We start from the raw sequence: 43,539 nt of genomic DNA, 5'->3' as shown, positions 1-43,539 counted from the left end.
TGCCGTCTGCAGGGAGGTGTGCCGGCAGGGAGGTGTGCCGTCTGCGAGGAGGTGTGCCGTCTGCAGGGAGGTGTGCCGTCTGCAGGTGCGATCTGCAGGGGATCCTCCGCGCGGCCGAGGCGTTGGGCGGAAGAACGCCCTTAATCGCGGAGAGCTCCTGCAGATCGCACTGCCTCCTGCAGATCGCACTGCCTCCTGCAGATCGGACTGCCTCCTGCAGATCGCACTGCCTCCTGCAGATCGCGCCGCCCCCTGCAGACGGCACCGCCCAGACGGCACACCCGAACCCACCGGAGCGGCGCGGCGGCGACCCGCTACCCTGGCAGCGTGTCAACTCCGGAGAATCCCTTCGGCCAGGTCCTGGTCGCCCTGGTCACCCCGTTCACCGCCGACGGCGAGGTCGACTGGCCCGGTGTCGAGAAGCACATCGACGACTGCATCGCAGCGGGCGCGGACGGCATCGTGGTCACCGGGACCACGGGCGAGACCAGCACCCTGACCGACCCGGAGAAGATCCGCCTGGTCGAGGTCGGCCGCTCGGTCGCCGGGGGCCGCGCGAAGATCATCACGGGAGGCGGCTCCAACGAGACCGCCCACGCCATGCAGCTCGCCCGTCAGAGCGAGAAGGCCGGCGCCGACGGCAACATGATCGTCACCCCGTACTACAACAAGCCGACGCAGGCGGGCGTGCTCACGCACTTCCGGATGATCGCGGACGCGACGGACCTGCCGGTCATCCTCTACGACATCCCCGGCCGCACCGGCGTGCCGATCCGCTACGAGACCATCCTGCGGGCGGCCAAGCACCCGAACATCCTGGCCGTGAAGGACGCGAAGGGCGATCTCTCCGAGGTCAGCCGCGTGCTCAACCAGACCGACCTGATGTACTTCTGCGGCGACGACGCGAACGTGCTCCCCGAGCTCGCCATCGGCGCCACGGGGCTCATCGGCGTCACGGCGAACATCGCCGCCGCGCCGTACCGCACCATCGTCGACGCCGTGAACGCGGGCGACCTCCACGCGGCCACCCGCGCGCACCAGCAGCTCGAGCCGCTCGTGCGCGCCGTGATGACGCACGTCCCCGGGACCGTCGCCGCGAAGTACATCCTGCACGGCCTCGGCCGCATCTCCTCTCCGCGCGTGCGGCTGCCCCTGGTCGGCCCGGAGGAGTCGGAGGCGGCGCTCATCGAGGACGAGCTCGGCCTGGTCCGCGACATCCCGGGCGTCGACTTCCGCAACTTCCGGCCCGACCGCAACGCCGCGGCCGGCGGCGCCCTCCCGAAGGTCGCCGGCACCACCCGCTGAGCCCGAGCGGCACGTCCCGAGAAAGCACCGCTGGAGAAGGAGGGCGCATGCCCGGTCCCGTGATCATCCCCGCCCCGCTCGCGCCGGGAACGCTGCGGATCATCCCTCTCGGCGGTCTCGGCGAGATCGGCCGCAACATGACCGTCTTCGAGATCGACGGCAGGCTCCTGATCGTCGACTGCGGCGTGCTCTTCCCGGAGGAGGACCAGCCGGGCGTCGACCTGATCCTCCCGGACTTCACGCCCATCCGGGACCGGCTCGACGACATCGTCGGAGTGGTGCTCACCCACGGTCACGAGGACCACATCGGCGCCGTCCCCTACCTGCTCCGGCTGAAGCGCGACATCCCGCTGATCGGCTCCACCCTCACGCTCGCCCTCGTCGAGGCGAAGCTCAAGGAGCACCGGATCACGCCCTACACGCTCACGGTGAAGGAGGGGGACGTCGAGAACCTCGGGCCCTTCGAGCTCGAGTTCGTCGCCGTGAACCACTCGATCCCGGACGCGCTGGCCGTGTCGATCGTCACCGACGCGGGCTCGGTGCTGCACACCGGCGACTTCAAGATGGACCAGCTGCCGCTCGACGGCCGGATCACCGACCTGCGCGCCTTCGCCCGCCTCGGTGAGGAGGGCGTCGACCTGTTCCTGGTCGACTCCACCAACGCCGACGTCCCCGGCTTCACGCCGAGCGAGCGCGACATCGGCCCGGTCATCGAGAGCGTCATGGCCAGGGCGACCCGCCGCGTCATCGTCGCGAGCTTCTCGAGCCACGTCCACCGGGTGCAGCAGGTGCTCGACGCGGCCCACGCCACCGGCCGCCGCGTGGCGCTGCTCGGCCGCTCCATGGTCCGCAACATGCGCATCGCGGCGGACCTCGGCTACCTCCACGTCCCCCCGGGCGTCCTGGTCGACATGAAGAAGTCGGGCGACGTCCCCGAGGACAGGATCGTCTACATGTCCACGGGGTCGCAGGGCGAGCCGATGGCCGTCCTCAGCCGGATGGCCAACCTCGACCACCAGATCGAGCCGGGCGAGGGCGACACCGTCATCCTCGCGTCCAGCCTCATCCCCGGCAACGAGAACGCGGTGTACCGGGTCATCAACGGGCTCACCCGGCTCGGAGCGACCGTCGTGCACAAGGGCAACGCGAAGGTGCACGTGTCCGGGCACGCCGCGGCCGGCGAGCTCCTCTACTGCTACAACATCCTCAAGCCGCTGAACGTGATGCCGGTGCACGGCGAGTACCGGCACCTGGTCGCGAACGCGCAGCTCGCGCGCGAGACCGGGATCGCGGAGGAGAACACGATCATCGCCGAGGACGGCACCGTGATCGACCTGCTCGACGGGCGGGCGACAGTCGTCGGACGGCTCGACCTGGGGTTCGTCTACGTCGACGGATCGTCGGTGGGCGAGATCACCGACGCCGACCTCAAGGACCGGCGGATCCTCGGCGAGGAGGGCTTCATCTCGATCATCGTGGTGGTCGAGGCGGGCACGGGGCGGATCGTCGTCGGCCCCGAGATCCACGCGAAGGGCTTCGCGGAGGACGACAGCGTCTTCGACGAGGTCAAGCCGCGGATCGCCGCCGCGCTCGAGGAGGCGGTGCGCAACGGGGCGAGCGATCAGCACGCGCTCTCGCAGGCCGTCCGTCGCGTCGTCGGCCGCTGGGTCAACACCTCCTACCGCCGCCGGCCCATGATCGTGCCGCTCGTCATCGAGGCCTGACCCTCCCGGGCCGGCGGCTGATCGGCGTCGGCCGTCCCGGCGCGGGTCACCGGCCCTGACGGGGGCGGCGGGTACGGTGGCCTCATGGCGACCAGTACCAAGACGACCTCGCGCGGGCGCGGCAGCGCGACTCCGCGCTCCGGCGCGCCGCGATCCGGCCGGGGCTCGGGCAAGGCGGCCGCCGAGACGAAGACGGTGGCCTTCGAGTCCGCCCCGCGCACCAACCCCGCCGTGCGGCTCTGGATGGCGCTGGCCCACCTCGCAGGCGGCGCGGCGCGCGCCCTCGGTCCCGAGCGCCTGGCGAAGGAGGAGCGCCGCGACGGCGTCCCCTTCCTCCTGCTGCTGCTGGCCGTCGCGGGTGCGGTCGTCGAGTGGTTCCTCGCGACCGACCCGGTCGCTCTGGTTCTCGACGCGTGGAGCTTCGGCGGCTTCTTCGGCCGGGTCGCCTACGTGCTGCCGGTCGTCCTGCTCCTCTTCTCCCTCTGGCTCTTCCGGCACCCCCGGTCCGTCGACGACAACGGGCGGATCGGCGTGGGCGTCATCACGCTGCTCGTCGCCTCCGCCGGCATCTGCCACGCGCACCTCGGCCTGCCGCAGCCGGGGCAGGGCATCGAGACCATGGCGGCAGCGGGAGGCGTGCTCGGCTGGCTCGTGGGCGCCCCGCTCGCGGCGATCGCCACCGTCCCGGGCGCGACCGTGCTGCTGTCGCTCGTGATCCTGCTGTCGCTGTTCATCATCACCAAGACCCCGCCGAACCGCATCGGCGCGCGCTCGCGGGAGCTCTACGGCTACCTCTTCGGCGCCCCCGTGCTCGACGATGAGGAGCGCGCACGCCTGAAGGCCGAGCGGGCCGCCGCCAAGGCCGCGGCGAAAGCGGAGGCCGAGCAGGAGGAGGACGCGCAGCAGGACGGCGGAGAGCTGCCCTGGTGGCGGCGCACCGAGTCCGGGCGCGAGGACGAGCCGACCGTGCAGACCGAGCTCCCGATCGACTCCTTCACCGAGGTCATCGAGGGCACCGCGCCCGCCCGCGGCCGCGCGAAGGGCTTCGACTCCGCGCTCGAGGAGCGCGACGACGAGGCCCACCCGCCGACCCGCTCCTACGCCACCGAGGTGCTGGCCGAGGCCGAGACCGCCGAGGCGGCGCTCGCCCGCTTCGAGCAGACGGGCGCGTCCCGCGGCGCGACCGGAGTGGTCGACGACGACGCGACCGAGGTCATCCGTCTCGACCGCCTCGACGTGGCGCCCGCCGTCCCGATCCCGCCCGTCATCGAGACCGGCCCGATCGCTCCTCTCGCCGAGGAGGACCCGACCGCCGGCTTCGACTCCTCGTTCGAGGACGACGCGCCGTACCGCCTCCCCTCGGCGGCCGCCCTCTCGACGGGCACGCCCTCCAAGGCGCGCTCGGCGGCCAACGACGAGATGGTCCGCGCCATCACCGAGGTGCTGCAGCAGTTCAACGTGGACGCGACCGTCACCGGCTTCTCCCGTGGCCCGACCGTCACCCGCTACGAGATCGAGCTCGGCCCGGGAGTCAAGGTCGAGCGCGTCACCGCGCTCAGCAAGAACCTCTCCTACGCGGTCGCCAGCAACGAGGTCCGGATCCTCTCCCCGATCCCGGGCAAGAGCGCGATCGGCGTCGAGATCCCCAACACCGACCGCGAGATCGTCTCGCTGGGCGACGTCCTCCGCTCGCCGGCCTCGACGACGTCCACGCACCCGATGACCATCGGCGTCGGCAAGGACGTCGAGGGCGGCTACGTCGTGGCGAACCTCGCCAAGATGCCGCACCTCCTGGTCGCCGGCTCCACCGGCTCCGGCAAGTCCAGCTTCGTCAACTCGATGATCACGAGCCTGCTCATGCGCGCGCGCCCGCAGGACGTGCGGATGGTCCTGATCGACCCCAAGCGCGTGGAGCTCACCATCTACGGCGGAGTGCCGCACCTGATCACTCCGATCATCACGAACCCCAAGAAGGCGGCCGAGGCGCTGCAGTGGGTCGTGAAGGAGATGGACATGCGCTACGACGACCTCGCGTCGTTCGGGTTCCGCCACATCGACGACTTCAACGCGGCCGTCCGCGCCGACGAGATCAAGCTCCCCGCCGGCAGCAGCCGCGTCCTCAAGCCGTACCCCTACCTCCTCGTGGTGGTCGACGAGCTCGCCGACCTCATGATGGTCGCCCCGCGCGACGTCGAGGACTCGATCGTGCGGATCACGCAGCTCGCGCGCGCCTCGGGCATCCACCTGGTGCTCGCCACGCAGCGGCCGAGCGTCGACGTCGTGACCGGCCTCATCAAGGCGAACGTGCCCAGCCGCCTCGCCTTCGCGGTGACCAGCGTGACCGACTCGCGGGTCATCCTCGACCAGCCGGGAGCCGACAAGCTCATCGGGCAGGGCGACGGCCTCTTCCTCCCCATGGGCACCAACAAGCCGATGCGCGTCCAGGGCGCCTGGGTCCGCGAGGACGAGATCGCGAAGGTCGTCGAGCACGTCACCCGCCAGGCGCAGCCCGAGTACCGCCAGGACATCACCGTCCAGGCGCAGCGCAAGGAGATCGACTCCGACATCGGGGACGACCTCGAGCTGCTGGTCGCTGCGGCGGAGCTCGTCGTCAGCACGCAGTTCGGCTCGACCTCGATGCTGCAGCGCAAGCTCCGCGTCGGCTTCGCCAAGGCGGGCCGCCTGATGGACCTGCTCGAGTCGCGCGAGGTCGTCGGTCCCTCCGAGGGGTCGAAGGCCCGCGACGTGCTGGTCACCGCCGAGCAGCTGCAGGGCGTCCTCGCGCGGATGCGCGGCGAGGACCCGGGCGAGGCGCCGGCCGCGCCGTCCTCGGTCGCCCCGGACCCCTACGCGGATCCGCTGGCCGAGCCGACGGGGCCCGCCGCCACGGACTACCACGACGACGACGAGGGGTCCGGCGAGGACGCCTGGACTCTGACGGGACGCGAGTGACCGTCCCGGTCGCCCGCACTGCGACGAACGGCGGAGCACGATGACCGACCCCACCGCACCGGCTCCGGCCGCGCCGGGCAACTGGAACCTGCCGAACGCGATCACGGTCGTCCGGATCCTGCTGGCGCCCGTCTTCTTCTGGCTCCTGCTGGCCGACGGGGGGCAGGACGGCGGGATCCGGATCGCGGCGGCGCTGCTGTTCATCGTCGCCATCGCCACGGACGGGATCGACGGGCACATCGCCCGCAGCCGGGGCCTCGTGACCGATCTCGGCAAGCTCCTCGACCCGATCGCCGACAAGGTGCTCACCGGGGCGGCGCTGGTCGGGCTCTCGATCCTCGCGGAACTGCCGTGGTGGGTGACGATCGTCATCCTGGTGCGCGAGATCGGCATCACGGTGTTCCGGATGGCCGTGCTCTCGGACCGGGTGATCCCGGCGTCGCGGGGCGGCAAGCTCAAGACGATCGTGCAGTCGATCGCGATCTCCCTCGCTCTGCTGCCGCTCTGGGCCGTCCTCGGCGAGTGGGTCCACTGGCTCAACGGCATCACGATGACCGCGGCCGTGGTCCTCACCGTCGCCACCGGGATCGACTACCTCGCCGACGCCGCCCGCCAGAGCCGGGCCGCCCGGTCGACGCGGTGACGGCTGCGCATCTGATCGCCGAGCTCCGGCGGCGGGGCGTCGACCTCGCCGTCGCGGAGTCCCTCACCGGCGGTGCGCTCAGCTCGGCCCTGGTGGAGGTGCCCGGCGCCTCCGCCGTGTACCGCGGGGGAGTGGTGAGCTACGCCACCGACCTCAAGGACCGGCTCCTCGGGGTCGACGCGCGGGTCCTCGACGAGCGGGGGCCCGTCGATCCCGGAGTCGCCGTGCAGATGGCGCGCGGAGCGTCCTCGCGGCTCGCAGCCGACGGGCGGCCGACGCTCGGCCTGGCGACCACGGGAGTCGCCGGTCCGGATCCGCAGGGTGATGCCGCTGTCGGCACCGTCTTCGTGGCGGCCGTCCTCGGCGAGGACGAGCTCGTCCGCGAGCACCGGTTCGACGGCGACCGCGCCGCGATCCGCGCCGCCTCGGTCGACGCGGCCCTCGCCCTCGGCGCGGAGCTGCTCGCCCGCGGGGCATGAGGCGGATACCCAGCCGGGGCCTTCCGGGAATCGGAATGCGCCGCATTGCGGCCCGGTTACATCTGGTGTCGCTCACACGCAAAGTCCAGTCATCCGGTATTAGAGTCGACTCCATACGAACCGGGTAGTGAACAGCTATCCGGTTCTCTCGTCCCAGCCCCCCGATCACCCGCTCCGGAGTCCTCCGGCGCCCGTGCTCGCGGTGCAGGTGCACGACATGCGGTTGACGTGGAGAAGGAGGGTCCAGTGGTTCTAGTTCGTCAGGAGATCGGCGATGTCCTCAGGGACTTTCGCCTGCAGAAAGGTCGTACGCTCCGTCAGGTGGCGAGCAAGGCGAGCGTTGCGCTCGGCTACCTGAGCGAGGTCGAACGCGGTCAGAAGGAGGCCTCCTCGGAGATCCTCGCCTCTGTCGCCGACGCCCTCGACACCCCCATCTCGGTGATCATGCGCGAGGTCGGCGATCGTCTCGCCGTCATCGAGGGCATCGACACCATCCCCGACACCATCCCGGCCGACATGGTCGCCGGCTTCGACGCGGACCTCGTCACGCAGTAGTCGGCTCCCGTCCTCCTCCACTCACCGCACCCCGTTCCACGCGAAGGGCGCCCAGGCTCCGGCCGGGCGCCCTTCGGCGTTCCCGGGGGAGTGCCGCTCCCGGGCAGCGGCTACCGTGGACGCATGCGCTTGAGCGAGTTCCGGCAGCTGGTCGACGACGAGTTCGGCGGCGCCTACGCCCGTGTCCTGGTCTCCGACCTCGTGCTGACCGAGCTCGGTGGCCGTACCGCCGAGCGCGCCCTCGCGGACGGAGCGGAGCCGCGCGAGGTCTGGCTCGCACTCTGCCGCGCCAACGACGTCCCCGAGGCGCGGTGGCACGGCGTGGATCCGCGGAGACGCCACCGCTGACGTGCCCGCCGCCGAAGCCGTGTTCGACACGCCGACGGCTCATGCTCGAATCCGTGTTCGAACGGGTCTAGGCTCCTCCACAGAAGCAGGAACGGCCCCGTCTCCACGGAGTCGCTCTCGCTCGGCCCCGATGTCGGTGGTCGGGCGTACCGTCGGAGACACCTGAACGGACCTGCTTCACCGCCTTGTCGCAGCCGGCCGGCACTGTCACTCCGACAGCCACCGGCATGTCGCGACAGCCTGTAGGCGACACCACCACGAACACGAGAGCGAGACGGCCATGCCCAGTTCCTCCGACCGCGAGAAGTCCCTCGAGACCGCACTCGCCCAGATCGACCGCCAGTTCGGCAAGGGCGCCGTCATGCGCCTCGGCAGCGACGACCGCGCCCCCGTCGAGGTGATCCAGACCGGTTCGATCGCGCTCGACGTCGCGCTCGGGATCGGCGGGCTTCCCCGCGGCCGCATCGTCGAGATCTACGGCCCCGAGTCCTCCGGAAAGACGACTCTCACGCTCCACGCGATCGCGAACGCCCAGCGGAACGGCGGCATCGCCGCCTTCATCGACGCGGAGCACGCGCTCGACCCCGAGTACGCCAAGAAGCTCGGCGTCGACATCGACTCCCTCCTCGTGTCGCAGCCCGACACCGGAGAGCAGGCGCTCGAGATCGCCGACATGCTCGTGCGATCGGGCTCGATCGACCTCATCGTGATCGACTCCGTCGCGGCCCTCGTGCCGCGAGCCGAGATCGAGGGCGAGATGGGCGACTCCCACGTCGGCCTGCAGGCCCGCCTCATGTCCCAGGCGCTGCGTAAGCTGACCGGCGGACTGAACACCACCAACACCACGATGATCTTCATCAACCAGCTGCGCGAGAAGATCGGCGTCTTCTTCGGAAGCCCCGAGACCACCGCGGGCGGCAAGGCGCTCAAGTTCTACGCGTCGGTCCGCCTCGACATCCGCCGCATCGAGACGCTGAAGGACGGCACCGACGCGGTCGGCAACCGCACCCGCGTCAAGGTCGTGAAGAACAAGATGGCCCCGCCCTTCAAGCAGGCCGAGTTCGACATCCTCTACGGAGTCGGGATCTCCCGCGAGGGCAGCCTGATCGACTTCGGCGTCGAGCACGAGATCGTCCGCAAGTCGGGCGCCTGGTACACCTACGACGGCGACCAGCTCGGCCAGGGCAAGGAGAAGGCGCGCCAGTTCCTCATCGACAACCCCGATGTGGCCGCCGAGATCGAGAAGCGCATCCTGGTCAAGCTCGGCGTGATCGTCGACCCGAACGCGGCCGTCGAGGCCGCTCCGGTCGCGATCGAGACCAAGCAGCCCGTGCGCAAGGGCGCCTAGCCCGTGGCGGAGAAGGCCGCGGAGGGGGCGAAGGGCCGCCCCGTGGCCTTCCTGCCCTGGGTCGACCGGGGTGAGGCGGGCGACGAGGGCTGGGCTCCGGCTGCTCCGGACTCAGATGGTCCCGAGTCCGCGGGGCGACCGCCCGAGGCCTCGTCGCAGGTCGCCGAGGCCCCGAGGCCTGCCGGCCGGAAGGCCGCGGTCGCCGGGTCGGAATCCACTGCTCCTGACGAACGTGCGTCGCACTCCTCCGAGCGGATCGCCGAGCTGTCGGCCCACGTCGCCCGACGTGCACCAGCGTTCGTCGAGGACGCGGACGACACGGAGGACGGCGAGCCGATCGAGGTCCCCGAGGAGATCGACCCTGAGCAGGTCGCGGATCGGATCGTGCGCGGACTCTCGCGCAAGAGCCTGTCCGTCGCCGAGGTCGAGGCGCGCCTCTACACGGAGGGCGTGGCCGAGAAGGACGCGCTCGAGATCCTCGAGCGCTTCACGCGCTTCGGCTACCTCGACGACCTCCGCATGGCGGAGCAGCTGGTCGTCTCGCTGCGCGACCGCAAGAAGCTCGGCCGCTCCTCGATCCAGCAGGAGCTGCGCGCGCGGAAGATCGACCCCGAGGCGATCGCGTCCGCGCTCGACGAGCTGGACGGCGACGACGAGTACCGCACGGCGCTCGAGCTCGCGCGCAAGCGGCTGCCGAGCCTGCGCTCGCTGTCCGACGAGGTCGCCGAGCGCCGCCTCACGGGGTTCCTCGCGCGGCGCGGCTACGCCGGCGGGCTCGTGCAGCGCGTCGTCCGCGAGACGATCCGCAAGCCGGGGTCCAGCGTCCGCTTCCGCTGACGCGGCGGGCCGGGAGCGGTCGGACCGGAGCGTAGAATCCCACACCATGAGCACGCTCGGTACCGCCCCGACGCCCGTCGCCGAGACCCGGCCGAGGACCTACGAGGTCCGCACGTTCGGGTGCCAGATGAACGTGCACGACTCGGAGCGGCTGAGCGGCTCGCTCGAGGCGGCGGGTTACGTGTCCGCCGACGGAGCCGAGGCCGACGTCGTCGTGATCAACACCTGCGCGGTGCGCGAGAACGCCGACAACAAGCTCTACGGCAACCTCGGCCACCTCGCGTCGGTGAAGCGCCGTCACGAGGGGATGCAGATCGCGGTCGGCGGCTGCCTCGCGCAGAAGGACAAGAACGTCATCCTCGACCGCGCCCCGTGGGTCGACGTCGTCTTCGGCACGCACAACATGGGCGCACTCCCGAGCCTGCTCGAGCGGGCCCGCCACAACGACGAGGCGCAGCTCGAGATCCTCGAGTCGCTCGACGTCTTCCCCTCCACGCTCCCCACCAAGAGGGACTCGACCTACAGCGGCTGGGTCTCGATCTCGGTCGGCTGCAACAACACCTGCACCTTCTGCATCGTGCCCTCGCTGCGGGGCAAGGAGAAGGACCGGCGTCCCGGCGACGTGCTCGCCGAGATCCAGGCACTCGTCGACGACGGCGCCATCGAGGTCACGCTGCTCGGTCAGAACGTGAACTCCTACGGCGTCGAGTTCGGCGACCGTCAGGCGTTCTCGAAGCTGCTCCGCGCCGCGGGCACCATCGACGGACTCGAGCGGATCCGCTTCACGAGCCCCCATCCCGCCGCGTTCACCGACGACGTGATCGACGCCATGGCCGAGACCCCGGCGGTGATGCCGCAGCTTCACATGCCGCTCCAGTCCGGCTCCGACCGCATCCTCAAAGCGATGCGCCGCTCGTACCGCTCCGAGAGGTTCCTCGGCATCCTCGACCGGGTGCGCGACCGCATCCCGCACGCGGCCATCAGCACCGACATCATCGTGGGCTTCCCCGGCGAGACCGAGGCCGACTTCCAGGAGACCCTGCGGGTGGTCGAGGCGGCCCGCTTCGCCTCCGCCTTCACCTTCCAGTACTCCATCCGGCCCGGCACGCCGGCCGCGACGCTGCCCGACCAGATCCCCAAGGCGATCGTCCAGGAGCGCTACGAGCGGCTCGTCGCCCTGCAGGACGCGATCAGCGAGCAGGAGAACCGCACGGTCGTCGGCCGCGAGGTCGAGGTCCTGGTCGCGACCGGCGAGGGGCGCCGCGACTCGGAGACCCACCGCCTGAGCGGACGCGCCGAGGACAGCCGCCTGGTGCACTTCGACGTGCCCCAGGGCTCCGAGCAGCCGCGTCCCGGAGACGTGGTCTCGGTCCGGGTCACCCGCGCCGCGCCCTTCTACCTCCTGGCGGACTCCTCCGACGGCGCGCCGCTCCGCATCCGCCGCACCCGCGCGGGCGACGCCTGGGACCGGGCGCAGACCGAGTCCTGCGGGGTTCCGGCCGCCCCGGGTGCGAGCGGTGCGCCCCGGGTCTCCCTGGGGCTGCCGTCTCTGCGCGTGCGCGACGCCGGCACGCTGACGACGCCGATCTACGACGCCCTCGATGGCGAGCGCTGAGGCCGGAGCCCCCGATCCTGCGCCGGAGCTGATCGCGGTCGTCGGCGCGACCGGCACGGGCAAGTCCGACCTCTCGCTCGATCTCGCCGGGGCGATCCGGCAGGACGGCGGCGCCGCCGAGATCGTGAACGCCGACGCGATGCAGCTCTACCGCGGGATGGACATCGGCACCGCGAAGCTCCCCGTCGATGAGCGGCGGGGCGTCCCGCACCATCTGCTCGACGTCCTCGACGTGACGGAGGAGGCGTCGGTCGCCCGATACCAGAGCGAGGCGCGGCGGGTGATCGAGAGCGTGCTGGCGCGCGGAGCGACGCCGATCCTGGTCGGGGGCTCCGGCCTGTACGTCTCCAGCGTCGTCTTCGAGTTCTCCTTCGCGGGAACGGACCCGGAGGTTCGGCGCCGCCTCGAGGAGACCGCCGAGCGCGAGGGCCTGGGCGTCCTCGTCGAGCGGCTGCGCCGGATCGACGCCGGAGTGGCCGCGCGCATCGGTCCGCACAACGCCCGGCGCATCGTCCGCGCGCTCGAGATCGCGGAGCTGACCGGCGGGAGCACGCACAGCGCGCTGATGTCCGACGAGCCGGTTCCGTGGCGTCCCGCCTCGATCCTGTTCCTCGAGGCTCCGCGGGAGGAGCTGGTGCAGCGCCTCGACCGACGGGTGGAGAGGATGTGGGCGGCCGGCATGCTCGACGAGGTCGAGCGGCTCGTCCCTCTCGGCCTGGAGCGCGGCGTCACCGCCGGCCGCGCCATCGGGTACGCCCAGGCGCTCGCCCAGCGTGCCGGCGTCCTCCGTGAGGAGGAGGCGATCGCGGCCACGCAGGCCCTCACGCGCCGCTACGCCCGCCGGCAGAACAGCTGGTTCCGGCGCTACGCCGGCGCCCACCGGCTCCCGTACGACGCGCCGGACCTGGCGTCGCGGGCGCACGCCGTCGCCCAGGCCGCCGCACCCGCTCCTCGCTAGGCTGTGCGCCATGACGATCGAGCTGCACTTCACCAAGGGCCAGGGCACCGGCAACGACTTCGTGCTCTTCAGCGACCCGGACGGTGAGGTCGACCTCTCGCCCGCGCAGATCGCGATGATCTGCGACCGCCACTTCGGCGTCGGCGCCGACGGCGTGATCCGAGCCGTCCGCTCCCGGGCGATCCCGGAGGGGTCGGCGGCCCTGGCCGAGGAGAGCGAGGCGGAATGGTTCATGGACTACCGCAACGCCGACGGCTCCCTCGCCGAGATGTGCGGCAACGGCATCCGCGTCTACGCCGCGTTCCTGCTCGCGGGCGGCCTGGCGACGCTCGAGCCCGGCGACACCCTGCCGATCGGCACCCGCGCCGGCGTCCGCGACGTGACCCGCAGCGGAGCCGGATTCCAGGTCGACCTCGGCCGCTGGGAGCTGGCGGGCGGCGAGCCCCTGGTGCGGGCGAAGGAGCTGAAGGTCGCGCGCCCCGGCATCGGGATCGACCTCGGCAATCCGCACGTGGTCGTCGCCCTCAGCAACGACGAGGAGCTCGACTCCGCCGACCTCTCCTACATCCCGCAGCTCGACCCGGAGCCCGAGGACGGCGCGAACGTCGAGTTCGTCGTCCCCGGCGAGCCCCTGGTCCACGACGGCATCGGGCGGATCCGGATGCGGGTGCACGAGCGCGGCAGCGGCGAGACCCTGAGCTGCGGCACGGGTGCCGCGGCGGCGGCGCTGGCCGTGCGCTACTGGGCGGGAGCCCGCGCTCCGCAGGCCTGGCGCGTCGAGGTCCCGGGCGGCACGCTCGGCGTGACGATGTTCGCGGCGGAGGAGGGCGAGCACGTCGGGCTCTCCGGTCCGGCCGACCTCGTCTTCACGGGGACGATCCGGATCGACTGAGGGCCGGGTCAGGCCAGACGGGTCGTCCGCAGCACGCGGAAGCCCTTCGCCGAGGAGACGCGCTGCACGTCGAGCCGTCCGGCGAACGCGGTGGCGAGCCAGGACTGCAGCGAGTCGGAGCCGAGGTTGCGCTGCACGACGAGCCAGGCGTCCGCGCCCTCCTCGAGGCGTGGCAGCCAGCGCTCGAGCAGGAGGTGCAACTCCTCCTTTCCGATGCGGATCGGCGGGTTCGACCACACGGAGCGGAAGCGCACGTCGTCGGGAACATCCTCGGGCAGCACGGCGTTGACATTGAGGACGCCGAGTTCCTCGCAGTTGCGACGGACCAGCTCGAGCGCCCGCTGGTTGACGTCGACCGCCCACACCCGGGCGTCGGGGGAGGCGAGGGCGAGCGCGAGGGCGATCGGACCCCAGCCGCAGCCGAGGTCCAGCAGGTCCCCGTCAGCGGGGGCGTCGGGCACTGCGTCCAGCAGGACGCGCGTGCCGAGATCGACGTGACCGGGGCTGAACACCCCTCCTGCCGTCGTGACCTCGAGGTCGCGGCCGGCCAGGCGGACCGGGATCCTGCGGGGCCGGAGGTCGCCGTCGGGAGTACTCGAGAAGTAGTGCTCGGCGGCCATGAGAAGTGAACCTATCAACACCTGAGGAGTTAGTGTTATCCGGATGACGGAAGACCTGAACGAGACCGACACGACCGAGGCCGTGGACGTCGTCTCGAGGGTCCTGGCGAACGCGCAGTCGCGCTCGGCAGGGTACTCGCGCTTCGTCGCGGGTGGAGCCCAGGCGCTGCAGAGCGCCGGCCACGAGGGCGAGAACAGCGACGGCGAGCAGTTCGACCGCGATGACCGGCAGGCGCTGCGACGCGTCGCCGGCCTCTCCACCGAGCTCGAGGACGTCACGGAGGTCGAGTACCGCCAGCTGCGCCTGGAGAACGTCGTGCTCATCGGCGTGTACTCGCAGAACTCGCTGGAGGACGCGGAGAACTCGCTGCACGAGCTCGCCGCGCTCGCAGAGACGGCGGGAGCGACGGTCCTCGACGGCCTGCTCCAGCGCCGACCGCATCCCGACCCGAGCACCTATCTCGGCAAGGGCAAGGCCCAGGAGCTCGCGGGGCTCGTCGCGGCCCTCGGCGCCGACACGGTCGTCGCCGACACCGAGCTCGCTCCGAGCCAGCGCCGCGCGCTGGAGGACGTGGTGAAGGTCAAGGTGATCGACCGCACCGCGGTGATCCTCGACATCTTCAGCCAGCACGCGAAGAGCCGCGAGGGCAAGGCGCAGGTCGAGCTCGCGCAGCTCGAGTACCTGCTCCCGCGACTGCGCGGCTGGGGCGAGTCGATGTCCCGCCAGGCCGGAGGCCAGGTGGGCGCGGGGGCCGGAATGGGCTCGCGCGGTCCGGGTGAGACGAAGATCGAGCTCGACCGCCGCCGCATCCACACCCGCATGGCACGCCTGCGGAAGCAGATCACGGCGATGAAGCCCGCTCGCGAGGCCAAGCGCGCGAACCGCAAGCGCAACTCCGTTCCCTCGGTGGCGATCGCGGGCTACACGAACGCCGGCAAGTCGAGCCTGCTGAACCGGATGACCCACGCGGGCGTCCTCGTCGAGAACTCGCTCTTCGCGACCCTCGACGCCACTGTCCGCAAGGCCCAGACGAAGGACGGGCGCCTCTACACGCTCGCCGACACCGTCGGCTTCGTGCGAGCGCTTCCGCACCAGCTCGTCGAGGCCTTCCGGTCGACGCTCGAGGAGGTGGCGGACTCCGACGTGATCGTCCACGTCGTGGACGCCTCCCACCCCGATCCCGCCGGGCAGATCGCCACCGTGCGCGACGTGATCGGCGAGGTGGGCGCCCGGAGCATCCCCGAGATCATCGCCTTCAACAAGGCCGATCTCGTGGACGAGGGCACGCGGCTGGTGCTGCGCGGTCTCGCTCCGGACGCGGTCTTCGTGTCGGCGCGCAGCGGCGAGGGCATCGACGAGCTGGAGGCGCGGATCGCCGAGATCCTGCCCGAGCCCGACGTCGAGATCGACCTGCTCGTGCCGTACGACCGCGGCGACGTGATCTCTCACCTGCACCGCAGCGGGCGGATCCTGTCGACCCAGTACGTCGAGGGCGGCACCCACGTGGTCGCCCTCGTGCACGCCGATCTGGCGGGCTCGCTCACCGAGTTCGCAGTTCCACGGGCGGCCGTCCAGGCCTGATCGCCACCACCCGAGCGCCCGTCTCCCCGTCAGGGAGGCGGGCGCTCCGTGCGTCCGAGGGGAGGTGCGGCGTCCCGCGCCATCGACCCGCGGCGGCGGTCCGAGGACACGCAGACGGAACGGCGGCGGACCTCCACAGCCTTCCCGCGGCCGCGACGGCGGGCACGCGGCCCGATCAGCCGGTGCCAGCCGAACGCAGGAGGGGCCCGACCGGTATGCAGCCGGTCGGGCCCCTCCTGGCTGCGCGGGGTCAGACCGAGCGGAGGACCGCCACGATCTTCCCGAGCACCTCGGCCTCGTCGCCGAGGATCGGCTCGAAGTTGGAGTTGCGGGGGAGCAGCCAGGTGTGGCCGTCGCGCTGGCGCAGCACCTTGACGGTGGCCTCGCCGTCGAGCATGGCCGCCACGATCTCGCCGTTCTCGGCGGTGCGCTGCGAGCGGACCACGACCCAGTCCCCGTCGCAGATCGCGGCGTCGATCATCGACTCGCCGACGACCTTGAGCATGAAGAGCTCGCCCTTGCCGACGAGCTGGCGGGGAAGCGGGAACACCTCGTCGATCTGCTGGTCGGCCATGATCGGCACGCCCGCCGCGATCCGGCCGACGAGGGGGACCATCGCCGCGTCGCCGACCGTCGCGGTCGACTCGAACGACCCGTCGTCCTCCGTCGAGCTGGGGACGTCGATGAGGATCTCGAGGGCGCGGGGCCGGTTGGGGTCGCGGCGCAGGTAGCCGCTGAGCTCGAGCTGGTTGAGCTGGTGGGTGACGCTCGACAGCGAGGCGAGGCCGACCGCGTCGCCGATCTCGCGCATGCTCGGCGGGTAGCCGCGGCTCGACACCGAGCGCTGGATCGCGTCGAGGATCGCGAGCTGCTTGGCGCTCAGGCTCTTCCGGCGCCGTCCGGTGGCCGCCTTCGTCTTGGCGGCCGGCGTCCCGGCCGTCTGCGCGTCGCTCACGATGCTCCCTCTTCCCGGTGCGCACGCCGCGTGCGCGCCCGCCCGGTCGCGACCCGACAAGGAATGTCGGTGGTCGCTGCTGTACTACGACCAGGCTCTCGAAACTGTATCCGCCGGAACTCCCGACTCGGAACATTCGTTCGAGTGTGTCGCGCGCGAGTTCGCACGCGGATCGGCCGGGTGGGTCTCTTGACCGTCCCGTCGTTCGAAGATATGTTCGGTACAGGCGTTCGGGGTGGCCCTCCCGGCCGAGGGCCTCCCCGAATCCCTGTCGAAAGGAGCGATCTCATGACCGCACAGCTCACCTCCCGCCCGCTGCAGCACTCGTCCGCGGCTCGGCCCGTCGAGGCCCTGCCGTCCGCTCCCGAGCCGATGAACGCGTCCTCCGGACCGCGGGTCGTCCGCACCCGCCTGCGCCTCACCGGTCGCGGCCGCGTCGTGGTCGCCGCACTGGGTGCCCTGCCGATCGTGGCGGGCGCCTTCGCCTTCGGGCTCAACGGCGGCGGCGCGGTCGCGTCGAGCGATGCCGCGGCTGTCGAGTTCCAGTACGTCACCGTCCACGCGGGCGAGTCGCTCTGGTCGCTCGCCGAGGAGCTCGCCCCGCAGGCGGACCCGCGCGACGTGGTCGATGACATCCTCTCCCTCAACCAGCTCTCGAGCGCGGGCGTCGAGCCCGGGCAGCGCCTCGCCGTCCCGGCCGAGTACGACACCGCTCGCTGACCCGGGCGGCCCGGTCGGGCGCTTCGCTACCATTCCCTGGTGACGACTCTCGACGATCTGCCCCTCCGCGACGACCTCCGGGGCAAGCACCCGTACGGCGCGCCCCAGGAGATCGTGCCTGTGGCCCTCAACGTCAACGAGAACACCCATCCCGTTCCGGACGACGTGATCGCCGACATCGTCGAGCGGGTCTCCGAGGCGCTGCGGACCGTCAACCGGTACCCCGACCGCGAGTTCCGGGAGCTGCGTGACTCCCTCGCGGGCTACCTCGGTCACGGGCTCACCGCGGACGGAGTGTGGGCTGCGAACGGATCGAACGAGGTGCTCCAGCACGTCCTGCAGGCGTTCGGCGGTCCCGGGCGCTCGCTTCTGGGCTTCGCGCCCACCTACTCGATGTACTCGATCCTCGCGTCGGGGAGCGGAACGGAGTGGATCCCCGCTCCGCGCGAGGCGGAGTTCGAGGTCGGAGCCGAGTACGCCGCCGAGCAGGTGCGCCGGGCCCGGCCCGACATCGTCTTCCTCTGCGCTCCGAACAACCCGACCGGGACGCCGCTCGACCTCGCCGTGATCGAGGCGGTCTACGACGCGACCGACGGCGTCGTCGTGGTCGACGAGGCGTACGCCGAGTTCGCCGGCAGGGGCGCACCGACCGCGCTGAGCCTCCTCCCCGGCCGACCGCGCCTGCTCGTGTCCCGCACCATGAGCAAGGCCTTCGCCTTCGCCGGCGTCCGTCTGGGCTACCTCGCCGCCGACCCCGCGGTGATCGACGCGCTCCGCCTCGTCCGCCTCCCGTACCACCTGTCGGCCCTCACCCAGGCCGCCGCGACCGCCGCTCTCGCTCACGCCGACGAGATGCTCGCGATGGTCGGCGAGATCATTGTGCAGCGCGACCGGATGATCGACGGCCTGCGCGCCCTCGGCTACCGTCCGTACGCGACCGGCAGCAACTTCGTCCTCTTCGGCGGCGTCGCGGATCCGGCCGCCGTGTTCGAGGGCCTGCTCGCCCGCGGGGTCCTCATCCGCGACGTCGGCATCCCGAACCACCTCCGCGTCAGCGCCGGCACGGAGGAGGAGACGACCGCGTTCCTCGAGGCGCTCGCCTCCCTCCCCGCCCCGTCAGCCGACCCCGCGGTGGCGCTCTCGCGCGAGTGAGCTCCGCCCGGGGGCGGTGACGCGGCGCGAATAGACTGGGAGGCATGACCTCCCCGAGCGCCGCACCCGGGCGCACCGCCTCCCTCAGCCGTGCCACCAGCGAGTCGAGCATCGAGCTCTCCCTCGACCTCGACGGCACGGGCGTCGCCGACCTCGAGACCGGCGTGCCCTTCTTCGACCACCTGCTGACGGCGTTCGCGAAGCACTCGCTCACGGACCTGCGCGTCCGTGCCCGCGGCGACATCGAGATCGACATCCACCACACGGCGGAGGACATCGGCATCGTGCTCGGCACGGCCATCCGGCAGGCGCTCGGCGACAAGGCCGGGATCTCCCGCTTCGGCGACGCTCTCGTGCCCCTCGACGAGGCGCTCGTGCAGGCGGTCGTCGACATCTCGGGGCGCCCCTACCTCGTGCACACCGGCGAGCCGGAGGGCTTCGCGCTGCACCTGATCGGCGGCCACTTCACCGGATCGATGGTGCGCCACGTCTTCGAGGCGATCGCCTTCAACGCCGGCCTCACCGTGCATATCACGGTGCTCGGCGGCAGGGACCCGCACCACATCGCCGAGGCGGAGTTCAAGGCGTTCGCGCGCGCCTTCCGCCAGGCGAAGGCACTCGACCCGCTGGTCTCCGGCGTGCCGTCGACGAAGGGCGCGCTGTGAGCTCGGCACGTCCCTCCGTCGTGGTCTACGACTACGGCTCGGGGAACGTGCACTCCGCCGTCAAGGCGCTCGAGCTCGCCGGTGCCGACGTCGAGCTGACGGGGGACCGGCAGCGGGCTCTGGAGGCGGACGGCCTCCTCGTCCCCGGCGTCGGCGCGTTCGACGCCGTGATGTCGGCGCTGACCCGCGCCCGCGGCGGCGAGATCATCGAGAAGCGCCTCGCCGGCGGGCGCCCCGTCCTGGGCATCTGCGTCGGGATGCAGGTGCTCTTCGAACGCGGCGTCGAGCGCGGGGTCGAGAGCGAGGGCCTCGGGGAGTGGCCCGGGACGGTCGACCTCCTCCCGGCCGACGTCGTCCCGCACATGGGCTGGAACACCGTCTCCGCCCCCGAGGGCTCGGTGCTGTTCGACGGCATCGCCGAGGAGCGCTTCTACTTCGTGCACTCCTACGGCGCCCGCGAGTGGTCGCTCGACGTGATGCCGCCGTTCCCGCGTCCCGCCGTCACCTGGGCCGACCACGGCGGCCCCTTCATCGCCGCGGTCGAGAACGGGCCGCTCTCGGCCACCCAGTTCCACCCCGAGAAGTCGGGCGCCGCCGGGCTCCGGCTCCTCGCCAATTGGCTGGGCACCCTCCGCACGAACTAGGATCGGCCGGTGGTCGGCGCCTCCAGGGGCCGGCACCGGCTCCGAGACTGAGGATGACGATGAGCGAGTTCACCAAGGCCCCGGGCCTGGTCCTCCTGCCCGCGATCGACGTGGCGGGCGGCAAGGCCGTGCGGCTCACGCAGGGCGAGGCCGGGACCGAGACCAACTACGGCGACCCCATCGACGCCGCGGGCGACTGGGCCGACCAGGGCGCGGAGTGGATCCATCTCGTCGACCTCGACGCCGCCTTCGGCCGCGGCGACAACCACGGCATCATGAAGAAGGTCATCCGCCAGGTGAAGGGCGTCAACGTCGAGCTCTCCGGCGGGATTCGCGACGACCGGAGCCTCGAGTCGGCGCTGAGCGCCGGCGCGAAGCGCATCAATCTCGGAACCGCGGCGCTCGAGAACCCCGAGTGGGCCGCGAGCGTCATCGCGCAGTACGGCGACCAGATCGCCGTCGGGCTCGACGTCCGGGGCACCACGCTCGCCGCGCGCGGCTGGACCAAGGAGGGCGGTGACCTCTGGCAGGTCCTCGACCGCCTGGAGGAGGCCGGCTGCACCCGCTACGTCGTCACCGACGTCACCAAGGACGGCACGCTCAAGGGCCCGAACCTCGAGCTCCTCGAGCAGGTTATGGCCCGCACCCACCGGCCCGTGATCGCCTCGGGCGGCATCTCGAACCTCGACGACATCGCCGCTCTGCGCGACCTCGTGCCGCAGGGCCTCGAGGGCGCGATCGTCGGCAAGGCGCTGTACGCGGGCGCGTTCACGCTCGCGGAGGCCCTGGATGTCGCATCCGAGTGAGCCCCGCCCGCTCCCGGCGCATCTGACCGACTCGGCCGGCACCCCCTGGGCGGGTCGGCACTTCGAGCCGAGCGCCGCGCCCGAGGACGACGGGAGCGCTCCGGAGGCGCTGGTCGCCGCGCTCGAGTCCTTCGCCCGTGCTGCGCGCGGCCCGGAGGCCGTGGTCGACGCGCTCCGCACGTCCCGCCTGCTCATCCCCCTGGTCGCCCGCCTCGGCGAGGAGGCCGAGGGCGTCGGGGGACTCCGGGCGGACAAGACGCAGGAGCTCGCGATCGTGACGGTCGCCGGACCCGACGGCCGCACGGTGCTCCCCGTCTTCAGCGGCGTCGAGAGCATGCGCCGGTGGGACCCCGCGGCCCGTCCCGTCCCGGTCGACGGGCGCCGCGCGGCCCTGGCGGCCGTCGCGGAGGGCACCGAGGTGATGGTCCTCGACCCCGCGTCCGAGCGGGAGTTCGCGGTCCGGCGCCCGGCCCTCTGGGCGATCGCGGAGGGCGGCGACTGGCGGCCCGCTCACGCCGATGCGGAGGTGCTCCGGGCTCTGCGCGCAGCTGCGGAGGGGGAGCGGGCGGTCGCCTCGCTCGAGGTGCGCGCAGGGGACCCGGAGCAGCGCCTCGCGGGACCCGAGCTCGTGGTGGTGCTGAGCCTGCGCCCGGGGCTCGATCAGGACGCGCTCGGAGCCCTGGTCGCGCGACTGGGGGCACGGTGGGCGGCCGACGAGACCGTCGCGCAGCGTGTCGACTCGATGACGCTGCAGCTCGCCGCCGCCCGCTGACTCCCGGTCAGGTGACCGGGCCGGTCCACTTCTCGCCCGGGCCCTTGCCGATCGGGTCGGCGATGGGGGAGGCCTCGCGGAACGCGAGCTGGAGGGTGCGGAGGCCGTCGCGCAGGCTCCGGGCGTGCATGTCGCTGATGTCGGGCGCGCCGGCCGTGACAAGGCCCGCGAGCGCGTTGATGAGCTTGCGGGCCTCGTCGAGGTCGACCTGCGCTCCGGGCTCGTCGGCGAGCCCGCACTTGACGGCGGCCGCGCTCATCAGGTGCACGGCCGCGGTGGTGATGATCTCCACCGCCGGGACCTCCGCGATGTCGCGGGCCGCCTCCACGTCGGAGGCTCCGCCGTCCTCGCCGAATCGTCGCGTGTAGTCGTCGTCGTACTGGGCCATGGGTCCTTCGTTCGTCGTCCGTGGTGGAGGGGCGCGGCCGCCGGAGCGGCGGATCGAGGGGCGGCCGGATCCGCTCTGTCGGGCGGGCCGCCAGTCTGCTATGGTTGTCCGGGCTCCGAGGCATGTCCTCGGTTCGAAAGTGGAGATTCTCCCACCCGCGCTTGACCGCTTCACAAGGTTACCGGGTCAGAAGCACTCCGCCCCCGAGGGTCGTCAGACCACCGGAGGCAGGGCTGCGGCTCTCGAGGTCCGCCTCGGGAACCGCGTCACAGGGTGCGAGCGCCGTGCTGCAGGCACGACGTGGACGGGACGATCACCTCTCTCGGGTGCGCTGGAGAAGACTCCGGCAGCGCAGCTGCACTCACCGAGATCAGAGGAGAAACGCAATCAGCGATCCCCGTACCAACGACCGTATCCGCGTCCCCGAGGTCCGCCTCGTGGGTCCCGCAGGAGAACAGGTCGGCGTCGTCAAGATCGAGGTCGCCCTGCGACTCGCGCAGGACGCAGACCTGGACCTGGTCGAGGTCGCCCCCAACTCCAAGCCGCCCGTGGCCAAGATCATGGACTACGGGAAGTTCAAGTACGAGCAGGCTCAGAAGCTCAAGGAAGCCCGTCGCAACCAGGCGAACACGATCCTCAAGGAGGTCCGTTTCCGCCTGAAGATCGACAAGCACGACTACGAGACCAAGCGCAAGCGCGCCGAGGGCTTCCTGAAGGCCGGCGACAAGGTCAAGGCGATGATCCTCTTCCGCGGTCGCGAGCAGTCGCGCCCCGAGATGGGCGTCCGTCTGCTCCAGCGCTTCGCGGAGGACGTCGCCGAGTTCGGCCAGGTCGAGTCCACCCCGACCATCGACGGTCGCAACATGGTGATGGTCATCGGCCCGCTGAAGAACAAGTCCGAGGCGAAGGCCGAGGCCAATGCGGTCCGCGCCGCTCGTCGCGAGGCCAACACCCCCGAGGACACGGCCGAGGCCGAGTCCGTCTAGTACTTCGCCGCCCCGGCCTCGGGGCCGGTGGACGCCCCGCTCGCGGGGCACCGGTTTCGCCCCGCCGAGTGCGGAGTGACGTTCACAAGGAGAGAACATGCCCAAGATGAAGACCCACTCGGGTGCCAAGAAGCGCTTCAAGGTGACCGGCTCCGGCAAGCTCATGAAGCAGCAGGCCGGTATGCGTCACAACCTGGAGTCCAAGTCCAGCGTGCGCACGCGCCGCCTCAACCAGGACCAGGTCCTCGCCCCGCAGGACGCCAAGGTCGCCAAGAAGCTTCTCGGTCTGTAGCCCACCGCCGGCGCAGCCCGCTGCGCCGCGTGGTCGCTACTCAGCCGACACGGATCGATAGGAAGAAACAGCAATGGCAAGAGTGAAGAGGGCCGTCAACGCCCACAAGAAGCGTCGGGTCATCCTCGAGCGCGCCTCGGGCTACCGCGGCCAGCGGTCGCGCCTCTACCGCAAGGCGAAGGAGCAGGTCACCCACTCCCTCGTCTACTCGTACCGCGACCGCCGCGCCAAGAAGGGCGAGTTCCGTCGTCTCTGGATCCAGCGCATCAACGCCGCGTCCCGCGCGAACGGCCTGACCTACAACCGCTTCATCCAGGGCCTCGCCCTGGCCGGCGTCCAGGTCGACCGCCGCATCCTCGCGGACCTCGCGATCACCGAGCCGGCCACGTTCGCCTCGCTCGTCGCGACCGCGAAGAGCGCGCTGCCCGCCGACACCTCGGCGCCCAAGGCCGCAGCGTAGTCAGCACGGCTTCCCGGAGGGGGTCGCGACCGAGAGGTCGCGGCCCCCTCCGTCGTTCGCGGGGCCGTCCCGCGCCGTGTCTGCGGGGGCGGCGATCACCGCGCCGATAGGCTCGCCGCATGCTCGACAACCCCCGCTCTCCCCGTGTCCGCTCCGTGGCGAAGCTCACCCGCCGCCCGGCCCGGCTCGAGACGGGGCTCTTCCTCCTCGAGGGCCCGCAGGCCCTGTCCGAGGCGCTGCAGTACCGCCCGGAGCTGATCGTCGAGTCGTTCGCGACTCCGACCGCTCTGGAGCGGCACCCCGAGATCGTCGCCGCCGCCGCCGAGGCGGAGGTCGAGATCGAGTACGTGACCGAGGACGTCCTCGACGCGATGGCCGACACCGTCACCCCGCAGGGCTTCGTCGCGGTCTGCCGCCAGTTCCCCACCTCGCTCAAGGACGTCGTCGCCTCCGAGCCGCGCCTCGTGGCAGTGCTCGAGGAGGTCCGCGATCCGGGCAACCTCGGCACGATCATCCGTGCCGCCGACGCCGCCGGTGCCGACGCGGTCGTGCTCTCCGGCCGCTCGGTCGACCTCTACAACCCCAAGGTCGTGCGCTCCACGACCGGCTCGCTCTTCCACCTCCCGGTCGCGGTCGGCGCCGACCTCGCGGACGTGCTGGGCCGGCTCCGCGGGGTGGGCCTGCGCTCCGTCGCGGCCGACGTGAAGGGGGAGGATCTGCTCGAGGTCCGCGCACGCGGGGACCTCGCCCAGCCGACCGTCTGGGTCTTCGGGAACGAGGCGCGCGGCCTCGAGGACGAGTCGCTCGCCCTCGTCGACGGCGTGGTCGCGGTGCCCATCTACGGGGCGGCGGAGTCGCTCAACCTCGCGACCGCGGCGTCCGTCTGCCTCTACGAGAGCGCGTTCGCGCTGCGTTCCTGAGAGGAATCGGCGCGGGGGAGCCGCCAAGCTGGAGAACAGGGCGCGTTGTTACCCTTCGGTTAAGAATTCCCTCATGATTTGACCGGCCCATCCCCGTGTGATTCTCTGACGGCATGGTCACAGCCCCGCAAGACGAGCGCGCCGCCGCTCCCGCCGGTGAACCCCTCGTCGTCCTCTCCGGAGTGCAGAAGCACTACGGCGACTTCCAGGCACTGAAGGACATCGATCTGACGGTGCACCGGGGCGAGGTCGTCGTGGTTCTCGGCCCTTCCGGATCCGGCAAGTCGACGCTCTGCCGCACCGTCAACCGCCTCGAGACGATCTCGGGCGGCACCATCACCATCGACGGGCAGAAGCTCCCGGAGGAGGGCAAGGGCCTCGCCGCGCTCCGCGCCGACGTCGGGATGGTCTTCCAGTCGTTCAACCTCTTCGCGCACAAGACGATCCTCGAGAACGTCACCCTCGGCCCGATCAAGGTCCGCGGGCTCTCCCGCAAGGACGCGGAGGCCCAGGCCACGGCGCTGCTCGACCGGGTCGGCGTCGGCCACCAGGCCGCCAAGACCCCGGCCCAGCTCTCGGGCGGGCAGCAGCAGCGCGTCGCGATCGCGCGGGCGCTGGCGATGAAGCCCAAGGTGATGCTCTTCGACGAGCCCACCTCGGCGCTGGACCCCGAGATGATCAACGAGGTCCTCGACGTGATGGTCGGGCTCGCCAAGGAGGGGATGACGATGATCGTCGTCACCCATGAGATGGGCTTCGCGCGGAAGGCCGCCGATCGCGTCGTGTTCATGGCCGACGGCGAGATCCTCGAGGACACCGACCCGGAGTCGTTCTTCACCGCGCCCCGCACCGACCGGGCCAAGGACTTCCTCTCCAAGCTCATCACGCACTAGAAGCGCGATCAGCAGCCACCAGGCAGGTCGGACCCGTGATCCGGGATCCGACCCGACATCGCCCGCTCCGGCGGGCCGAACCCCAGGAAGGACGATCATGCGCACCAGGCTCATGTTCATGACCGCGGGACTCGCAGCAGCGACCCTCGCCCTCGCCGGCTGCTCCGGCGACTCCGGAACCGCCGGCGGCGGCGCCGGAGGAGGCTCCGAGGGAGGGACCTCCGCGTACGAGGTCGCCTCCGACGTCACCCTCGAGGGCAGCCCGACCTTCGACGCGATGACCGCGGACGGCAAGGTCGTCATCGGCGTCAAGGAGGACCAGCCCGGGCTGGGCTACCTCGACGCGGCGACCGGCGAGCGCTCCGGATTCGACATCGAGATCGCGAAGTGGACCGCCGCCTCACTCGGCTTCGCGGCAGACGCCATCGAGTTCAAGGCGATCCCCTCGGCCAACCGCGAGGCGTCGATCGTGAACGGCGACATCGACTACTACGTCGGCACCTACTCGATCACGGACAAGCGCAAGGAGCAGGTCGGCTTCGCCGGACCCTACTTCGAGACCGGCCAGCAGCTGCTCGTCGCCGCCGACAACGACACGATCACCGGACCGGACGACCTCACCGCCGACACCACCGTCTGCTCGGCCACCGGCTCCACCCCGATCCAGAACATCCGCACCAACTACCCCGAGGTGAAGACCGAGGAGTTCGACACGTACTCGCAGTGCGTGGACGCCCTCTCCGACGGCACCGTCGACGCCGTCACCACTGATGGCGCGATCCTGATCGGCTACGCCGCGCAGAAGCCCGACGAGCTCAAGGTCGTCGGCGAGCCCTTCAGCACCGAGCTGTACGGCATCGGCCTGCCCAAGGACGACGACGCCCTGCGCCACTTCGTCAACGGCATGCTGACCGACGGCGGCGAGACCTGGAGCGCCATCTACGACGAGACGCTCGGCCAGTCCGGCACGACCGTCACCCAGCCGGCGGTGAACGACTACTAGGAGGCGCCCCGGGCGGCCTCAGCGCCGCCCGGGGGTCACCCCCTCCTCGCCCACCCCCACCGCTCCGACAGAAGGGCCAGCCGCATGGATGTCCTGTTGAACAACCTCGACGTCTACGTCCCGGCCTTCGGCAACACCCTGATCCTCTTCAGCGTCTCGCTCGTGTTCGCCCTGCTGATCGGAACGGTCGTCGGCGCGATGCGCGTCTCGCCCGTCCCGATCGCCCGCGCGGTCGGCACGGTGTACGTGAACACCATCCGGAACACCCCGCTCACGCTGGTGATGTTCTTCTTCGCCTTCGGCTACCCCAAGCTCGATCTGCCGCAGGTGGACTACACGAACCTCGCGATCTGCGCCCTCAGCCTCTACACCGCGACCTACGTCGCGGAGGTGCTGCGCTCGGGCATCAACACCGTGCCGATCGGCCAGGCCGAGGCGGCCCGCGCGATCGGCCTGGACTTCGGCCTGACCATGACGCAGGTCGTCCTGCCCCAGGCCTTCCGCTCCGTGATCCCGCCGCTCATGAGCGTCCTGATCGCGCTGCTCAAGAACACCACCGTCGCCGCCGGCTTCTCGGTCGCCGAGGCGGGCACCATCGTCCGCGTGCTCAACGAGCGCGGCGAGAACAGCCTCATCGTCGTCCTCTGGGTGGCCCTGGTCTTCGTGGTCCTGGTCACCCTGCTCTCGCTCGTCCAACGTCAGCTCGAGAAGAAGTGGAGGGTCGCCCGATGAGCTCCGTCCTCTTCGACAACCCCGGCCCCCGGGCCATCGTGCGCAACCGCGTCATCGGCGTCGTCGTCGTCCTGCTGATCGCGGTGTTCCTCGGCTTCGTGGTCTGGCGCTTCGCGGAGTCCGGCCAGTTCGACGCCTCCAAGTGGCGCGCGTTCGGCTACCCGCTGGTCTGGCAGAGCATCGGCGCCGCCCTCGGCCGCACGCTCGCGGCCTTCGCCACGGCGGGCGTCGCCAGCCTCGTCCTCGGCCTCCTCCTGGCCATCGGCCGGCTCTCGGACCGCCGCTGGATCACCGTCCCCGTCACGCTCTTCATCGAGCTGTTCCGGGCGATCCCCGTCCTGATCCTGATGATGCTGATGTACTACGGCCTGCCGTTCGCGGGCCTCAAGCTCAGCCCCTACCTCGCCGTGGTCATCGCCCTGACCCTCTACAACGGCTCCGTCTTCTCCGAGATCTTCCGCGCCGGCATCGAGGCCCTCCCGCGAGGACAGAAGGAGGCGGGCTACGCGATCGGCCTGCGCAAGTCCGGCGTCATGCGGCTCATCCTGTTCCCCCAGGCGATCCGCTCGATGCTGCCCGTGATCATCGCCCAGCTCGTCGTCGCCCTCAAGGACACGGCGCTCGGCTCGATCATCACCTACAACGAGCTGCTGTACTACGCGCGCTACCTGGGCAACCAGTCGAGCCTGGACAGCCCGATCATCCCGGCCGCGATCGTCATCGGGGCGATCTACATCGGCATCTGCCTCCTCCTCTCGGGGCTGGCGAAGTGGATCGAGATCCGCACGAAGAGCGGCGGGCGCGGAGGCCGCACCATCGGCGGCCACCCCGCGGCCCGCGCGCAGACGGACACGCAGCTGATCGCTGTGCAGGATTGAACGGTGAGGATCGCCCGAGGGCGATCCTCACCGCGGTCGGCTTCCCGACGGGATCGGGTTCCGGAGAGCGTCCTGCGCCCGGCTAGGAGGAATCGCCGGCACGCGATTCCTCCGTCCGCCTCGGGGGTCCGGCGATCGGTCAGCGCATCCGGCGGTGGTGCTCCGCTCCGGCCTCGGCGAGGCGGAAGGGCGTTCCGCTCCGGCGTCGTCGACGCGGGAGTGGTGATCACGGGGAGTCGCGATCGATCCGGGAGCCTTCCCGCCCGGCGGGCCCCTCCCCGTGCTGGTGGAGCAGCCGCCGGCGGCGGCGCATCGAGACCCCCGCCCCTGCTGATCGAGCAGCGCCGAGCGGCGGGGCCTCGAGAGCCGTCGGCGCAGACGGGAGCCCGGCCGTGGGCGAGCGCGACGAGCACGCGCGCGGCCGGCGGGAGGGGGCGGAGGCCCTCGCCTACACTGGGGGATCGTGTCAGACAGCAACCCGATCACCGATGAGGCCGTCTCCGCGGCGGTCGCCGACGCCCTCGCCGCCATCGGCGCGGCGGGCGACTCCGCCGCTCTGAAGTCCGCCCGAGCCGCCCACCTCGGCGAGGGGTCCGCCCTCGCCCGCCTCAACGCGCAGATGCGCTCCGTCCCGCCCGAGCACAAGGCGGCGTCCGGCAAGCTCGTCGGCGGTGCCCGCAAGCAGGTGGGCGACGCCTACGCCGCCCGCGAGGCCGAGCTCGTCGAGGCCGAGGACGCGGCCGCGCTCGAGGCCGAGCGCGTGGACGTCACCGCCGGCGCCAGCTTCGTGCGCCGCGGCGCCCGTCACCCTCTCTCGCTGCTCCAGGAGTCGATCGCCGACGTGTTCGTCGGGATGGGGTGGGAGATCGCGGAGGGGCCGGAGCTCGAGAACGAGTGGTTCAACTTCGACGCCCTGAACTTCGACGAGGACCACCCGGCCCGCGCCATGCAGGACACCTTCTTCGTCGATCCCGTCGACTCGCATCTGGTGCTGCGCACGCACACCTCGCCGGTGCAGATCCGCTCGATGCTCGAGCGCCCGCTGCCGCTCTACGTGATCGCTCCGGGCCGGGTGTACCGCACCGACGAGCTCGACGCGACGCACACGCCCGTGTTCACGCAGTTCGAGGGCCTCGCCGTCGACCGCGGCCTGACCATGGCGCACCTGCGGGGCACCCTCGAGCACGTCGCGCGGATCCTGTTCGGCGACGACGCGCGCATCCGCCTGCGCCCGAACTACTTCCCCTTCACCGAGCCCAGCGCCGAACTGGACGTCTGGCACCCGACCTTCGTCGGCGGTGCCCGCTGGATCGAGTGGGGCGGCTGCGGCATGGTCAATCCGAACGTGCTGCGCGCGGCCGGCATCGACCCGGAGGAGTACTCCGGGTTCGCCTTCGGCATGGGGATCGAGCGGACCCTGATGTTCCGCAACGACGTGAAGGACATGCGCGACATGGTCGAGGGCGACGTCCGCTTCAGCGAGCAGTACGGGATGGTGATCTGATGCGCATCCCGCTGAGCTGGCTGGGGGAGTACGTCGACCTCGAGCAGGACGTCACGACGGAGTCCGTGCACGCGGCCCTGGTGTCGGTCGGCCTGGAAGAGGAGGACGTCCACCGCTTCGAGGTGACCGGTCCCGTCGTCGTCGGCGAGGTGCTCGACCTCGCTCCGGAGCCGCAGAAGAACGGCAAGACCATCAACTGGTGCCACGTCCGCGTGGCCCCGGAGGGCGGGCGGGCCGCCGACGGCGGAGAGGACGTCCGCGGCATCGTCTGCGGAGCCCACAACTTCGCGGCCGGCGACAAGGTCGTCGTGTCCCTGCCGGGCGCGGTCCTGCCCGGGCCGTTCCCGATCTCCGCGCGGAAGACCTACGGGCACGTGTCCGACGGGATGATCGCCTCGAGCCGCGAGCTCGGCCTCGGGGACGACCACGACGGCATCCTCCGGCTCGCCTCGCTCGGGCTCGACCCGGAGCCGGGCACGGACGCCGTCGCGCTCCTCGGTCTCGACGACGCCGCGGTCGAGGTCAACGTGACGCCCGACCGCGGCTACGCCTTCTCGATCCGCGGCATCGCCCGCGAGTACGCCCACGCCACCGGAGCCGCCTTCCGCGACCCCGCTCAGGCGCTCCCTCCGCACGAGCGCACGGAGACGGCGCCCGTCTTCCCCGTGGCCGTGGCCGACGAGGCGCCGATCCGCGGCCGTGTCGGCGCCTCCGTGTTCGTCACGCGCGTCGTCCGGGGCGTCGACGTCTCGCGCCCGACGCCGCCGTGGATGCTCGCGCGACTGCGCCTGGCCGGGGTCCGCTCGATCTCGCTCGTCGTGGACATCACCAACTACGTGATGTTCGAGCTCGGCCAGCCGCTGCACGGCTACGACCTGGCGACCCTGCAGGGCGGCATCGTGGTGCGCCGCGCCGCACCGGGGGAGACGCTCGAGACGCTCGACGGCCAGACCCGGCGCCTCCACGCGGAGGACCTCGTCATCGCCGACGACGGCGGGGCGATCGGGCTCGCCGGAGTGATGGGGGGCGCGCGCACCGAGATCTCGGACGCCACCTCCGACGTCCTGCTCGAGGCGGCCAACTTCGACCCGGTCTCGATCGCCCGGACGGCCCGCCGGCACAAGCTGCCGAGCGAGGCGTCGCGGCGGTTCGAGCGCGGTGTCGACCCCGAGGTGGCCTCGGTCGCCGCGGCCCGCGCGGTGCAGCTGCTGGTGGAGCTCGCCGGCGGGACGGCGGACGAGCTCGGCTCGGTCCTCGCCGACCCGCGCACGGCGGAGCCGGTCGAGCTGCCGGACGGCTACGTCGCAGGCCTCATCGGCGTGGAGTACACCCCGGAGGAGATCCGGGGCGCGCTCGTCGAGATCGGAGCCTCCGTCGAGGCCGGCGGAGCGGGCCTGCTGGTGACTCCGCCGAGCTGGCGGCCCGACCTCGTCGACCGCGCCTCGCTCGCGGAGGAGGTCGCCCGCATCACCGGGTACGACCGCATCCCGGCGATCCTGCCCGTCGCACCTCCCGGCCGCGGGCTGACCCCGGGCCAGAGGATGCGCCGCACCCTGGCCCAGGCGCTCGCCGCCGCGGGTCTGACCGAGGTGCTCTCGTACCCGTTCCTCTCCCGCTCGATCAACGACCGGCTCGGCTCGGTCGACGGGACGCCGCAGGAGCAGATCACGCTCGCGAACCCGCTCGACGCGACCGCGGGCCAGCTGCGGATCTCGCTGCTGCCGGGTCTCGTGCAGGTCGCGGCCCGCAACCGCTCGCGCGGGCTGACGGATCTCGCGGTCTACGAGCTCGGCTCCGTCTTCCTCCCGGCCGCCGGCCGCCCGTTCGGCTCGGGGGCGCTCCCCGCGGGCGGGGCGCGTCCGTCCACGGAGGTGGAGGCCGAGCTGAACGCCGGCATCCCGCCGCAGCCCCGGCACCTCGCGGCGCTGCTCACGGGTGCCGCCGTCGTGCGTCAGCCCGGTGTCGCCGGGCGCGACGTCGACTGGCGCGACGCCCTCGACGTGGTCCGCGAGGTCTCCGCGGCGACCGGCACCGAGCTGGTGCTGCGCCAGGGGGCTCACGCCGCGCTGCACCCGGGCCGCACTGCCGAGGTGGTGCTCGACGGCGCGGTCATCGGCCACGCGGGGGAGCTGCTCCCGGCGCTCGCCGAGGAGCTCGACCTCCCGCGCCGCGTCGCCGTGGTCGAGCTCGACCTCGAACCGCTGATCGCGCGGGCAGGGAGGGTCGTCGTGGCCCGCCCGGTGGGCGCGCTGCCCGCCGCGACCCAGGACCTCTCGCTGGTCGTGCCGGTCGGCACTGCGGCCGCCGACGTGCGCGCCGCCGTCGCCGAGGGGGCGGGTGAGCTGCTCGAGGCGATCCGCCTCGTCGACGACTACCGCGGTACCGGCCTCGCCGAGGGGACGAAGTCGCTGACGTTCGCGCTGCGCTTCCGCGCGCCGGACCGCACGCTCACCGCGGCCGAGGCGACGGCGGCGAAGGAGAGCGGCGTGGCCGTGGCGGCGGAGCGCTTCGGCGCCCGTCTCCGCGAGTGAGCTCGGGGTCCCGACCGGTTCGGCCGGGCGGGGCCCCGCACCCGCACCGGCTAGGCTCTCGGGCATGACTTTCTCCGTGGCGGTGGCCGGTGCGAGCGGCTACGCGGGCGGCGAGCTGCTGCGACTGCTCGCCGACCACCCCGAGTTCGAGGTGCGCACGGTCACGGCGCACGCGAACGCCGGACAGCCTCTCATCGCCGTGCACCCGCACCTGCGCTCGCTCCGCGACCTCGTCCTCGTCGATACGACGACCGGGAACCTCTCCGGGCACGACGTCGTCTTCCTCGCCCTCCCGCACGGGAAGTCGGGCGAGATCACGGCGACCCTCCCCGAGGACGTGCTCGTCGTCGACTGCGGCGCCGACCACCGCTTGACCGACCCGCAGGACTGGGCCGACTACTACGGGGGCGACTTCGCCGGGGCCTGGCCCTACGGGCTCCCGGAGCTGCTGATCGGCGGCGGGGGACGCAAGCAGCGCGAGGCGCTCGCCGGAGTGCGGCGCATCGCCGTCCCCGGCTGCAACGTCACGGCGATCACGCTCGGCCTGGCCCCCGGCCTGCATGCCGGAGTGATCGAACCGTCGGACCTCGTCTCGGTCCTCGCCGTCGGCCCCTCGGGTGCGGGCAAGAGCCTGCGGACCGATCTGCTCGCCAGCGAGCTCCTCGGCTCCGCGCACGCCTACGGCCTCGGCGGAGCGCACCGCCACAATCCCGAGATCCGCCAGAACCTCCTGCTCGCCGGAGCCGGACCCGTCTCGATCTCGTTCACCCCCGTCCTCGTGCCGATGTCCCGGGGCATCCTGGCGACCTCGACCGCGCGCCTCGCCCCCGGCGTCTCCGCGCAGGACGTGCGCGCCGCCTGGGAGACCGCCTACGGCGACGAGACCTTCGTGCAGCTGCTCCCGGAGGGATCCTTCCCCCGCACCGCGGACGTGGTGGGGGCGAACACCGCACTGATCGGCCTCGCCGTGGACGAGCGCGCCCGCCGCGTCGTGGTCGTCTCGGCCATCGACAACCTGGTCAAGGGCACCGCGGGCGCGGCCCTCCAGTCCACCAACATCGCCCTGGGGCTCCCGGAGTCCCTCGGCCTGAGCGTGAACGGAGTCGCGCCGTGAGCGTCACCGCAGCAGCAGGGTTCCGGGCGGCCGGAGTCGTCGCCGGGCTGAAGTCGACCGGAGCGCGCGACGTCGCGCTGGTGCAGAACCTCGGCCCCCTGCAGAGCGCCGCCGCCGTCTTCACGAGCAACCGCTGCAAGGCGAATCCCGTCCTCTGGAGCGAGCAGGTCATGCGCGACGGCGTCGTCTCGGCGATCGTCCTCAACTCCGGCGGTGCCAACTGCTACACCGGCGCTCAGGGCTTCCAGGTCACCCACCGCACCGCGGAGCTCGTGGGCGAGAGCCTCGAGGTGTCCGCCGGAGACGTGCTGGTGTGCTCCACCGGGCTGATCGGCGACCAGCTCGACCTCGCGAAGCTCGCCACCGGAGTGACCGGCGCCTCCGCCGAGCTGGCCGACGGACCCGAGGCGGGCGAGTCGGCCGCCCGCGCGATCATGACCACCGACACGGTCCCGAAGCAGGCGGTCGTGCGCTCCGAGCAGGGCTGGAGCATCGGCGGCATGGCCAAGGGCGCCGGGATGCTCGCACCGGGCCTGGCGACGATGCTGGTCGTGATCACGACCGACGCGGCCCTCGACTCCGCCGCTCTCGACACCGCCCTGCGCGCTGCGACCCGGGTCACCTTCGACCGCCTCGACTCGGACGGCTGCATGTCGACGAACGACACCGTGGCGCTGCTCGCGAGCGGCGCCAGCGGCGTCGAGGCCGACGCCGACGAGTTCGCCCGGGCCCTGAGGGCGGTCTGCCGCGACCTCACCCTGCAGCTGCAGGCCGACGCGGAGGGTGCCGCCCACGACGTCGCGATCCGCGTGCTGAACGCTGCGACCGAGGACGAGGCCGTCGTCGTCGCCCGCGCCGTGTCCCGGAGCAACCTCTTCAAGGCCGCGATCTTCGGCAACGACCCGAACTGGGGCCGCGTCCTCGCCGCCGTGGGCACCACCGACGCGCAGTTCGACCCGTACGGCATCGACGTCGCGATGAACGGGGTGCAGGTCTGCCTCGCGGGCGAGCCGCACGCGAGCCGCGACCTCGTCGACCTCGCCCCTCGCGATGTCGCGGTCGACATCGATCTGCACGCCGGCGACGCGACGGCCACGATCTGGACCAACGACCTCACGCACGACTACGTGCACGAGAACTCCGCGTACTCGAGCTGAGGCGGCCATGAGCGACGACACCACCCTTTCGGCCGAGAGCCGCGCCGAGCGCGACGCCGCGCCCGGGAAGGCCGCGACGCTCATCGAGTCGCTGCCCTGGCTGCAGAGCTTCCACGGGCGCACGATGGTGATCAAGTTCGGCGGCAACGCCATGGTGTCGGAGGAGCTGCAGCGCTCCTTCGCCCAGGACATGGTCTACCTGCGCTACGCCGGGATCCGCCCCGTGGTCGTCCACGGCGGCGGGCCCCAGATCTCGCGGATGCTCGACCGGCTCGGGATCCAGAGCGAGTTCCGGGGCGGCTACCGGGTCACGAGCCCCGAGGCGATGGAGGTCGTGCGGATGGTGCTCACCGGCAGCATCAGCCGCGACATCGTCCGCCGGATCAACGAGCACGGCCCCCTCGCCGCCGGGATCTCCGGTGAGGACGCGGGCCTCTTCGTCGGCCGCCGCCGCGGCGTCGTGATCGACGGCGAGGACCACGATCTCGGACTCGTCGGAGACGTGATCGCCGTGGACCCCGCCGCCGTCCTCGCCCAGCTCGAGGCCGGCCGGATCCCGGTCGTGTCCTCGATCGCTCCCGACTCCGACGACCCCACGCAGTCGCTGAACGTCAACGCCGACGCCGCCGCCGCCGCGCTGGCCGTCGCGCTCGGCGCCGAGAAGCTCGTCATCCTCACCGACGTGGCCGGCCTCTACTCCGACTGGCCCGACCGCGAGTCGCTCGTGTCGCACCTCCGCTCGGACGAACTGGCGGCTCTGCTGCCCTCGCTCGAATCGGGCATGATCCCCAAGATGACCGCCTGCCTCGACGCCGTGCGCGGGGGAGTGCCCAAGGCCGCCATCATCGACGGCCGCATCCCGCACTCGATCCTGCTCGAGGTGTTCACCTCGGAGGGCATCGGCACCGAGGTCGTCGCCTCGCTCGACCCCCGCGACCGGGAGCGAATGTCGGGCCGCTGATCCTCAGCGGCCCCGGCTCCGAGCGCCCGTCCCGTCCGGGACGCGCGCACCGTCGGCCCTCGTGGCCGGACCGCTCCGATCGAAAGGCCACCATGTCCACCCCCACGACCGCGTCCCGCACCGGCTCGGCGCGCGACCGCTACTCCGCCGCGATGATGCAGACCTTCGCGCCGCCGCTCGCCGTGCTCGAGCGCGGCGAGGGCTGCCGGGTCTGGGACGTCGACGGGCGGGAGTACCTCGACTTCCTCGGCGGCATCGCGGTCAACTCCCTCGGCCATGCGCATCCTGTGTTCGTCGAGGCCGTGACGCGCCAGGCCGGTGCGCTCGCCCACGTCTCCAACTACTTCGCGACCGCCCCGCAGATCGAGCTGGCCGAGACCCTGCGCCGCCTCACCGGGGCCGGGGACACGGGCCGCGTCTACTTCGCCAACTCGGGCACCGAGGCCAACGAGGCGGCCTTCAAGCTGGCACGGTTGAACGCGGTCGGCGGGCGGCACCGCATCCTGGCGCTGCAGAACGCGTTCCACGGGCGCACGATGGGCGCGCTCGCGCTGACCGGCAAGGCCGCGATGCGCGCGCCGTTCGAGCCGATGCCGGGAGGGGTCGAGCACCTCGAGGCGAGCATCGAGGCCCTCGAGGCGGCTCTCGACGAGTCCGTCGCCGCGGTCGTCGTCGAGCCCATCCAGGGGGAGGCGGGCGTCATCCCGCTGCCCGCCGGCTACCTCGAGCGCGCGCGGGAGCTCACCCGCGAGCACGGCGCGCTGCTCATCGTCGACGAGATCCAGACCGGGGTGGGGCGGACCGGACGCTGGTTCGCGTACCAGGAGGCGGGGATCCTGCCCGATGCCGTCACCCTGGCCAAGGGGCTCGGCGGAGGCTTCCCCGTCGGAGCGCTGGTGACCTTCGGCGAGGCGTCCGACCTCCTGCAGAAGGGCCACCACGGCAGCACCTTCGGCGGCAATCCGCTCGCGACCGCCGTGGCCGGAGCCGTGCTCGCCGAGATCGAGCGCGCCGACCTTCTCGGCAACGCGCGAGAGCGCGGGGCGCAGATCGTCGACGCGCTGACCGCTCTCGACTCGCCCCTGATCGGAGGGCTCCGCGGCGCGGGCCTCCTCCTGGGCGTCGCCCTGACCAGGCCGGTCGCCGCCGAGCTCGCCGCCGCCTGCCTCGACGCCGGCCTGATCGTGAACGCGGCGAACGACTCGAGCATCCGGCTCGCGCCTCCGCTCGTGGTGACCTCCGCCGACGTCGCCGAGTTCGCCGAGCGCTTCGGCCGCGCACTGCAGACCCTCTGACCCCGTACCTCCACCGAAAGCGACCAGCACCGTGACCCGCCACTTCCTCCGCGACGACGACATCACTCCCGCCGAGCAGGCCGAGATCCTCGACCTCGCCCTCGAGCTCAAGCGCGACCGCTTCTCCCGGAAGCCCCTCGCCGGGCCGCAGACCGTCGCCGTGATCTTCGACAAGTCCTCCACGCGCACCCGCGTCTCCTTCGCGGTCGGCATCGCCGATCTCGGCGGCAGCCCCCTGATCATCTCCACCGCGAGCAGCCAGCTCGGCGGCAAGGAGACCGCCTCCGACACGGCACGGGTCCTCGAGCGCCAGGTCGCCGCGATCGTGTGGCGCACCTACGCGCAGTCCGGGCTGGAGGAGATGGCGCGCGGCACGCGCGTGCCGGTCATCAACGCCCTCTCGGACGAGTTCCACCCCTGCCAGCTCCTCGCCGACCTGCTGACCATCCGCGAGCACCGCGGCCACCTGGCCGGCCTCACGCTCACGTTCTTCGGTGACGGAGCGAGCAACATGGCGCACTCGTACCTCCTGGCGGGAGCCACGGCCGGCATGCACGTCCGCATCGTCTCCCCGGAGTCGTACTCGCCGGACGCGACGGTCCTGGCCGATGCGCAGCGCATCGCCGCGACCACCGGCGGATCGGCGATCACCACGACCGACCCCGACGAGGGCGCGGCCGGCTCCGACATCGTGATCACGGACACGTGGGTGTCGATGGGCAAGGAGGACGAGAAGGCGGCGCGCGTCGCGACCTTCGGCGCCTACCGGGTCGACGCGGCCACGATGGCCGCCGCCGCTCCCGACGCGCTGTTCCTGCACTGCCTGCCCGCGGACCGCGGCTACGAGGTGACCGCCGACGTGATCGACGGCCCGCAGAGCGTGATCTGGGACGAGGCGGAGAACCGCCTCCACGCGCAGAAGGCCCTGCTCGTGTGGCTCCTCGAGCGCGCCGGCACCGCCGACGCCGCTCAGTAGACTCGACAGCCGAACCCGAGGAGAACCATGACGGAACGACCCTCCGCCCGCGCGGGCGAGGCCGGAGCCCTGTGGGGCGGCCGCTTCGCCGGCGGTCCCTCGCCCGAGCTCGCCGCGCTCTCGAAGTCGACCCACTTCGACTGGCAGCTCGCCCCCTACGACCTCGCCGGCTCCCGCGCGCACGCTCGGGCGCTCGCGGGAGCGGGCTACCTCGACGACGCCGAGCTCACCGCGATGCTCGCGGCCCTCGACCGGCTCGAGGCGGCCGTCGCCGACGGGAGCTTCGCCGCCGACGAGTCCGACGAGGACGTGCACGGCGCCCTCGAGCGCGGCCTGATGCTCGAGGCCGGTCCCGAGCTCGGCGGCAAGCTCCGGGCAGGGCGCTCGCGCAACGACCAGATCGCGACCTTCGTCCGGATGTACCTCCGCGACCACGCGGCGCTCGTCTCGGAGCTGGTGGTGCAGCTCATCGACGCCCTCGCCGCGCAGGCGTCGGCGCACCCGTCGGCGATCATGCCCGGGCGCACTCATCTCCAGCACGCTCAGCCCGTGCTCCTCGCGCACCACCTGCTCGCCCACGGCTGGGCGCTGCTGCGCGATCTGGAGCGCCTGCGGGACTGGGCCGTCCGGGCGGACGTCTCGCCCTACGGCTCGGGCGCCCTCGCCGGCTCGACCCTCGGCCTGGACGCCGAGGCGGTCGCCCGCGATCTCGGCTTCGCATCGAGCGTGCCGAACTCGATCGACGGGACGGCCAGCCGCGACCTCGTCGCCGAGTTCGCCTTCGTCAGCGCCATGATCGGGATCGACGTCTCGCGCATCGCGGAGGAGGTCGTCCTCTGGAACACGCGGGAGTTCGCCTTCGTCACGCTCGACGACGGCTACTCGACCGGGTCCTCGATCATGCCGCAGAAGAAGAATCCGGACATCGCCGAGCTCGCCCGGGGGAAGTCCGGCCGGCTGATCGGCAACCTCACCGGGCTGCTCGCGACCCTCAAGGCGCTCCCGCTGGCCTACAACCGCGACCTGCAGGAGGACAAGGAGCCGGTCTTCGACTCGGTGACGACCCTCGAGGTCCTGCTGCCCGCGTTCAGCGGCATGATCGCGACCCTCACCTTCCACACCGACCGGATGGCGGAGCTCGCGCCCCAGGGCTTCTCGCTCGCGACCGACGTGGCCGAGTGGCTCGTGAAGAAGCACGTGCCCTTCCGGGACGCCCACGAGATCACCGGCGAGCTGGTCAAGTTGGCGGAGTCGCAGGGGAGGGGGCTCGAGGATCTCGACGACGCCGCGCTCGCCTCGGTGTCGCCGCTCCTGACGCCCGACGTCCGCTCGGTCCTCAGCATCGAGGGATCGGTGGCGAGCCGAGACGGCGTCGGCGGCACTGCTCCCGACCGCGTCGCGGAGCAGCTCGCCCGGCTGACCGAGCGCGTCCGGGTCGTGCGCGGCTCCCTCCGGGGGGAGCGCCCGTGACCCTTCGAGGAGACCCGGGCGACGACGGCCGTCCGCCGCTGCGCCCCTGGCAGCAGCGGACGCTCGTGATCGTCGCCGCAGTCGTCATCGTCGCGGTGATCGTGATCACCCTCGTGTCGGGCCAGAGCTTCTTCTGAGCGCGGACCTCCCCGATCTCTCGCGCTCGGCCCTCGAGGTGGCACCGGAGCTGCTCGGCCGCGTCCTCCTGCACCGCACGGCGGAGGGAGCGGTCGGCGTCCGGCTGACCGAGGTCGAGGCGTACCTCGGCATGGGTGAGGATCCGGGCTCGCACGCGCACCGCGGACCGACGCCCCGGACGGCTCCCATGTTCGGACCGCCCGGGTCCGTGTACGCGTACTTCACGTACGGGATGCACACCTGCGTGAACATCGTCTGCTCGCCGGCGGGCACGGCGTCCGCCGTGCTGCTGCGCGCCGGCGAGGTCGTCGCGGGGGAGGAGCTCGCGACGCTCCGGCGCGGACCCGTGCGCCACCGGGACCTGGCCCGCGGACCCGCACGGCTGGCCAAGGCCCTCGGAGTCCGTCTCACCGAGTCGGGCGACCCGCTCGAGGAGTCGTTCGAGCTGCTGCCGGGGGAGCGGCCGTCCTCCGTGGCGGTGGGCCCGCGGACCGGCGTCTCGGGCCCGGGTGGCGAGGACGATTTCCCGTGGCGCTTCAGCATCCCGGGCGACCCCACCGTCTCGCCCTACCGGAGAGCCGTGCCCCGGCGGCGGCCCGGAGCTCAGCCCGCGAGGTAGAGGCGGGCGAGCACGCCGAGAGCCGCCGACCAGGCGAGGCTCGCCAGCGTTCCGATGATGAACCGCTCGCGCGCCTCCGGGGAGGCGAGCTCGCTGAAGCGGCCGACGCCCTTGATCGCTACGACGACCGCGATCCCCTCGGGGAGACCGCTCATCAGTGCGCCGGCCGTCGCGATCCGCTCGAGGACCCCGATCGTCGTCCCGCCGCGCAGCACCTCGATCGGCTGGCCGATCGCCGAGGGCGCTCCTCCGGTGGCGGGGCGGGAGGTGCCGGCGACCATGATGCCGCCGTGGCTGCCGCTGCGGGAGTCGGCCGTCGCGAGCCGGAGGGTGAGGAGCACGACCGGCCCGCCGCCCGCGACCGCCAGCGCGAAGGCCAGCACGGCCACCAGGACGGAGTGGATGGGGGGCGCGGACGGTCCGGCGACCGCCGTGAGGAGGAAGGCGGCGGCGGTCGCCGCCAGGGAGATCCAGGCGAGCTGCGGACGGTGCAGGCGCACGGCGAGCACCGCACCGGCGAGGCCGGCGAGCAGCACGAGCACCACGGCCGTCCACGAGGCGGACTGCAGCGCGGAGACGAGGAGCAGGGTGGGGGATCCTGGGGGTGCCGTCATCGGGGTGTCCTCTCGTCGGTGGGGTCGAGCGTACGGTCGACCACTGTCAGCAGGCGCGCGAGCGCGTCGCGGGCGGGAGCGTCGACTCGGGCGCTCGCCGCGCGGACCCGGAGGCTGACCGCCTGAGGGCTGACGGCGAGGCGCTCGGCCGCGTCCTTCTGGGAGAGGCCGCTCTCGAGCAGGTCGACGATCTGCCAGCCGGCTTCGGAGCGCGCGTCGCGCAGCAGGAGGAGCGGATCGATCAGCGCCTGGACGTCCGCCGGTGCAGGGGCCGCCGATCCCGGTGCGTCCGGATCGACACAGAAGCGCGTCGGCCGGCCCTTCGCCGCCTCGACCGCCCGGCGCGCCGCGAAGTACGCCTCCCCGGTAGCCGCTCTCGTGGTCGCGGGGAGCGGCCGGTCGACGGGGCCGATCCCGAGACCGATGCTCCAGTGGCCGGTCCGGTGCAGCTCGAGTACGAGCGCGACGACGGCGTCGGCCCGGTCCAGCACGCACTGGAACTCGTCGCCGGCCGTCCGCTCCGGGGGCAGGACGAACGTCGTCCGACCGTCGTCGACCAGGCTCGCGATCGTCTGGTCCACGCGGTCGTGGTCGTGCCTGCTGTCGCGCTGATCCGCGGTGATGACGAACATTCGACCTCCTCGATCAAGTATCGGCACTTGATAGCCCAGGATCAAGCCTGCATGCTTGACTGGTGAAGACCGGCCGGTCGGCACCGCGGTAGCCTGGTCGGGTGATCGACCAGCACCTCCCCGGGTCCGCGACGAGCCCGCGGCTCGACCCCGCCTTCGACTCCGTGTGGGACGAGCTGGTCTGGCGAGGCTCGGTGCACGTGTCGACCGACGCGGGAGCGCTGCGAGAGCTGCTGTCGGGGGAGCCGATCACCTACTACTGCGGCTTCGACCCGACCGCGCCCAGCCTCCACCTCGGGAACCTGGTGCAGCTGATCGTCATGCGCCGGCTCCAGCTGGCCGGGCACCGGCCGCTCGGGCTCGTCGGCGGCTCGACCGGGCTGATCGGGGATCCGCGACCGACGGCCGAACGGACGCTGAACTCGCGCGAGACGGTGACCGCGTGGGTCGAGCGCCTCCAGGCGCAGGTGTCCCGGTTCGTCCCCGCGGGCGGCGACAACGGGCTGCGCCTGGTCAACAACCTCGACTGGACCGCTCCCCTGTCGGCGATCGACTTCCTGCGAGAGATCGGGAAGCACTTCCGCGTGGGGACGATGCTCAAGAAGGACGCGGTCAGCGCCCGCCTCAACTCCGACGCGGGGATCAGCTACACCGAGTTCAGCTACCAGATCCTGCAGGGACTCGACTACCTGGAGCTCTACCGGCAGTACGGGTGCGTCCTGCAGACCGGCGGCAGCGACCAGTGGGGCAATCTGACGAGCGGAACCGACCTGATCCACCGCACGGAGGGAGTGTCGGTCCACGCGATCGGCACGCCCCTGGTGATGAACTCCGACGGCACCAAGTTCGGCAAGAGCGAGGGCAACGCCGTCTGGCTCGACCCCGAGCTCACCAGCCCTTACGCGTTCTACCAGTTCTGGGTCAACACGGACGACCGCGACGTCGCCGACCGCCTGCGGATCTTCACCTTCCTGCCGCGCACGGAGATCGAGCGGCTCGAGAAGGCCGCCGCCGACGAGCCGTTCCGCCGGGAGGCGCAGCGCGCGCTCGCCTGGGAGGTCACGTCGCTGGTGCATGGAGCGGAGGCGACGCGCTCGGTGATCGACGCGTCCGCCGCGCTCTTCGGCAAGGGCTCGCTCGAGGGGATCGACCCGGTCATCCTCCGCGGCGCGCTGGAGGCGGTGCCCTCGATGGAGGCGACCCCGGAGACGCCGGCGCTGCAGGCGTTCGTCGAGACCGGACTCGTCGCCGGCACGGGGGAGGCGCGGCGAGCGCTCGCCCAGGGCGGGCTCTCGGTGAACAACACCATCCTCCCGTCCGAGACCGTCACCCTCGGCGAGCTCCCCTTGATCGACGGGATCGCCGTGCTCCGCCGCGGCAAGAAGAGCTTCGCCGGGGCCTTCGTCCGCTGATCGCGCGCCCGCTCTAGCCGGGCGGAGCCGGGCGGCGACGGTGCGGGCGGTGGCAGGCGCTCGGTACTCAGTGTCCGGTAGCCGGTAGCCGGTAGCCGGTAGCCGGTGTCCGGTGTCCGGTGTCCGGTGTCCGGTGGCCGGTGGCCGGTGTCCGGTGGCCGGTGTCGGGTGTCCGGTGTCCGGTACCCGGCGTCCGGTGCCCCCCGCCGCGGGGACCTCGGATCGCGACACGCCCGGGACGCAGGCGATTTGCCGCTCGGCCGAGGCCCGACGTAATGTAACTCCTCGTCACCCCAAAGGAGCGGCAAGCGGGAGTCAGGCGCAGAGCGTCGAGACCAGCTGGCCCACCTCAAGCGGGGACCATCCCCTCGCTCCCAGGCCTGTTAGAGATTCGTCTCTTGAAGACTGCGGGATCGCGAGCGTAAGATGCAAAGCCTCCACGGGACACGGTCCCGGCTTCGTCCCAAGGCCTCACGGCCGAGTCGGTGCAGCGGTTCGATCCTCGATCACGCCGCGAACACCACGAAGAAGCCGGACTTGACACGGCCTGCGGATGTGCTAAGTTAGTCGAGTTGCCACGGAGGCGATCAGGACTTCGGTTCTGACAAGCCTAACCGGTCTCGGCAAGCAAGACAAATCGAGTGGCTCTGGCCCTCGTACAGCAAACTTCGATCACTTTCGTTGTGAAGCACCGTTCTGGTGTGGAGGCGGGATGTGTCCGATTCTTGAGAACTCAACAGCGTGCACTATGTTCAATGCCAATTTTATACCCCGGCCTTGATCTTCGGATCGGGTTGGGATTCCTTTGGAAATTGATGTCAGCTTCCGGCTTTCGGGTCGGAGAGATGTCTTATTTGCTAGAGGTCAAACTTGACTCTCCTGTTCTTCGGGGTGGGAGGTCGTAATTTTTTTACGGAGAGTTTGATCCTGGCTCAGGACGAACGCTGGCGGCGTGCTTAACACATGCAAGTCGAACGATGAAGCCCAGCTTG

At 71.7% G+C, this 43,539-nt stretch carries 43 protein-coding genes and 1 rRNA gene; 39 read left to right on the top strand and 5 right to left on the bottom strand.

Annotation, left to right across the window (positions count from 1 at the left end; genetic code table 11):
* Positions 1–327: 327 nt before the first annotated feature.
* From dapA to dapF, 12 genes are all read left to right on the top strand, one after another.
* A complete protein-coding gene (gene dapA / locus C5C24_RS11740) occupies positions 328–1,305 on the top strand; it encodes a 4-hydroxy-tetrahydrodipicolinate synthase (protein ID WP_104224469.1) in 978 nt (325 codons plus the stop codon).
* 47 nt (positions 1,306–1,352) lie between these two features.
* Positions 1,353–3,029, top strand: a complete 1,677-nt coding sequence (locus C5C24_RS11735) for a ribonuclease J (RefSeq protein ID WP_104305019.1) — start codon at positions 1,353–1,355, stop codon at positions 3,027–3,029.
* A gap of 84 nt (positions 3,030–3,113) precedes the next feature.
* Positions 3,114–5,981, top strand: coding sequence for a DNA translocase FtsK (locus C5C24_RS11730; protein ID WP_104305018.1), 2,868 nt, complete (start codon positions 3,114–3,116; stop codon positions 5,979–5,981).
* Positions 5,982–6,021: 40 nt separating this feature from the next.
* On the top strand, positions 6,022–6,624 hold the full coding sequence (pgsA, locus tag C5C24_RS11725) for a CDP-diacylglycerol--glycerol-3-phosphate 3-phosphatidyltransferase (RefSeq protein ID WP_104276115.1): 603 nt from the start codon (positions 6,022–6,024) through the stop codon (positions 6,622–6,624).
* Positions 6,621–7,103: a CinA family protein gene (locus tag C5C24_RS11720; RefSeq protein WP_104276114.1), complete on the top strand. Its 483-nt coding sequence runs from the start codon at positions 6,621–6,623 to the stop codon at positions 7,101–7,103. The genes pgsA and C5C24_RS11720 overlap by 4 nt, the downstream gene beginning before the upstream one ends.
* Before the next feature lie 246 nt (positions 7,104–7,349).
* The gene (locus C5C24_RS11715) at positions 7,350–7,658 is read left to right on the top strand and encodes a helix-turn-helix domain-containing protein (protein ID WP_068207524.1); all 309 of its coding nucleotides are present in this window, start codon (positions 7,350–7,352) and stop codon (positions 7,656–7,658) included.
* Between the two features lie 123 nt (positions 7,659–7,781).
* Positions 7,782–8,006, top strand: coding sequence for a DUF3046 domain-containing protein (locus C5C24_RS11710; RefSeq protein WP_104276113.1), 225 nt, complete (start codon positions 7,782–7,784; stop codon positions 8,004–8,006).
* A gap of 280 nt (positions 8,007–8,286) precedes the next feature.
* Positions 8,287–9,354, top strand: coding sequence for a recombinase RecA (gene recA / locus C5C24_RS11705; protein ID WP_104224475.1), 1,068 nt, complete (start codon positions 8,287–8,289; stop codon positions 9,352–9,354).
* Positions 9,355–9,396: 42 nt separating this feature from the next.
* Positions 9,397–10,191, top strand: coding sequence for a regulatory protein RecX (locus C5C24_RS11700; RefSeq protein WP_181135529.1), 795 nt, complete (start codon positions 9,397–9,399; stop codon positions 10,189–10,191).
* A 46-nt stretch (positions 10,192–10,237) separates the two neighbouring features.
* Positions 10,238–11,806: a tRNA (N6-isopentenyl adenosine(37)-C2)-methylthiotransferase MiaB gene (gene miaB / locus C5C24_RS11695; protein WP_104305017.1), complete on the top strand. Its 1,569-nt coding sequence runs from the start codon at positions 10,238–10,240 to the stop codon at positions 11,804–11,806.
* Positions 11,793–12,764 carry a tRNA (adenosine(37)-N6)-dimethylallyltransferase MiaA gene (gene miaA / locus C5C24_RS11690; RefSeq protein ID WP_104276110.1) on the top strand — a complete coding sequence of 324 codons (972 nt, stop codon included), beginning with the start codon at positions 11,793–11,795 and terminating at the stop codon, positions 12,762–12,764. Before miaB ends, miaA begins: the two co-directional genes overlap by 14 nt.
* A 10-nt stretch (positions 12,765–12,774) precedes the next feature.
* The gene (dapF, locus tag C5C24_RS11685) at positions 12,775–13,656 is read left to right on the top strand and encodes a diaminopimelate epimerase (protein WP_104276109.1); all 882 of its coding nucleotides are present in this window, start codon (positions 12,775–12,777) and stop codon (positions 13,654–13,656) included.
* A gap of 8 nt (positions 13,657–13,664) precedes the next feature.
* On the opposite strand, the gene C5C24_RS11680 is transcribed toward dapF, so the two are convergent.
* Complete coding sequence (locus C5C24_RS11680) at positions 13,665–14,276, bottom strand: class I SAM-dependent methyltransferase (RefSeq protein WP_104305016.1); 612 nt, start codon at positions 14,274–14,276, stop codon at positions 13,665–13,667.
* Between the two features lie 43 nt (positions 14,277–14,319).
* On the opposite strand from C5C24_RS11680, the gene hflX reads away from it, so the two are divergent.
* Positions 14,320–15,858, top strand: a complete 1,539-nt coding sequence (gene hflX, locus C5C24_RS11675; RefSeq protein WP_104276107.1) for a GTPase HflX — start codon at positions 14,320–14,322, stop codon at positions 15,856–15,858.
* Positions 15,859–16,108: 250 nt separating this feature from the next.
* Here the strand turns inward: hflX and lexA are convergent, their stop codons facing one another.
* Complete coding sequence (gene lexA / locus C5C24_RS11670; protein WP_104305015.1) at positions 16,109–16,813, bottom strand: transcriptional repressor LexA; 705 nt, start codon at positions 16,811–16,813, stop codon at positions 16,109–16,111.
* 288 nt (positions 16,814–17,101) lie between these two features.
* Between lexA and C5C24_RS11665 the strand changes: the two genes are divergently transcribed.
* From C5C24_RS11665 to C5C24_RS11640, 6 genes are read left to right on the top strand one after another with little or no spacing between them, the layout of a single operon-like run.
* On the top strand, positions 17,102–17,533 hold the full coding sequence (locus tag C5C24_RS11665; protein ID WP_308470832.1) for a LysM peptidoglycan-binding domain-containing protein: 432 nt from the start codon (positions 17,102–17,104) through the stop codon (positions 17,531–17,533).
* A gap of 36 nt (positions 17,534–17,569) precedes the next feature.
* Positions 17,570–18,685, top strand: a complete 1,116-nt coding sequence (locus C5C24_RS11660; RefSeq protein WP_104305014.1) for a histidinol-phosphate transaminase — start codon at positions 17,570–17,572, stop codon at positions 18,683–18,685.
* Positions 18,686–18,729: 44 nt separating this feature from the next.
* On the top strand, positions 18,730–19,350 hold the full coding sequence (gene hisB, locus C5C24_RS11655; protein WP_104276104.1) for an imidazoleglycerol-phosphate dehydratase HisB: 621 nt from the start codon (positions 18,730–18,732) through the stop codon (positions 19,348–19,350).
* Positions 19,347–19,994 carry an imidazole glycerol phosphate synthase subunit HisH gene (gene hisH / locus C5C24_RS11650; RefSeq protein WP_104276103.1) on the top strand — a complete coding sequence of 216 codons (648 nt, stop codon included), beginning with the start codon at positions 19,347–19,349 and terminating at the stop codon, positions 19,992–19,994. The genes hisB and hisH overlap by 4 nt, the downstream gene beginning before the upstream one ends.
* Positions 19,995–20,053: 59 nt before the next feature.
* A complete protein-coding gene (gene priA, locus C5C24_RS11645; RefSeq protein WP_104276102.1) occupies positions 20,054–20,800 on the top strand; it encodes a bifunctional 1-(5-phosphoribosyl)-5-((5-phosphoribosylamino)methylideneamino)imidazole-4-carboxamide isomerase/phosphoribosylanthranilate isomerase PriA in 747 nt (248 codons plus the stop codon).
* On the top strand, positions 20,784–21,572 hold the full coding sequence (locus C5C24_RS11640; RefSeq protein WP_104276101.1) for an SseB family protein: 789 nt from the start codon (positions 20,784–20,786) through the stop codon (positions 21,570–21,572). Before priA ends, C5C24_RS11640 begins: the two co-directional genes overlap by 17 nt.
* 7 nt (positions 21,573–21,579) lie before the next feature.
* On the opposite strand, the gene C5C24_RS11635 is transcribed toward C5C24_RS11640, so the two are convergent.
* Positions 21,580–21,960 (bottom strand): DUF1844 domain-containing protein, encoded by a 381-nt coding sequence (locus C5C24_RS11635; protein WP_104313470.1) that lies wholly within the window; start codon positions 21,958–21,960, stop codon positions 21,580–21,582.
* Positions 21,961–22,397: 437 nt separating this feature from the next.
* On the opposite strand from C5C24_RS11635, the gene infC reads away from it, so the two are divergent.
* From infC to C5C24_RS11550, 18 genes are all read left to right on the top strand, one after another.
* Positions 22,398–22,946 (top strand): translation initiation factor IF-3, encoded by a 549-nt coding sequence (gene infC, locus C5C24_RS11630; protein WP_374952931.1) that lies wholly within the window; start codon positions 22,398–22,400, stop codon positions 22,944–22,946.
* 97 nt (positions 22,947–23,043) lie between these two features.
* Positions 23,044–23,238: a 50S ribosomal protein L35 gene (gene rpmI / locus C5C24_RS11625; RefSeq protein WP_056042364.1), complete on the top strand. Its 195-nt coding sequence runs from the start codon at positions 23,044–23,046 to the stop codon at positions 23,236–23,238.
* Between the two features lie 73 nt (positions 23,239–23,311).
* Positions 23,312–23,698: a 50S ribosomal protein L20 gene (gene rplT / locus C5C24_RS11620; RefSeq protein WP_104224487.1), complete on the top strand. Its 387-nt coding sequence runs from the start codon at positions 23,312–23,314 to the stop codon at positions 23,696–23,698.
* A 119-nt stretch (positions 23,699–23,817) separates the two neighbouring features.
* Positions 23,818–24,618, top strand: coding sequence for an RNA methyltransferase (locus C5C24_RS11615; protein WP_104276100.1), 801 nt, complete (start codon positions 23,818–23,820; stop codon positions 24,616–24,618).
* A gap of 113 nt (positions 24,619–24,731) precedes the next feature.
* A complete protein-coding gene (locus C5C24_RS11610; protein ID WP_104276099.1) occupies positions 24,732–25,511 on the top strand; it encodes an amino acid ABC transporter ATP-binding protein in 780 nt (259 codons plus the stop codon).
* Between the two features lie 97 nt (positions 25,512–25,608).
* Entirely contained in the window at positions 25,609–26,514 is a 906-nt protein-coding gene (locus tag C5C24_RS11605; RefSeq protein ID WP_159913628.1) for a glutamate ABC transporter substrate-binding protein, read from the top strand.
* An 84-nt stretch (positions 26,515–26,598) separates the two neighbouring features.
* The gene (locus C5C24_RS11600) at positions 26,599–27,246 is read left to right on the top strand and encodes an amino acid ABC transporter permease (RefSeq protein WP_104224491.1); all 648 of its coding nucleotides are present in this window, start codon (positions 26,599–26,601) and stop codon (positions 27,244–27,246) included.
* Positions 27,243–28,124 carry an amino acid ABC transporter permease gene (locus C5C24_RS11595; RefSeq protein WP_104276096.1) on the top strand — a complete coding sequence of 294 codons (882 nt, stop codon included), beginning with the start codon at positions 27,243–27,245 and terminating at the stop codon, positions 28,122–28,124. Before C5C24_RS11600 ends, C5C24_RS11595 begins: the two co-directional genes overlap by 4 nt.
* A 463-nt stretch (positions 28,125–28,587) precedes the next feature.
* Positions 28,588–29,628 (top strand): phenylalanine--tRNA ligase subunit alpha, encoded by a 1,041-nt coding sequence (gene pheS, locus C5C24_RS11590; RefSeq protein ID WP_104226313.1) that lies wholly within the window; start codon positions 28,588–28,590, stop codon positions 29,626–29,628.
* Positions 29,628–32,159: a phenylalanine--tRNA ligase subunit beta gene (gene pheT / locus C5C24_RS11585; protein WP_104305013.1), complete on the top strand. Its 2,532-nt coding sequence runs from the start codon at positions 29,628–29,630 to the stop codon at positions 32,157–32,159. Before pheS ends, pheT begins: the two co-directional genes overlap by 1 nt.
* Positions 32,160–32,223: 64 nt before the next feature.
* On the top strand, positions 32,224–33,273 hold the full coding sequence (argC, locus tag C5C24_RS11580) for an N-acetyl-gamma-glutamyl-phosphate reductase (RefSeq protein WP_104305012.1): 1,050 nt from the start codon (positions 32,224–32,226) through the stop codon (positions 33,271–33,273).
* Positions 33,270–34,430 carry a bifunctional glutamate N-acetyltransferase/amino-acid acetyltransferase ArgJ gene (gene argJ, locus C5C24_RS11575; RefSeq protein WP_104305011.1) on the top strand — a complete coding sequence of 387 codons (1,161 nt, stop codon included), beginning with the start codon at positions 33,270–33,272 and terminating at the stop codon, positions 34,428–34,430. The genes argC and argJ overlap by 4 nt, the downstream gene beginning before the upstream one ends.
* Before the next feature lie 7 nt (positions 34,431–34,437).
* Entirely contained in the window at positions 34,438–35,391 is a 954-nt protein-coding gene (gene argB, locus C5C24_RS11570; RefSeq protein WP_104305010.1) for an acetylglutamate kinase, read from the top strand.
* Positions 35,392–35,483: 92 nt separating this feature from the next.
* A complete protein-coding gene (locus C5C24_RS11565) occupies positions 35,484–36,686 on the top strand; it encodes an acetylornithine transaminase (RefSeq protein ID WP_104276091.1) in 1,203 nt (400 codons plus the stop codon).
* A 31-nt stretch (positions 36,687–36,717) separates the two neighbouring features.
* Complete coding sequence (gene argF, locus C5C24_RS11560; protein WP_104305009.1) at positions 36,718–37,662, top strand: ornithine carbamoyltransferase; 945 nt, start codon at positions 36,718–36,720, stop codon at positions 37,660–37,662.
* A 27-nt stretch (positions 37,663–37,689) separates the two neighbouring features.
* Positions 37,690–39,132: an argininosuccinate lyase gene (gene argH, locus C5C24_RS11555; RefSeq protein ID WP_104276089.1), complete on the top strand. Its 1,443-nt coding sequence runs from the start codon at positions 37,690–37,692 to the stop codon at positions 39,130–39,132.
* Positions 39,129–39,269, top strand: coding sequence for a hypothetical protein (locus C5C24_RS17980; RefSeq protein ID WP_181110170.1), 141 nt, complete (start codon positions 39,129–39,131; stop codon positions 39,267–39,269). Before argH ends, C5C24_RS17980 begins: the two co-directional genes overlap by 4 nt.
* On the top strand, positions 39,266–39,889 hold the full coding sequence (locus C5C24_RS11550) for a DNA-3-methyladenine glycosylase (protein WP_104305008.1): 624 nt from the start codon (positions 39,266–39,268) through the stop codon (positions 39,887–39,889). The genes C5C24_RS17980 and C5C24_RS11550 overlap by 4 nt, the downstream gene beginning before the upstream one ends.
* Here C5C24_RS11550 and C5C24_RS11545 read toward each other — a convergent pair.
* Positions 39,874–40,503 carry a hypothetical protein gene (locus C5C24_RS11545; RefSeq protein ID WP_258065196.1) on the bottom strand — a complete coding sequence of 210 codons (630 nt, stop codon included), beginning with the start codon at positions 40,501–40,503 and terminating at the stop codon, positions 39,874–39,876. The two genes, C5C24_RS11550 and C5C24_RS11545, sit on opposite strands and share 16 nt — an antisense overlap.
* Positions 40,500–41,135, bottom strand: a complete 636-nt coding sequence (locus C5C24_RS11540; RefSeq protein WP_104305007.1) for a DNA-binding protein — start codon at positions 41,133–41,135, stop codon at positions 40,500–40,502. Before C5C24_RS11540 ends, C5C24_RS11545 begins: the two co-directional genes overlap by 4 nt.
* A 101-nt stretch (positions 41,136–41,236) precedes the next feature.
* Between C5C24_RS11540 and tyrS the strand changes: the two genes are divergently transcribed.
* Positions 41,237–42,547, top strand: coding sequence for a tyrosine--tRNA ligase (gene tyrS / locus C5C24_RS11535; RefSeq protein ID WP_104305006.1), 1,311 nt, complete (start codon positions 41,237–41,239; stop codon positions 42,545–42,547).
* Positions 42,548–43,456: 909 nt separating this feature from the next.
* Positions 43,457–43,539, top strand: a 16S ribosomal RNA gene (locus C5C24_RS11530); the annotation flags it as partial.

The sequence above is a fragment of the Rathayibacter sp. AY2B3 genome (assembly GCF_002931755.1).
Taxonomy (GTDB): Bacteria; Actinomycetota; Actinomycetes; order Actinomycetales; family Microbacteriaceae; genus Rathayibacter.
This window is presented reverse-complemented; position numbering and strand designations above follow the sequence as displayed.

Bases quoted from the DNA above. Each gene is read 5' to 3' on its own strand.
- C5C24_RS11735 (WP_104305019.1), top strand. From the start codon at position 1,353: ATGCCCGGTCCCGTGATCATCCCCGCCCCGCTCGCGCCGGGAACGCTG.
- C5C24_RS11730 (WP_104305018.1), top strand. From the start codon at position 3,114: ATGGCGACCAGTACCAAGACGACCTCGCGCGGGCGCGGCAGCGCGACT.
- pgsA (WP_104276115.1), top strand. From the start codon at position 6,022: ATGACCGACCCCACCGCACCGGCTCCGGCCGCGCCGGGCAACTGGAAC.
- C5C24_RS11710 (WP_104276113.1), top strand. From the start codon at position 7,782: ATGCGCTTGAGCGAGTTCCGGCAGCTGGTCGACGACGAGTTCGGCGGC.
- recA (WP_104224475.1), top strand. From the start codon at position 8,287: ATGCCCAGTTCCTCCGACCGCGAGAAGTCCCTCGAGACCGCACTCGCC.
- miaB (WP_104305017.1), top strand. From the start codon at position 10,238: ATGAGCACGCTCGGTACCGCCCCGACGCCCGTCGCCGAGACCCGGCCG.
- miaA (WP_104276110.1), top strand. From the start codon at position 11,793: ATGGCGAGCGCTGAGGCCGGAGCCCCCGATCCTGCGCCGGAGCTGATC.
- dapF (WP_104276109.1), top strand. From the start codon at position 12,775: ATGACGATCGAGCTGCACTTCACCAAGGGCCAGGGCACCGGCAACGAC.
- C5C24_RS11680 (WP_104305016.1), bottom strand. From the start codon at position 14,276: ATGGCCGCCGAGCACTACTTCTCGAGTACTCCCGACGGCGACCTCCGG.
- hflX (WP_104276107.1), top strand. From the start codon at position 14,320: ATGACGGAAGACCTGAACGAGACCGACACGACCGAGGCCGTGGACGTC.
- C5C24_RS11665 (WP_308470832.1), top strand. From the start codon at position 17,102: ATGACCGCACAGCTCACCTCCCGCCCGCTGCAGCACTCGTCCGCGGCT.
- hisB (WP_104276104.1), top strand. From the start codon at position 18,730: ATGACCTCCCCGAGCGCCGCACCCGGGCGCACCGCCTCCCTCAGCCGT.
- priA (WP_104276102.1), top strand. From the start codon at position 20,054: ATGAGCGAGTTCACCAAGGCCCCGGGCCTGGTCCTCCTGCCCGCGATC.
- C5C24_RS11640 (WP_104276101.1), top strand. From the start codon at position 20,784: ATGTCGCATCCGAGTGAGCCCCGCCCGCTCCCGGCGCATCTGACCGAC.
- C5C24_RS11635 (WP_104313470.1), bottom strand. From the start codon at position 21,960: ATGGCCCAGTACGACGACGACTACACGCGACGATTCGGCGAGGACGGC.
- rpmI (WP_056042364.1), top strand. From the start codon at position 23,044: ATGCCCAAGATGAAGACCCACTCGGGTGCCAAGAAGCGCTTCAAGGTG.
- rplT (WP_104224487.1), top strand. From the start codon at position 23,312: ATGGCAAGAGTGAAGAGGGCCGTCAACGCCCACAAGAAGCGTCGGGTC.
- C5C24_RS11615 (WP_104276100.1), top strand. From the start codon at position 23,818: ATGCTCGACAACCCCCGCTCTCCCCGTGTCCGCTCCGTGGCGAAGCTC.
- C5C24_RS11610 (WP_104276099.1), top strand. From the start codon at position 24,732: ATGGTCACAGCCCCGCAAGACGAGCGCGCCGCCGCTCCCGCCGGTGAA.
- C5C24_RS11605 (WP_159913628.1), top strand. From the start codon at position 25,609: ATGCGCACCAGGCTCATGTTCATGACCGCGGGACTCGCAGCAGCGACC.
- C5C24_RS11600 (WP_104224491.1), top strand. From the start codon at position 26,599: ATGGATGTCCTGTTGAACAACCTCGACGTCTACGTCCCGGCCTTCGGC.
- C5C24_RS11595 (WP_104276096.1), top strand. From the start codon at position 27,243: ATGAGCTCCGTCCTCTTCGACAACCCCGGCCCCCGGGCCATCGTGCGC.
- pheT (WP_104305013.1), top strand. From the start codon at position 29,628: ATGCGCATCCCGCTGAGCTGGCTGGGGGAGTACGTCGACCTCGAGCAG.
- argC (WP_104305012.1), top strand. From the start codon at position 32,224: ATGACTTTCTCCGTGGCGGTGGCCGGTGCGAGCGGCTACGCGGGCGGC.
- argB (WP_104305010.1), top strand. From the start codon at position 34,438: ATGAGCGACGACACCACCCTTTCGGCCGAGAGCCGCGCCGAGCGCGAC.
- C5C24_RS11565 (WP_104276091.1), top strand. From the start codon at position 35,484: ATGTCCACCCCCACGACCGCGTCCCGCACCGGCTCGGCGCGCGACCGC.
- argH (WP_104276089.1), top strand. From the start codon at position 37,690: ATGACGGAACGACCCTCCGCCCGCGCGGGCGAGGCCGGAGCCCTGTGG.
- C5C24_RS11545 (WP_258065196.1), bottom strand. From the start codon at position 40,503: ATGACGGCACCCCCAGGATCCCCCACCCTGCTCCTCGTCTCCGCGCTG.
- C5C24_RS11540 (WP_104305007.1), bottom strand. From the start codon at position 41,135: ATGTTCGTCATCACCGCGGATCAGCGCGACAGCAGGCACGACCACGAC.